The following is a 55,635-nucleotide window of genomic DNA, read 5'->3' on the forward strand; positions in this document are numbered from 1 at the left end:
CACCAGCTTCTGGCTGACGTGGATAGGCACCCTCGTTGCCGTGGCCGCCATCATCTGCTGGCGGGGTCCGCTGATGCGCATGACCACGGACACGGCTGCGGGCCAGCTGCTGGCCTTCGGCGTGGTGCTGGGGGCCGTGGTGCGCTGCAGCGTGCAGGCGACCTTCTTTCGCAGCATGCAGTACCGGCTGGGCATCGCCAATGACAAGCTGGCCGCTGCGCTGGCGCAGATCGAGGCCTTGCTGCGCCATGACGACCTGACCGGCGTCAGCAATCGGCGCGGCGTGATGGAGCGGCTGCACGAAGTGCGTACCGCCGCCCAGGAGCGTGGCGAGGTGCTGTGCGTGGCGTTGCTGGACATAGACCACTTCAAGCGCATCAACGACAGCTTTGGCCATGAAGGCGGCGACCGCGTGTTGCGCGCTTTCGGCGCGCTGCTGAAGTCGCAGCTGCGCAGTACAGATGGCGTGGGCCGCTATGGCGGCGAGGAATTCCTGCTGGTGCTGCCGGACACCGACCTTGCCCAGGCCGGCGAACTGCTGGAGCGCCTGCGCCTGCGCATTGCCGAAGCCCCGTGGACGCACACCCTGGGCGAGGGCGCCCGCGTCACCTGCACGCTGGGCGCGGCGCAGTACCGCACGGGCGAATCGGTAGAGGCCACCATCGCGCGCGCCGATGCGGCGCTGTACCGAGGCAAGGCCCAGGGCCGCAACTGCACGGTGCTGGAGCCGCAACAGGCCCCGCAGGTCTTGAGCGGCGCCCCGGCCCCCCGGACTGATGCCGGAATGCCTGACCGCTTGTGAGTGCAGCTCACGACGAGTGACAGAAAACATCGTTATTCATGCGCACCGATCGTCCATAGCATCGGCATCCATGCTCGGAATGGACAAGGGTGCAAATATGAACCAATGGTTCGCTGAAATCGCCGGCAACGGGCCCGAGGGCGCTGGCATCGTGGTGTCTGCGCAAGGCTGGGATAGGCATCTGCAGTCCGGCCCCCGCCAGTTGCAGGCCGGCCCGCTCCGCGCCGAACTGGCCGACGGCGGCCTGCGCAATGTCCGCTATGGCGGCGTCGACATCCTGCGCTCCATGGCCTTTGTGGCGCGCGACGGACAGGGTGACCGCTGTGTGCATGGCGCGGGCGAACTGAGCCTGCGCGAGCGGGCCGGCCGCTTCGAGGCCTTCTACGAAACGGTGGTGGACTGCGAGGAGCTGAGCCTGGCCTGGCGCGTGCGCATCGTGGGTTCGGCGCGCGGACTGAGCTTCACGTGCTGGGCGCGTGCCCAGGGGGATGTCGACGGCGGCCTGCAGCGGGGCCTGCGCGCCGGGCGGGCGGGCCTGGAACTGGTGTATCCGCTCAAGGTCCTGGCTGGCCGGCCCGTGCATGTCCAGCATGTCGATGGCAGCGCCGAAACCACCGTGCTGCCCGAGCCCGATGCGCTGCAGCGCCTGTCGCAGCTGTCTGGCATCGCCCATGAGCCCGCACCGGGCCTGCAGGTGGATTGCCGCCTGGAAGGCGCCGAGTTCGAGATGCTGGGCCAGCGCTGTGGCGGCAAGGCCTTTTTCCGGCTGCAGCCGCGCGCGTTGTCTCCTTCGCCCTCCTACCCGTTGACCCGGGGCCGGACCCTGGTGCAGATGGCCGGCCTCTCGTTTGTCTCGCCCGGCGCCCTGCAGTAGCACCGCAAGCAGCGCCTGGCCGGGCCTGGCCGGGTCAGCCTGTGCCTTGCAGGCGGGCGGCCTGCACGGTGGCCTCCAGCAGCTTTCTCTCCCTTTGCAGGTGGGCGGTGAACTGGGCTTGCTCCATGACCATGGGCTTGAAGCCGGCCTCGGCCAGCTTGCGCACCAGTTCCGGCTCGGCCAGCACGGCGGCGGTCTCCCGGGCCAGGCGCTCTGCAATGCGGGCATCGGTGCGGGCTGGCAGCAGCAGGCCTTGCCAGGCTTCGACATCGAACGCCTGCCAGACCGCCGTGTCCGACAGGCTGGGTGTCTGCGGCAAGGTGGCGGCCCGCTGGCGCGATGTCACCCCCAGGCCGCGCAGCTTGCCCTCGCGCACGAAGGACTGGACCAGGGCCACGGGCAGCACGGCCAGGTCGATCTGCCCGCCTGCCAGCTCGGTCAGCGCCTGCGGGCCGGATTTGTAGGGCACATGCGTCCATGACAGGCCGGCCTGCTGCTGGAGCATTTCGGCCGTCAGGTGCAGGCTGGTGCCCACGCCGTCGGTGCCCACGGTCAGCCGGCCCGGTTGCTGGCGTGACAGCTGCACCAGCTCGGCCGCCGTGGCGGCCGGCAGGTCGGGGCGGCCTGCCAGCACGAAGGCCGAAGAGGCCACGGGCGCCACGGGCAGCAGCTCCCTGAGGCCGTCATAGCGAAAGCGTTCTGGCGAGACCAGCGGCGCGATCAGCACGCAGCTGGCCACGCCAAACAGCACGGTGTGCCCGTCGGGCCGGGCCTTGATGACACGCTGGGTGGCGATGGTGCCCGAGGCGCCCACCGTGTTCTCTATGACCACGGGCTGGTGCAGCCGCTCGGCCAGCCTCGGCATGACCAGGCGTGCGGCCACGTCCACGCTGCCGCCTGGCGAAAAGGGCACCACCACGGTCAGCGGCTGGCTGGGCCAGGCGTCGGCCCCAGCCGTGGAGGCGCGGGCTGCCGGCGAAAGCCAGGGCGCGCCCAGCATCCAGGCCGCCAGTTGCCTGCGGTTGAGGCTCATGCCAGCCTCCCGGCAGCGCCCAGCCAGGGCAGCTGGTCCGCGTGGTAGCGCCAGGTCTGGAACACGCTGTTGAGCCGGCCGGGGCCGGTGCGGCGCGCTGCGGCATCGGGATACTCGGCGAACCAGGGCAGGATGTATTCCCAGACCACTTCCCCCGCAGGCGTGACCTCGAAGAGCCGGCCCGTGGCCGATTCGGTGATGTGGGTGTTGCCGTTCCACAGGCGCTGGGCATTGCCCATGAAGGCGGTGTAGAAGGCGTTGACCATCTCGTCCTGGTAGCTCCAGACCACGCGGTGGTCGGCCGGATCGATCTCCACCACGCGCGAGAAGGCCACGTGGGCGCCTTCGCGGAAGTTGCCGTTGTCGAAGGCCAGGATGTGGCCGTTGTCCAGCGCCACGGGCGCATGCTGGTGCGAGACCACGGAAGGCGGAATGTGCAGCGTCACCGCGCCGCTGGCCTTGTCCACGGCGATGATGCCGGAGGTGGTGCGCAGGCTCATGAGCACGCTGCCGTCGGCCCTCACTCCCAGCCCGTTGACCAGCGGCCAGTGGTAGCGGCCAAAGCCCGGGTGGATGGGGAAATCCTCGGGCTCCAGGTGCTCCCAGGCCTTCCACTCCCAGACCAGGCGGCCGCTGCGGTCCACCTCGCGGATCACGTCGCCGTACATCACCTCGCCGGTTCCGTGCGCGGTGCCGCCGGGCACGCGCTCGGCAAAGCCCTCGGGCACGGGCGCGCAGGCGGCATAGAGCAGGTGGCCGTTGGGCAGCCATTGCGCGTCATGGTGGTGGTCCGGGTCCTCGTGGCGCCAGACGATCTCGCCCTGCGGCGTGACCTCGTAGAAATCGCCACCGTGCCACATGGACCACGGCGCATAGCGGTCGGGCGAGCGGGGATGGTTGCCGTTGTAGCCCAGGTTGCCGTTGGGCAGGATCACGGCATGGCGGCCCGCGCGCACGGGCAGTTTCCATTCATGGGCCACGCGGCCCTCGACGTCCACCAGGTAGACATGGCCGTCGGCCGTCTGCGGCGCGATCAGGGTGTAGCCGCCGGCCGAAAGGGCGGGGTCGTGGGCGATGAGTCCGACGCCGCGGCGGCGCTGGGTGACTTGGTCTACGGTGCTTGCCATGGGCTGCTTTCAAAGGAGGGCGGGGAATGAGCGCCACTGTAGGCAGTCGCAAGCGTCAGGAATAGCTGTTTGTTTTGGATGAGGTGTCAGATAAAAATTTACACTCCGCGCCATGCCCGCAATCTCCCAGGCCTTTCGCTGTTTCGACGAGGTGGCGCGCCGTGGCTCGGTGCGCAAGGCCGCCGTCACGCTGCACCTGACGGCGGCCGCCGTGAACCAGCAGATCCTCAATCTGGAGGCCCAGGTCGGCGTGCCGCTGTTCGACCGCCTGCCGCGCGGCATGCAGCTGACAACCGCCGGGGAGCTGATGCTGGCGGCCGTGCGGCGCAGCCAGCGTGACTTCGACAACGCGCTGGCCCAGGTGGAGGACCTGCGCGCCCTGCGCCGGGGCCATGTGCGCGTGGGCGTGTCCCATGCCACGGCCGAGTACCTGCTGCCCCTGGTGATCGCCAGCCTGCACGGGCGCTATCCGGGCATCACCTTCAGCGTGCGCTCGGGCACGGGCGAGGAGCTGCTGCGCGGCGTTGCGCAGGGAGAGATCGATGTGGCCTATTGCCTGCGCCGCCCGCCGCCGCCCGGCGTGCAGGAGGTGCGGGCCTGGCCCCAGCCGCTGGGCGCGGTGATGGCTCCCGGCCATCCGCTGGCCACCGAGCCGCGCCTGCTGCGCCTGCGCGATTGCGTGGCCTATCCGCTGATCCTGATGGCGCCGGGCATGGAGCTGCGCAGCATGCTGGAGCAGATGGACAGCGCAGCCCTGCACCAGCAGCGGCCGCTGGTGGAGACCAGCTCCGTGCCCATGGTGCGGCGCCTGGTGGCCGGCAGCACGGCCCTGGGATTCCTGGTGCCCGACAACGTGGCCGAGGATGTGGCGGCCGGCCGCCTGCTCTGGCGGCCCCTGCACGATGCAGGAGCACAGCTGCCAAGCTGTCTGTACCAGCGCATCGGCTACACCAGGGCGGCCGCCATGCGCCTGTTTCTGGACGAGCTGGAGCGCGTGGCCGACGAGATGCGCGCCGGCTTCGAGACCGGCGTGTCCTGGTCGCTCAAGGATATGGCGACCTGAGCGACCCTGACCACCTGAGTGACCTGAACGATCGGCTGCGGGGCGTCAGACGCCCCGGGCGCGCTCGGCCTTGAAGCGTGCGCGCATTTCAGTGAAGTTGCCCGCCTCCAGCGCATTGCGCACTTCCTGCATCAGGTTCAGGTAGTAGTGCAGGTTGTGGATGGTGGTGAGCATGGGGCCCAGCATCTCGCCGCAGCGGTCCAGATGGTGCAGGTAGGCGCGCGAGAAGCCGTCGCGTCCGCCTTGCTCCCAGCTCACGCCGCTGGCACCGGCGCAGGCGTGGCAGGTGCAGCTGGGGTCCAGCGGCTGGTGGTCGGTCTTGTGGCGTGCATTGCGGATCTTCAGGTCGCCATAGCGCGTGAAGATGGTGCCGTTGCGCGCATTGCGCGTGGGCATGACGCAGTCGAACATGTCCACGCCGTCGGCCACGCCCTGCACCAGGTCCTCGGGCGTGCCCACGCCCATCAGGTAGCGCGGCTTGTGGGCCGGCAGGCGGTGCGGCGTGTGGGCCATGATGGCCAGCATCTCGTCCTTGGGCTCGCCCACCGAGACGCCGCCCACGGCGTAGCCGGGAAAGTCCATCTCGACCAGGGCCTGCAGCGATTCCTCGCGCAGGTTCTCGTACATGCCGCCCTGCACGATGCCGAACAGCGCGTTGGGGTTGCCCAGGCGCTGGAATTCGTCGCTGGAGCGCTTGGCCCAGCGGCGGCTCATCTCCATGCTCTTGCGTGCCTCGGCCTCGGTGGTCTTGTGGCCGTTGGTCTCGTAGGGCGTGCATTCGTCCAGCTGCATGACGATGTCCGAGTTCAGGATCGTCTGGATCTGCATGCTGACTTCGGGCGACATGAACAGCTTGTCGCCATTGACCGGGCTGGCGAAGTGCACGCCTTCCTCGGTGATCTTGCGCATGGCGCCCAGGCTCCAGACCTGGAATCCCCCCGAGTCGGTGAGGATGGGCTTGTCCCACTTCTCGAAGCCGTGCAGGCCGCCGAAGCTCTGCATGATGTCCAGCCCCGGGCGCATCCACAGGTGGAAGGTGTTGCCCAGGATGATCTGCGCGCCCATCTCCTGCAGGCTGCGCGGCATCACGCCCTTGACGGTGCCATAGGTGCCCACGGGCATGAAGATGGGTGTCTGCACCACGCCGTGGTTGAGCGTGAGCTGGCCGCGGCGCGCGTGGCTGGAGGGATCGGTCTTGAGCAGGTCGAATTGCAGCATAGCCCTCCATTGTCCCAGATGGCCGCATGCGCGTGTCGGACGCGCCGCGACTGTCCCCGGAGCCCGTCCGGCTTAGCCGGCCCGCGTCTACACTGGGGTGGTTGCGATTCGCCAGCTACAAAAAAGGAGGTCTGCATGCTGAAGATCATGATTGCCGTCGACGGGTCCGAGCCCTCGCTGGATGCCGTGCACCACGCCATCTCCCTGGTGCGCCAGGGCCTTCAGGCGCATTTCGTGCTGGCCCATGTGCAGCAGGAGGCCTCGCTGTTCGAGCTGGCCACGCAGGACTCGGACATGATCGCCGCCGCCAGCGTGGACGCCGGTATGCACCTGGTGGCGCCGGCCGTGGCCCTGGTGCGGGCTGCCGGCATTTCCTACGAGGTGGAGATCGGCCTGGGCGAGCCCGCCGCCGCGCTGGCCGACATTGCCGAGAGCACGGGCTGCGAGCAGATCATCATCGGCGCGCTGGGCCAGGGCGGCCTGCGGCGCGTGCTGATCGGCTCGGTCTCGCGCGAGGTGGCGCGCAACAGCCGGCTGCCGGTGACCATCGTCAAGCATGCCGAGCCGCGCGATGAAGATGAGGAGCAGGACCTGAGTCCCGAGTGAGGCCGCGCCGGGCAGGCGCGCGGGCCTTCAGGCAGCCCGCCGCTGCTGGCCCTGATGGCTCTGGTGCCGGCCTGCATGGGCGCCGTAAGCTCCGTAGGCGCCGTGGGCACCATGAGCGTGCGCATGCGCGTGGGGCTGCAGCTTGCCGTGCGGCAGGCTGGCCAGGCGCTGGAACATGCGGCGGCAATAGCCGCGTATGCCCAGGCATTTGTTGATCTCGTCCACCGGCAGGGGCCCGGAGACCACGACGATGCTGTCGGCCTGGTCCCAGTCGCCGGCCGCGCGCAGCCGCCTGCGCGTGCACAGCGCCCAGGCATGGATGCGCGTGGGCGAGCCATGCTCATGGACCTGGCCCGTGACCAGGTCGAAGGCAATGGCCACCAGCTCGGTCCTGAGCCGGCAGCGGCGCTCGCCCGTGATGGCACTGGGCGTCTCGCGCATGTCGTACAGGCAGTAACTGCCGGCCTTGAGCTGGTATTGCAAATCCATGGCGGACCTCCGCGGTTCGTTCTGGGGCGGGTTCCGGGCCTGCCTGCAAAGGCCCGGGGCATCGGCGCATTCTGACGCATGGCCCCGGCCGCTGGCAATGCAGCCAGCGGGGCGGGGCTTCCCCGCGAAGGGCAAGCGGCAAAGCGTGCCCGCGAGGGCCGGCCTTCTAGAAGTCCAGAAGGCTGAAGCCCACGCTGAGCACGGTGCGCTTGTAGTTGTAATCGATCAGGCTGTCACCGTATCCGCTGAAAAGCTGGACATGCAGGCGCAAATTGCTCTTGCCACCGTTCCATCCTTCGCCTAGGGTGCGCAGCCATTCGACGCGGCCGGAGCCGCGGCCCTGGCCCAGCGAGCCGCGCGCAGTGAAGCCTAGATAGTTCTGTGCATTGACGTTCCAGCCCAGTTTCACCTCGCCCCGGCCTATGTAGTCCTGGATGCGCGGGTTGTCGTCGTGCTCGGCGCTTTCGCGGATGCGCTGCCAGGCCTTGGCGTGCAGCTGCCAGCGGTTGTCCAGCTCGAAGCCGGTCATCAGATACCAGCGGTTCCAGCTGCGCGACAGCGGATCGCTCTGGCCGTTGGACTGGTGCACCAGTCCCACGCCGCTGTAGCGCCAGCGCCAGCCGAAGGGCAGCCGGGCATCGGTGGGGTAGACGTAGAAGATCTCGGGCTCGTGGTCCGTGTTGCGGAAGGGCCGCGAGATGGCGGGGCTGAACAGCTGCCAGTACGACTGCTGGGTGTAGCCGACCCACAGCGAGTCCTTGCCCGCCGAGGTGCTGCCGGTCAGCAGGCCCTGGGCGACCTTGGTGCGCACCGACAGCTGCACGCGCATTTCCTCGGTCTTGTAGGGCTGCGACTGCGCAGGGTCCTTGCCGGGCGTGGTGGGCTGCCGGTTGACATGGTCGGCCGTCACCACGGACACGGACATGGGCCGGTAGCCGCGGAAGCTGAAGGTACCGCAGTCGCTGCCCGGTTCCAGCTCGAAGTAGCGCGACAGCTCGCTGTAGCGCGGGTCGCGGCAGCCGCCGTTGGTGGGGGTGGTGGGCAGCGCCAGGCCCTGGCCGCTGTCGGCCGTCACCACGGGGGCGGGCGTGGGCAGGGCGCCAGGATCGGCTGCGGCGCTGGCGGCCGGAGCACTCCAGCCGGTGGCTGGCGGCGCGGTCAGCGGTTGCTGCTGCTGTGCCCAGGTGTCGAAGCAGGCCAGGCGAGACTGGTTGTCCGTGGTGGCGGCGCACTGGCGCCAGGCGTCCTCGGACAGGGGGCGGGGCGCTGTCTGCGCCTGGGCGCCGAGCCAGGGCGTGGCGCCCAGGCCCATGGCCAGGGCCCACTGCAGGGGTGTCGGCGTGCGGCTTGGGCGCTTGCGGCGATCCAGGTGTGGAGGATTCGTCATGGCAGGGGTCCGGTGATGGAAGGAGCGAAGAGTAAGGGGTAATGAGTGAAGAGGCAGCAGGGGGCTCGTGTGCAGGCTCGGGGGCCGGTCAGGGCGCGAGCTTGCGCAGCACGAAGGGCCGGGGCGCGGCATCCTCGCCTTCGAGGTAGTTGCCGCGGATCTCGCGGGCGCAGCTGCCTTCGACGACATCGCCCAGCCAGGTGGCGGTGATGCGCTTGCCGTCGGCGCTTTCTTCCAGCGTGATGTGGTCATCGGCCACGTCGCCGACCATGGGCCGGGTGTCTGCGCCGCGCGCGATCGTGCCCTTGACGTTGCCCTTCCACTGGGGGTGCGGTCCCAGCTGCAGGCGCACGGGCTGGGCCTGGCCTTCGACCGTGCCGGTCCATTCGCCCTGCAGCTGGCTGTCCTTCATTTCCTCGCCCTCGGGGCATGAGAGAGGGGGCTGTGCGGAGGCTGTGCGGGCGGCCTTGGGTGCGGCCTTGGCCTGGGCGGTGGGCTGTGCGGTGGGCTGCAAGGCGGTGCTGGAGCAGGCGGCGGTCACGGCCACCAGCGCCAGGCTGAGAACGGGGCGGTAAAAACGCATGCGGTGTCTTTCGGGGAATCAGGAGTCGGCGGGCGTGGACTGCTGCGCCTTGAGCGCGAACTCGGCTCGCAGCTGGCGCAGCTTCTCGCGCGGGTCTTCGCGCGAGGTGGCGGCGTCCAGGCCCATTTCCTTGATGAAGCGGCTGGGCAGGGTGGAGACCATCTCGCGGCCCTTCTTGCGGCGCTTGGTCCAGCTCACGGCCAGCGATCGCCGGGCGCGCGTGATGCCCACGTACATGAGGCGGCGCTCTTCCTGCAGGCGCTGGGCGGTCTCGTCGCTGACCTTTTGCTGGCGGCCATCGTCGTCGTCGAGCTTGAAGGGCAGCATGCCCTCGGTCACGCCGACCAGCATCACATGCGGCCATTCCAGGCCCTTGGAGGCGTGCAGCGTGGACAGGATGACCATGTCCTGCTCCTTCTCGCGCTCGCTGATGGTGGACAGCAGGGCGATGTTGCGCGCCACCTCCAGCAGGCTCTTGACCTCGGTGTGCGTGGTCGTTCCCGCCGCATCCTCGATCTGGCCGCCGGCGCGCTGGGCCATCCAGTCGCAGAACTCCAGCACGTTGCTCCATCGCGCGGCGGCCACCGATTCGCTGTCCTCGCTGTCGTAGAGGTACTGCTCGTAGCCGATCTCCTTGAGCCAGTCGAGCATGAAGCCGCGCGACTGCTCGGCGCCCAGCGTGTGGCGGGCGCGGTATTCGAGGTCGTTGATGTAGCGGCCGAACTCCAGCAGGCTGTCATGCGCCTTCTTGGGCAGGGCCGCTTCCAGCATGTGCGCGAACAGGGCGCCGAACATGCTGAGCTTGTGCTGCGAGGAAAACTCGCCCAGCTTGCCCAGCGTGGTGTGGCCTATGCCGCGCTTGGGCGTGCCGATGGCGCGCAGGAAGGCGGGGTCGTCGTCGTTGTTGATCCACAGCCGGAACCAGGCGCACAGGTCCTTGATCTCGGCGCGGTCGAAGAAGCTGGTGCCGCCCGAGACCTTGTAGGGAATGTTGGCCTTGCGCAAGGCCTTCTCGAAGGGCTTGGCCTGGTGGTTGGCGCGGTAGAGGATGGCGAAATCCTTCCAGTCCGGCGGCGGGTTGCTGGCCGCGCGCAGGCTCTGGATGCGGGCCACGGCGCGCTCGGCCTCGTGCTCCTCGGTGTCGCAGTCCACGATGCGCACGGGCTCGCCTTCGCCCAGCTCCGAGAACAGCGTCTTCGGATAGAGCTTGGGGTTGGGCTGGATCACGTTGTTGGCCGCACGCAGGATGGCCGAGGTGGAGCGGTAGTTCTGCTCCAGCTTGATCACCTTGAGCTGCGGGAACTCCACCGGCAGCTTCTTGAGGTTGTCCAGCGTGGCGCCGCGCCAGCCGTAGATGCTCTGGTCGTCGTCGCCCACGGCCGTGAAGTGGGCCCGGCTGCCCACCAGCAGCTTGAGCAGCTCGTACTGCGTGGCGTTGGTGTCCTGGTATTCGTCCACCAGCACATGGCCCAGCAGGCGCTGCCATTTCTCGCGCACCTCGGCGTGGTTCTTGAGCAGGCGCATGGGCATGCCGATCAGGTCGTCGAAGTCCACGCTCTGGTAGGCGGTCAGGCGCTCTTCGTAGCGCTGCATGATCAGCGCCGTGCTGCGTTCGTTGTCGTCCTGGGCCATGGCCAGGGCCTTGCGGCTGTCCCAGCCGGCGTTCTTCCAGTTGCTGATGGTCCATTGCCACTGGCGCGCCGTGGCCAGGTCGGTGGTGCCGCCCGAGCAGTCCTTGAGGATGCCCGTCACGTCGTCGGCATCCAGGATGCTGAACTGGGGCTTGAGGCCCAGCACATGGCCGTCCTCGCGCACCATGCGCACGCCCAGGGCGTGGAAGGTGCAGACCAGCACATCCTTGGCCTGTCGGCCGATGAGGCCGGCCGCGCGCTCGCGCATTTCGGCCGCTGCCTTGTTGGTGAAGGTGATGGCTGCGATGCGCCGTGGCGCCATGCCCGTCTCGATCAGGCGTCCGATCTTGTGCGTGATCACGCGTGTCTTGCCCGAGCCCGCGCCGGCCAGGACCAGGCAGGGGCCTTCGGTGTAGTGGACGGCCTGGAGCTGGGCCAGATTGAGTCCTGCGGACATGGGTGCGTTGCGCGGGGAAAGGCGTGAAAGTGAGGGAAGCGGGAGCATACCGCTTCGGGGGTCGGGGCCGTCCGGGCAGGTGTAAGCACCCTTGGAATTCGGCGACAAATCTCGCGACCCGCGGGGAGCTGTCTGTGGCTGTACAGCCACCGATAGAAAAGTTCACATTGATGGTTTTGATCGTTGAGCGAAAACTATCGAAAATATCAGTGCTCGCCTATATTTGCTCCAGGCGACCTCGATCTGTTCATTTCCCGCTGCTATCCGGGGAGGCGTTGAAGTTGGCTCGCACTACCGATGAGATTGGCCTGGCTGCCGAGCTGTGGTCGCCGCTGCTCAAGCAGCGTTTTGAGACATTGTTTGCCGTGGCGTCCCGCAAGTCGCTGCGCGGCTGGCGGCAGGTGCCCCTGGTCAGCGCCCAGGTGCTGGTGGTGGACGGCAGCCTGCCCGTGCCCGAGGCGGCCGGATGGCTGCCTTGCGTGGTCTATGTGGGCGGTGTGCCCCAGGGGCAGCACCTGGAACGCACGCCCCAGCGCCTGGCCACCTATCTGGATCTGGATTTCACGCTCTCCGACCTGATCGACATGCTGGACCGGGCCGCCGTCTTTCTCATGGACTGGACGGTGCGCCAGCAGGTGGCGTCCTCGCAGACCCTGGTGCGCGCCCTGGATGACCTTCGGCAGCAGGCTGAGGGCTGCCGCTATCAATTCCGGCTCAAGGCATGGGTGGCGCTGCCCGCGCCCTGGAACAGTGCCGAATCCCTGCGGGCCCTGGCCATGCTGTGCCGTGGCCCGATGGATGTGGCCACACTGTGCGAGCACAGCGGCATGGAGCCTGCCGCCGTGGCCGAACTGCTGCGCCACCCCCGGCTGCGCGGCACGCTCGATTGCAGCCTGAGGCCGGCCCGTGCGGACGATCCGACGCCGCTGGGCGGCCACCGCGCGCAGGCGCACGGGGCTGCCACTGCCGTGGCGCCAGGCCTGTCGCGCCAGTGGGTGCAGCGGCTGACCGGCTGGATACGCCGCGGAGGGCAGGCATGAGCATGTGGATGAGCGACCAGCCCGGTGCGGGATTGGTGCGGGTGAGCCTGATCGGCCCCATGGGCATCGGCAAGACCACGGCGCTGCGCAGCCTGTGCGGAGCGCTGATGGCCGCAACGGATGTGCCCAATCTCGACCGGGCCGCCCATTCCAAGGAGTTCACCACCGTGGGCGCGGAGTTCGGCGAGATCGATCTGGGCGAGGGAATGCGGCTGCAGCTGGTGGGCAGCCCGGGCCAGGACCGCTTCGACTTCGTGCGCCGCTGGGTGCTCAATGCTTCGGTGGGCGTGCTGCTGATGGTGGATGTGGGCGATGCCTCGGCGCCGGACTATGCCGCGCAGCTCCTGTCCGAGATCGCCACCCTGGAGGTCGAACCCCAGGTGCTGCTGCTCAGTTGCCGTGACGCCAGCGAACAACAGCAGGAGGCGTTCAGCACCGCCTTGGCCGATCGAGGTCGCGGTATAGTGCCTGTCATCCAGGCGGACCCCCGTGACCGGCAGCAGTTGCTGGATGCGCTGGGGGTGCTCGTTTCCTTGCTTTCCTTGCAAAGTCAGGCATGAAGACACCAACGCATCCCCAGATTTCCTCCACCGTGATCGAAGCTGGCCAAGTTGCACTCAATCGCGTGGTGGCGCCTCTCGAGGGCGTGCATATCGCCTTGCTGTGCACGCCCGATGGTTTCGAGATCACGGCCCTGCGGGTCAAGAGCGAGCTGCCGACGGAGCGCCTGTCTGCCATGGCGGGCTCGCTGATGGCCATGGCAAAGGCCGTGGCCGCCGAGATAGGCCACAAGTCCTGCCACCGCCTGACCTTCGAGACCGAACTGGGTACCGTCCTTTTCCAGGCCGTGGGCGGCAGCCACCCGGCCATCCTGTGCATGGTGGTCGATCAAAGCGCCTTGCTGGGACGTGCGCTGTGGGCCGCGGGCGAAGTGGCCGGCGATCTGTCCCGTCTCTGACCCCCGTATCCGATTCAAGAGTTTTCTCCCCCGAGGAGCGGGCGCGATGAGTCCATCGCATCGCCTGCCCTTGCTATTTGAAAGAGGTGGCATATGGCTTCGATACATGATTCTCTGAACGGCCTGCTGGGCATCGATGGCGCCCTGTGCGCAGCCCTGGTGGACAGCACCAGCGGCATGCTGATGGGCAGCGCGGGCTCCGGCCTCGACATGGAGCTGGCGGCCGCCGGCAACACGGAGGTGGTGCGCGCCAAGCTCAAGACCATGCGCATGCTCAAGCTGGACGATGCCATCGACGACATCCTGATCACCCTGACCCACCAGTACCACGTCATCCGGCCCGTGGCCGCCCATGAAGGCGTGTTCTTCTACCTGGTGCTGGACAAGAGCCGCTCCAACCTGGCGCTGGCCCGCCGCAAGGTGCAGGAGATCGAAAAGGACCTGGCACTCTGAGAGCGCCCGCGCTCTTGCCGCCAGACCTGCCGGAGACGGATTCCGGCAGGTTTTTTTTCGCCCGCCGTCACCGGTGCGCCACGGGCGCGCAGCGTACGCGCCGGCTTGCTGCCAGAATCGCCGCGTGCTGTCCGTCCTGCTGATCACCTTCCCCTTCTTCGCTCTCGTGGCCTGCGGCTTCGCAGCCACCTGGCGTGGCGTGCTGCCGCAGGCGGCGATACCGGGGCTCAACGCCTTCGTGCTGTATTTCGCGCTGCCCTGCATGCTGTTTCGCTTTGGCGCGCAGACGCCGATCGCGCAACTGCTGGATGTGGGCGTCTCCGTGGTCTACCTGCTGTGCGCGCTGCTGATGGTGGGCGCCACCGTGGCGCTCACGCTGCGGCGCGTGGGCTGGAACGATGCGGCCTTCGGCGCGCTGGTGGCCGCCTTCCCCAATACCGGCTTCATGGGCGTGCCCATGCTGGTGGCGCTGCTGGGTGAGCGTGCGGCGGGCCCGGTCATCGTCACCATGGCCATCGACATGGTGGTGACCACCTCGCTGTGCATTGCGCTGTCGCGCCTCGGAATGCCGGGCGGGCACGGTGTGACGGTGGCATTGCGCCGCGCGCTGGCGGGCATGGCCTCCAACCCCATGCCCTGGTCCATCGTGCTGGGCGCAGTGGCGTCGGCGGCGGGCTGGACGCTGCCCGGCCCCATCGACCGCACCGTGGCCATGCTGGCGGGCGCGGCCTCGCCCGTGGCGCTGTTCACCATAGGCGCCGTGCTGGCGCGCTCGCAGATGAACAGCCATGAGCGCGTGGCCGCGCGCGACTACGTGCCCATCGCGCTGGCCAAGCTGCTGGTCCATCCGTTGCTGGTCTGGGCCGTGGCCCGCGCGGCCATGGCGCTGGGCCTGCCGCTGGGTGAGGAGGCCTTCGTGGCCCTGGTGCTGCTGGCCGCACTGCCCAGCGCCAGCAATGTCTCGCTGCTGACCGAGCGCTTCGGTGCGCATGGCGGGCGGGTGGCCCGCATCATCCTGGTGTCCACGGTGCTGGCCTTCCTGAGCTTCTCGGGCGCCGTGGCGTTGATGACCTGAGCAGGTCCGAGCGGCAGGCCTGGCAGGCCCGGACAGTCCAGGCCTGTCGGCAGGCTGGCGCTCTCTACAATCGCGCCCATGTTTTTTCACCACCTCGACGGGATTGCATGAAACCCTCCCCCTCTGCCCCGGCCGGCGCCCCCACGGGCGCGGGCCTGCTCTGGATGGTGACGCTGGCCTGCCTGCTCTGGGCCCTGGTGTCCTGGCTGGCCAATGGCAACCTGGACGGCTACCACGACATGCTGGAGAACTATGCCTGGTCCCAGCCGCTGCAGCTGGGCACGCACAAGCACCCGCCGTTCTTCGCCTGGGTGGTCGGCCTGTGGTTCATGGTGTTTCCGCAGAACGACGCCTTCTACCGCCTGCTGTCCTATGCCAATGTGGGCGTGGGCCTGTGGGGTGTCTATGTGCTGGGCCGGCGCCTGGGGCTGGCGCGCCTGGCGCCGCTGGGGGCGCTGCTGCTGCTGTGGTGCTTCCCGTATACGACGCTGGCCGGCAAGTTCAACGCCAACAGCCAGCTGCTGTCCCTGTGGCCCTGGGCGGCGGCCCTGCTGCTGGCCAGCTGGCAGGAAAAGGGTGTGCGGGGCCTGGCCTTCAGCGTGGCGCTGGGCGTGGTCTCGGCCGCCTGCATGCTCAGCAAGTACTACAGCGGCGTGTTCCTGGCCGGTTTTCTGCTGCCCATCCTCCTGGTTCGCGAAGGTCGCCAGTGGCTGCTCACTCCCAGGCCTTATGTGGCGCTGGCAGCCTTTGGCCTGGCGCTGGCGCCGCATGTGGCCTGGATTGCCCACCACCAGTGGGTGACGCTGGGCTATGCCATGGACCAGGGCGGCGGGCAGGTGGTGTGGGGCTATGTGCTGCGCTTTGCGCTGGCGCCCATCTTCTACTGGCTGCCGGCCTGGCTGGCCGTGTGCCTGGTGTATGGCTTCATGCAGGCCCGCCAGCAAGGCGGTGGCTGGCTGCGCTGGAGTGCGCGCTTTCTGCGCCGCAGCTGGGCCTGGCAGGGGCGGGGCGACACCTTGTTCTGGCTGGCCCTCATGCCCTGGCTGACGACGCTGGGCTTTGGCGCCACCGGCGTGGTGGAGCTGTCCACGCCCTGGGCCATTCCCATCGGCTATGCCTTCGTGCTGCTGTGGCTGCGCAACCTGGACGCCGAGGCGCCTGCCGCGACGCAGGCCGCCCTGGCCGCGCTGCGCCGCGCCTGGTGGCCGAGCCTGGCCGTGGTGCTGGTGATTGGCGTGGCCGCGGGTTGGGGCAATGCGCGCAAGAGCAGTTCCGACTACTACCGGCCCGCGGCCGATGCGGCCCAGGCCATCGTGCTGTCCTGGAACCAGCGCCACCCGGAGCAGCCGCTGCAGTGGGTGGGCGGCGACTGGGCGGAAAACGCCATGCTCTCCTTCTATGCACAGCCGCATCTGCGCACCATCCCCGGCCTGCCCGACAGCGAATATGCGCGTGTGCTGGCGCTGGCGGACTGGCGCCGCCAGCCCGGCCTGCTGCTGTGTCCGCGCGGCCCCGTGGCCGGCGAGCCCGGGCCGACCGCGAAATCGCGCGATTGCGAGCGGCAGGCGCAGGCCTGGCTGGCGAAGCTGGGCCTGCCGCAGGAGCCGCGTGTGCTCACGCTGCAACGCTCGGGCTGGCGTTTTCCTGTGCCCACACCTTATGCGTATGCGGTTTTTGATGTGTTGCCGCGCGCGGGCAGCCAGCCCGCTGACAATGCTGGCCTATGACCGAATTGCATGCTGACATTGCTCCGGCCGCTCCCAAGGGAATGCTGCCGCGCGCGCCGCTGCGGCTGAGCTGCGTGGTGCCGGCCCACAATGAAGAGGGCAACCTGGAGGCGTTCCTGCGCGCCCTGGACGCGACCGTGCGCACGCTGACGCCCGACTACGAGCTGATCGTCGTCAACGATGGCAGCCGCGACGCCACGCACGAGATCGCGCTGCGCATGGCGCAGGAGCTGCCCGTGCGCTACCTGGCGCTGTCTCGCAACTTCGGCAAGGAGGCGGCCCTGTCGGCCGGCATAGACCATGCGCGCGGCAATGCCGTGGTGCTGATCGACGCCGACTTCCAGCATCCGCTGCAGATGCTGCCCCAGATGTGCGAGCTGTGGCAGTCCGGCTACGACATGGTCTATGGCGTGATCGCCGACCGGGGCGCCGAAAGCGGCGCCAAGCGCGTGGGCACCAATCTGTTCTACCGGCTCATGAATGCCGGCAACCTGGTGAAGATCCCGCCCAATGCCGGCGACTTCCGCTGGCTGGACCGCTGCGTGGCCGACGCGCTCAAGGCACTGCCCGAGAGCCACCGGTTCATGAAGGGCCTGTACGCCTGGGTGGGCTTCAAGGCGGCGGCACTGCCGTTCGTGCCGGCCGACCGCACGGCCGGGGCGTCCAGCTTCAATTTCCGGCGCCTGGGCTCGCTGGCCCTGCTGGGGCTGACCTCGTTCACCACCTTGCCGCTGCGCGTGTGGAGCATCGTGGGCGGGATGATCTCGCTGGCGGCCCTGCTCTACGGGCTGTGGATCACCATGGAGACGCTGATCTTCGGCAACCCGCTGGACGGCTGGCCTACGCTGGCGGCCAGCATCATGCTGTTCTCGGGCGTGCAGCTGATGTCCATCGGCATCCTGGGCGAGTACATCGGCCGGATCTATGACGAGGTCAAGCGCCGTCCCACCTATCTGCTGGCGCGCGACGAGGACCGCAGCCCGCTGGCGCCGCGGGAGTAGCCATGCACGATGTGATCGCGCAGCTGCGCCGCCTGCCGCAGGCGCTGCAGTTCGTGCTGGTGGGCGGCTGCGCGGCCGCCACGCACCTGGCCGTGGTCGCCCTGCTGGTGCAGCTGGCGGGCATGGCGCCGCTGCATGCGAATGTGCTGGCCTTTCTCGTGGCCTTCGTGGTCAGCTACAACGGCCATGCGCTGTTCACCTTCGTGCAGACCCAGGCGCGTGGCCGGGCCGTGGTGGCCAAATACTTCGCCGTGGCCTGCGTCTCCTTCGTGGCCAATGAGCTGCTGTACTGGGCGGCCCTGCACTGGCTGCACTGGCACTATTTCTGGAGCCTGGCCCTGGTGCTGGTGCTGGTGGCGGTGGGCACCTTCGTCCTGGCCAAGTTCTGGGCCTTTGCGGCCCCCGGACGCAAGGAATCCCCATGAACACCATGCCTGCCATAAACGGGGAGAAGTCCCCGGCCAGAACCGTCGTCCTGTGCGCCGACGACTATGCGCTGCACCCCCTGGTCGATGAAGCCGTGGAGCAGCTCACGCTGCAGGGCCGGCTGTCGGCCACCAGCTGCATGACCACCTCGCCGCACTGGAGGCAGGCGGCCAGGCGCCTGCCCGCGCTGCGCCCGCGCCTGTCGCTGGGCCTGCACTTCAACCTGACCGAAGGCCATGGCCTGCAGCCCTCCTCCGGCATAGGGGCGGTGATTGCGCGCGCCTACGCAGGACGGCTGGGCAGCGCCGCCATGCGCGACGCCTGGCGCCGCCAGCTCGACGCCTTCGAGGACGCGCTGGGCATGGCCCCCGACTTCATCGACGGCCACCAGCACGTGCACCAGCTTCCCGGCGTGCGCGCCGCGCTGGTGCAGGAATTGCGCCAGCGCTATGGCGACAACGCCGACGACCTGCCCTGGGTCCGCTCCACCACCCCGGCCGGCCAGCTCTGGCGCGACCCCAAGGCCGCCATCATCGCCCTGCTGGGCGGCTGGACCACCACCCGCCGCCTGCGCCGCCAGGGCGTGCCGCTCAACCACGGCTTCGGCGGCGTCTACGCCTTCGACCAGCCCACGCCCGAAGGCTATGGCCGCCACATGGCCCAATGGCTGGCCCAGCTGCAGCCCGGCAGCCTCATGATGTGCCACCCCGCCACCGCCCCCGTCCAGGGCGACGCCATAGGCGCCCAGCGCGCCGTCGAATACGCCTACCTGCGCTCCGACGCCTTCGCCCAGGCCCTCGAACAAGCGCACTGCCACATCGCCCAAGGCCCCCTCACCCCGCTGTTCACAACGAACTAAGAAGCAGCAATAGAAAAGGCCCGGCCAAAAATGGACCGGGCCATGTGGGCGCAGCGCAAAAAACCGACGAGGCCCAAAGCAAGGGACAGCAAGCAAGGGCCGCCCCGCAGCGAGGCTGTCGTCCCCCTCCCCCGCGAAGCGGGTAGAGAGGCGCCGTGCCACGGGGGGAAGGCGCGCCAGCGCCTCAGGGGGTGCTATCAGTACTCCCAGAAGATGCGCTGCAGCTGCTTCGTGTCCTGCGTCTTGGTCAGGGCCACGGCGGCCAGCAGGCGGGCCTTCTGCGGGTTCAGGTCATGGGCGACGACCCAGTCGTACTTGTCGTCGGGCTGCTCGGCGTTGCGCAGCACGAAGCCGGCCGGCACGCGCGAGCTGCGCACCACGATCACGCCCTTTTGGCGCAGTTCATTGAGCTTGGGCACGATGCGGTCGGCCACCGAGCCGTTGCCCGTGCCGGCGTGCACGATGGCCTTGACGCCGGCCTTGCCCAGCGCGTCGATGGCCGTGGCCGGCACGTTGCCGTAGCCATAGACGATGTCCACGGCGGGCAGGTCGGTGATCTGCTCGATGTTGAACTCGCTGCCCCTGGTGTGGCGCTTGACGGGGGCGCGGAACCAGTAGGTCTTGCCCTCGACCACCATGCCCAGCGGGCCCCACTGGCTGGAGAAGGCATTGGTCTTGATGTTGGTGAGCTTGGCCACATCGCGCGCGGAGTCGATGTTGTCGTTCATGCTGACCAGCACGCCCTTGCCCGCCGAGTCCTTGGAGGCGGCCGTGGCCACGGCGCCCAGCAGGTTCAGCGCGCCGTCGGCCGAGATGGCCGTGCCGGGGCGCATGGAGCCGACCATGACGATGGGCTTGTCGGTGGGCACCACCAGGTTCAGGAAGTAGCCGGTCTCCTCCAGCGTGTCCGTGCCGTGGGTGACGACGATGCCGTCCACGCCGGGCTGCTTGGCCAGCTCGTTGACGCGGCGTGCCAGCGTCAGCAGTTCCTTGTTGGTGAAGCTTTCGGAGGCGATCTGGAAGACCTGCTCGCCAGAGACGTTGGCGATGTTGCTCAGCTCGGGCAGGCCGGCCAGCAGCTTGTCCACGGGGACCTTGGCGGCCGTGTAGGTGGCGCTGTTGACGGCGCTGGCGCCCGCGCCGGCAATGGTGCCGCCCGTGGCCAGGACGACCACGTTGGGCTTGCCGGCCTGTGCGGCGGGAGCGGGTGCAGGGGCGGTCGCCGTGGCGGGCGCTGCGGCTGCGGGGGCCTGGCTGGCGCCGGGCTGGGACGCGCAGCCTGCCAGCGCAAGCGCGACGGCCATCAAGGTCATACGGAAGGGGGTGAACGGCATGTATCGCTCCTGGAAAGGCATTGAATGATCCAGCCTTGTGGGCTGAATGCGGCACGATGCAATAAACATGCCCCGCCTGCATCAGCGCAAATCCCGATGGGAGTCGTGCGGCGGATGCGCTAAAAGCGCTTCCGAAAAAGGAGCGGTGAACGCTTTGTGGGATTGCACCAAAGGCCTGAAAGGCTTGAGGTTTTTTGGGGCCGTTCCAGAGGCTGTGCCACGTTCAGATGGCCAGCGGGTCCACGTCTACCAGCCAGCGCACCAGGGCGCGGTGCTCGGGCTGTGCCCTGATCCAGTGCAGATGCGCCTGCCAGGCCCAGAGAAAGCGCAGCAGGGCGGGCCGCTGGGCCGACTCGATCAGCATCTGCGCCCGCTCCACATTGGCCACGCGCTGGACGGACATGGGAATGGGCGGGTAGAGAAACACATCGTCCACATGGGGCAGGCCGGCCTGGCGCGCGGCTTGGGCGGCGGCGGCCAGAAAGGCCTGGGCGGCCTCCTGGCTGCGCGCATCGGCCCGCACGATGGCCTGGAAGGCAAACGGCGGCATGCCCGCATCGCGCCGCTCGCGCAGCTGGCGCGCCGCAAAGGCAGGGTAGTCGTGCGAGCGCAGCGCGGTGTAGACGGGATGGGACGGGTCGTGCGTCTGTATCCACATCTCCGGATGGCTGCCCTGGGCGGCCACGTAGTGCGCGTCGCGCCCTGCGCGGCCGGCCGCCTGCATCAGCAGGCTGAACAGGCGTTCGGGCGCGCGGTAGTCGCTGGAAAACAGCGCGCTGTCGGGCTGGACGGCGGCCACCAGGGTGATACGCCGGAAGTCATGGCCCTTGGCCACCATCTGGGTGCCGACCAGCACATCGATGTCGCCGGCATGCACCTGGGCCAGCTGCTCCTCCAGCGCGCCCTTGGCGCGCGTGGTGTCGGCGTCGATGCGCGCCACGCGGGCGGGCTCGCGGTCGGGGCGCTGCACGTTGCGCAGCAGGCGGGCCAGTTCTTCCTCCAGCTGCTCCGTGCCCTTGCCCAGCGGCAGGATGTCGGGATTGCCGCAGCCGGGGCAGGCCATGGGCACGCGCTGGGTGTAGCCGCAGTGGTGGCAGCGCAGCGTGCGGTCGGCCTTGTGGAAGACCTGGTGGGCACTGCAGTGCGGGCAGTCGCTTTTCCAGCCGCAGTCGGCGCAGAACAGCACGGGCGCGAAGCCGCGGCGGTTGAGCAGCACCAGGCTTTGCTCGCCGCGCTGCACACGCTCGGTGATGGCATCGATCAGCGGCGGCGAGAACACGGCCTTGCGCGGCTGCTGGCCCATGTCCACCAGGCGCACGCGCGGCAGGGCGGCCGCGCCGATGCGGCTGGGCATGTGCAGGCGCAGGTAGCGGCCGCCCTGCGGCTCTTCGGCATTGGGCGGGCGGCTGGCGTGCCAGCTCTCCAGCGAGGGGGTGGCGCTGCCCAGGATGACCTTGGCGCCGGTATCGCGCCCGCGCCAGATGGCCAGGTCGCGCGCCGAGTAGCGTGCGCCTTCCTGCTGCTTGTAGCTGGCGTCGTGCTCCTCGTCCACCACGATCAGCGACAGCCCCGGCAGGCTGGCGAACACCGACATGCGCGTGCCCAGCACGATGCGCGCCGTGCCCGTGTGTGCCGCCAGCCAGCTCTTGAGCCGCTGCGGGTTGGTCATGCCGCTGTGCATGCTGACCACGCAGGCCGCGCCGTACTGCGGCGCAAAGCGCGCCAGGAAGCGCTGCTCCAGCTGGGGCGTGAGGTTGATCTCGGGCACCATCACCAGCACCTGGGCGCCGGGGTCGGCATCCAGCGCGGCCTGGGTGGTCCTCAGGTAGACCTCGGTCTTGCCGCTGCCCGTGCTGCCGTAGAGCAGGAAGGGGCCGGGGTGGGCGGCGATCTGCGTGAAGACGTCGGCCTGCTCGGCGCTGAGGACGATGGGGGGAATGTCTGCGGCGGCCGGGGCCGGTGCGAGCGCTGATGCAGGCGCAGCGCCAGGCGCCGGTTGCGCCTGTTCCGCCTTTGCAGCCTTGGCCGCTCTCTTCGCCGCGGCCTTGGTCGGCCTGAGCCGGCGCGCCAGTTGCTCGGCCGTCATGTCGCGCAGCTGCGGCGGCAGGGCCGTCACGGCGATCTCGCCCACGCTGCGCTGGTAGTAGTAGGCGGCGAAGGCCACCAGCCGCCGCCAGGCCGCCGGCAGCGGCGCGATGCCCTCCAGCACGGCGCAGATGGCGCGCAGCTCCACGCCTTCGGGCACGGCGGGCGGCTGGGCCGGCGCGTCCCAGACCACGCCCAGCAGTTCCCGGCGTCCCAGCGGCACGCGCACCAGGGTGCCCGGCTCCAGCGGCTGCTCGCAGGTATAGCTCAGCAGATCACCCACGGCGCTGTGCGCCGGCGTCTGGACGGCGACATGGACGGTATGGGCGGGAAGGGGCATGGGAAGAAAGCGGGGCCTGAAAACGCTGGCGCCGTAGGGCACGAACAGCGGCAACAAAGCCGCCAAGCATAAGCCTTGGGCAGCGTCCGAGGCGTGGGAAGCGGCGTTCTACACCAGACATCCCGGGCGGTGGCTACGGGTTTCTGGGTATATCGTCAATTTCTGTGGATAACTTTGTGGGGATTATTCGGATCTATGGCCATCCCCCCATTTGTCTGACCTTTCCGAGTGGTGCATTCTGAAAACGGTGCTATCAAAAAAAATCTTCAAAAACAACGGCTTATATCGATATGTCGCCCGCGTGCAGGCGCGGGTGACAACTGTGAGTCCTAAGACCTCGCTCAGATTTTTCTGTGCATAAGATGGTCTGTGGCCATCTTGTGCAGCAAGCGCCGGCCGGGCGCGCGGACTGTGGACAGCGCGGCCCAGCCGGGCCGGTGGCTGTCACGGCAGGGGGCCGGCGCTGCGCTGGCATCCGGTCCTGCGTGTGATGAGGAGCAGGGCGGGCGCTCAGCGCTGGCGCATGGCGCGCGAATGGCCGTGGACGGCCTCGACCAGGGCGGCCACATGCTCGGGCGGCGTGAACTGGCTGATGCCGTGGCCCAGGTTGAAGATGTGCGTGGGGCCCGTGGTGGTCCTGTCGGTGTGCGGGGCGCCGAAGCTGTCGAGCACGGCGCGCGCCTGCTCGGCCACGCGCTCGGGCGGCGCGAACAGCACATTGGGGTCGATGTTGCCCTGCAGCGCCTTGCCGGGTCCGCCCACCTCGCCGCCGACGATGGCGCGGGCGCGGGCCAGGTTGGCCGTCCAGTCCAGGCCCAGCACCTCGCAGTCCAGGTCCTTCATGTCGGGCAGCCAGATGCCGCCGCCCTTGGTGAAGACGATGCGCGGCACGTCCTGCCCATCGACGCCCGTGCGCTTGAGTCCGGCCAGCACGCGCTTCGTGTAGGCCAGGCTGAATTCCTGGAAGGCGCCATCGGCCAGCACGCCGCCCCAGCTGTCGAACACCATCACGGCCTGGGCGCCCGCATCGATCTGGGCGTTGAGGTAGGCGGCCACGCTGTCGGCGTTGATGGCCAGGATGCGGTGCATCAGGTCGGGGCGCGCATACATCAGGCTCTTGACCAGGCGGTAGTCGTCGCTGCCCTTGCCCTCGACCATGTAGCAGGCCAGGGTCCAGGGACTGCCCGAGAAACCGATCAGCGGCACGCGGCCATCGAGCGCGCGGCGGATGCTGGTCACGGCGTCGAACACATAGCGCAGCTTGTCCATGTCGGGCACGGCCAGCTCGGCCACGGCGGCCTCGTCACGCACCACCTTGGCAAAGCGCGGGCCTTCGCCTTCGGCAAAGGACAGGCCCAGGCCCATGGCGTCGGGCACGGTCAGGATGTCGGAGAACAGGATGGCCGCGTCCAGCGGGAAGCGCTCCAGTGGCTGCAGCGTGACCTCGGTGGCGTAGTCCACGTTGGTGGCCAGGCCCATGAAGCTGCCGGCCCGGGCGCGCGTGGCCTTGTATTCGGGGAGATAGCGGCCCGCCTGGCGCATCAGCCACAGCGGCGTGTAGTCGGTGGCCTGGCGCCGGCAGGCGCGCAGGAAGGTGTCGTTGGTCAGGGGGGCGAAGCTCATGGTGGGCGATTGTCGCCGAGTCGGCTTCGCCAGGTTGCCGCGATGCCCGAGCAGCGCAGGGCGTCTTGCCCCGGGTTAACCCTGGTCAATATCGGCGGCAACGGGCTTTTTGAGGCCGCTACATTGTGCGGCGTGCGTTCCGCACGGGAATCCGTCCATGCAAGGAGAGAGTTTGCGATGCAGCGAAGAACCCTGACCCAGATCCTGGCCCTGGCACCGGCCTCGGCCGTTTGGGCTGCCAGCGGGCTGGCTGGAAGTGCCACGGCGGCCGAGTCACTGTTTCCGGGCAAGGCGCCGCTGCGCATCGTCGTGGGCTACCCGCCCGGTGGCGCCACCGACCGCGTGGCGCGCATCGTGGCCGACAAGCTGCAGGCGCGCGTGGGCTCGCCCGTGGTGGTGGAGAACAAGCCCGGCGCGGGCGGCCGCCTGTCGGCCCAGTATGTGAAGAACGCGCCGGCCTCCCAGCCCGCGCTGCTGCTGGCCAACCCGGCCGTGATGCTGGTGGCGCCCCTGGTGTTCCCTGACTCGGGCTACGACCCCGACAAGGACTTCCGCCCGGTCAGCGAGGTCAATCGCTACGAATTCGGCGTGGCCGTGGCCAGTGCCGTGCCCGTCAGGCAGCTGTCGCACCTGCTGGCCTGGCTGCGTGCCAATCCGCAGCAGGCCAACGTGGGCGTGCCGGCCACGGGCAGCCTGCCGCACTTCTTCTCGCTGATGCTGGGCGAGGCCGCCAAGGTCCGCACCGAAACCGTGGGCTACAAGGGCTCGGCCCCGCTGCTGACCGACCTGGTGGGCGGCCAGGTGCCGCTGGCCATCGACACCTTCGACGTGCTGCTGCCCCAGCACGAGGCCGGCAAGATCCGCGTGCTGGCCGTGTCGGGCGAGCGCCGCAGCACCATGGCGCCGGACATCCCCACGCTCAAGGAATCGGGCCTGAACCTGTCGGGCATGGGCTGGAACACCTTGTTCGCGCCCCAGAGCATGGCGCCCGACATTGCCGAGCGCCTGTCGCGCATGGTGCAGGAGATCATGAAGGAGCCCGACACGCGCCAGAAATTCGAGGCCAGCCGGCTGACCCCGGTCTCCAGCAGCAGCGCGCAGACGGCCGAGATGCTCAAGGCCTACCGCGCCCAGTGGACGCCGGTGGTGCAGCGCTCGGGCTTCAAGCCCTGAACCTTCGACAAATCGGCCCGTGAGGGCCTTTTTTCATGGGGCCTAGGGTTTCCTCGGTGCCTGGGCGCTTGTGGTGGAAAGGGTCTGGCGACTAACATTTACCGACCATTCGGTAAATTATGTTTGATCTGCCGCATAAAGACGGCAGACAGGCCACGGAGACTTCCATGCCCCCATCGCTGGTTCTGGTTGAGCAGCACGACGCCGTCCGCACCCTGGTGCTCAATCGCCCCGACGCGCTCAACAGCTTCAACGCGCAGCTGCACGAGCAGCTGCTTTCGGCCCTGGAGCAGGCCGCCGGCGATGCCTCGGTGCGCTGCGTGGTGCTCACGGGCGCGGGGCGCGGCTTTTGCGCGGGCCAGGATCTCTCCGACCCCGAGGCCGCGCCCGACCAGAACCTGGGCGACCTGATCGAGCGCCGCTACCAGCCGCTGTGCCTGCGTCTCAAGTCCATGCCCGTGCCCGTGGTGGCCGCCGTCAATGGCGTGGCTGCCGGTGCGGGCGCCAATATCGCGCTGGCCTGCGACCTGGTGCTGGCCGCACGCTCGGCCAGCTTCATCCAGGCCTTTGCCAAGATCGGCCTGGTGCCCGACTGCGGCGGCACCTGGCTGCTGCCGCGCCTGGTGGGCCGTGCGCGCGCCCTGGGCCTTGCGCTGCTGGGCGACAAGCTGCCTGCGGCCGAGGCCGAACGCATCGGCCTGATCTGGCGCTGCGTGGAAGATGCCGATTTGCGCAGCGAGGCCCAGGCCCTGGCGCAGCGCCTGGCCGCCATGCCGGTGCGGGCCCTGGCGCGCACGCGGGAGGCCATGGACTCGGCCCAGCTGCTGGACTACGAACATGCGCTCACGCGCGAGGCGCGCCAGCAGGGCCAGCTGGGCGCAGCCCACGACTACCAGGAGGGCGTGGCCGCCTTCCTGGGCAAGCGGGCTGCCGTGTTCTCGGACCGCTGAGGAGCCCGCCATGCAAGACAACCACACCCCGGGCGAGGCCGCCCAGCGACTGGCCGAGCAGGTGCGCGACGGCATGCTGGCGCGCGACCGCGCCGCGCAAGGCCTGGGCCTGCGCATCACGGACATTGCCCCCGGCGCAGCGCGCATGGAGATGGCCGTGCGCGACGACATGCTCAATGGCTTCGACATCTGCCACGGCGGCTTCATCACGGCGCTGGCCGACACGGCCTTTGCCTATGCCTGCAATGCGCGCAACGAGATGACGGTGGCCTCGGGCCTGAGCGTGGACTTCGTCGCGCCCGGGCGGCCCGGCGACGTGCTCACAGCGCAGGCCCGCGAAGTCTCGCGTGCAGGCCGCACCGGCGTCTATGACGTGCAGGTCACCAACCAGCGCCAGGAAGTGATCGCGCTGTTCCGTGGCCGCTCGCACAGCTTCAAGGGCCGGCCCACCGTGCCCGGCCTGAACCAGCCCGTCTGAAAAGACCCAGCCATGCCTGTCCAGCGCCCCGCCCCCGGCGTACTCGATCCCATCGAAACCGCCAGCCGCGACGAGATCGCCTCGCTGCAGCTGCAGCGCCTGCGCTGGTCGCTGCAGCATGCCTACGACAACGTGCCGCACTACCGCCGCGCCTTCGACGAAAAGGGCGTGCATCCGTCCGACCTGCGCACGCTGTCCGACCTGGCCCGCTTTCCCTTCACTACCAAGAAGGACCTGCGCGAGAACTACCCGTTCGGCATGTTCGCCGTGCCGCGCCAGAAGGTGGCGCGCGTGCATGCCTCCTCGGGCACCACGGGCAAGCCCACGGTGGTGGGCTACACGTTGAATGACATCGACAACTGGGCGAACCTGGTGGCGCGCTCCATCCGCGCGGCGGGCGGGCGGCCCGGCGACATGGTGCATGTGGCCTATGGCTATGGCCTGTTCACGGGCGGGCTGGGCGCGCACTACGGTGCCGAGCGCGCCGGCTGCACCGTGGTGCCCATGTCGGGCGGGCAGACCGAAAAGCAGGTGCAGCTGATCCAGGATTTCCGGCCCGACATCATCATGGTCACGCCCAGCTACATGCAGGTGATCGTGGAGGAGATGCAGCGCCAGGGGATGGACCCGCGCGAGAGTTCGCTCAAGATCGGCATCTTCGGCGCCGAGCCCTGGACCGAGGCCATGCGCCGCGAGATCGAGGGCAAGGCGGGGCTGGATGCCATGGACATCTACGGCCTGTCCGAAGTCATGGGCCCGGGCGTGGCCAGCGAATGCGTGGAAAGCAAGGACGGGCCGGTGATCTGGGAAGACCATTTCTATCCCGAGATCATCGACCCGGACACGGGCGAGGTGCTGCCCGACGGCAGCGAGGGCGAGCTGGTCTTCACGTCGCTGTCCAAGGAAGCCATGCCCATCATTCGTTACCGCACGCGGGACCTGACGCGGCTGCTGGCGCCGACTTCGCGCAGCTTCCGGCGCATGGGCAAGATCGTGGGGCGCAGCGACGACATGATGATCATCCGCGGCGTGAACCTGTTTCCGACGCAGATCGAGGAGATCGTGCTGCAGAACGCCCAGCTGTCGGGCCAGTACCAGCTGGTGGTCACGCGCGACGGCAACCTGGACCGGCTGGCCGTGCGCTGCGAGATGCAGCCGGGCACGCAGGGCGACACCGAGGCGCTGGCCCTGTGGGTGCAGCAGCGCATCAAGACCCTGGTCGGCGTGAGCGCCGAGGTCGAGGTGCTGCGGCCCGATTCCATAGAGCGCACCCTGGTGGGCAAGGCCCGCCGCGTGATCGACCACCGCAGCCGCTGAGCGCGCACAGGAGTCCCATGGCCCGAGGCCGATCTTCCGGATACGACGACCAGCGCGAACTGATCCTGGGCCATGCCGCCGCGCTGTTCGCGCGCAGCGGCTACCCCGGCACTTCGATGAACGAGGTGGCCCAGGCCTGCGGCCTGTCCAAGCCCACCATCTACCACTACTTCCGCGACAAGTACGCGCTGCTGGTGGACATCACCGACGGCCACATGACGCGGCTGCAGGCCCTGGTGGACGAGGTGCAGGCCATGGGCCTGCCGCCCGAGCCGCGGCTGCGCATGCTGATCGAGCGCTTCGTGCAGGAGTACGCCCATGCCCGGCATGCCCACCGCGTGCTGACCGAGGACGTGCGCTTCCTGCAGGACGAGGACCGCCAGCGCGTGGTGGGCAAGGAGCGCGCCGTGGTCGAGGCCTTTGCCCAGGCGGTGGCCCAGCTGCGGCCGGACGCCGACGGCGCGGGCCTGTCCAAGGCGCTGGCCATGCTGCTGTTCGGGATGATGAACTGGATGTTCACCTGGCTGCGGCCCGACGGAACGCTGGACCACGAGGCCATGGCCCCCGTGGTGGCCGACCTGTTCCTCGGAGGCTTGCCTGCCGTGCAGACCCCAGGCAAACCCGTGCATCAAACCGCTGGCAAAAAAATAGTTACCACGGTAAATTGTGGCGCCTGACGGCACCGCGCCCCATCCAACACAAAGGAGACAGACATGAAGCGCATGACAAAACTGGGCCTGCTGGCCGCAACCCTGGCCACGGTGTGGGGCTCGGCCCTGGCCGACATCAACGTGGGCGTGGTGGTCTCGGCCACCGGGCCGGCCGCGTCGCTGGGCATTCCCGAAAAGAACACGGTGGCGCTGATGCCGCGCACGGTGGCGGGCCAGAAGGTCAACTACATCATCCTGGACGACGCCTCCGACACCACGGCGGCCGTGGCCAACACGCGCAAGCTGATCAGCGAGAGCAAGGTCGACGTGATCCTGGGCTCCAGCATCACGCCCAACTCCCTGGCCATGGTGGACGTGGTCTCCGAGGCCAAGACGCCCATGATCACGCTGGCCGCCTCGGCCAAGATCGTCGAGCCCGTGGATGCCAAGAAGTTCTGGGTCTTCAAGACGCCCCAGCACGACGCCATGATGGCCGCCGCCATCGGCGAGCACATGGCCAAGGCCGGCATCAAGACCGTGGGCTACATCGGCTTCAACGACGCCTATGGAGAAAGCTGGCTGCAGGAATTCCGCAAGGTGGCCGAGGCCAAGGGCCTCAAGCTCACCGCCACCGAGGCCTATTCGCGCAGCGACACCTCGGTCACGGGCCAGACGCTCAAGCTCATGGCGGCCAAGCCCGATGCGGTGCTGATCGCCGGCTCGGGCACGCCGGCCGCACTGCCGCAGAAGTCGCTCAAGGAGCGCGGCTACCAGGGCAAGATCTACCAGACCCACGGCGTGGCCAATGCCGACTTCCTGCGCGTGGGCGGCAAGGATGTGGAAGGCACGCTGCTGCCCGCCGGCCCCGTGCTGGTGGCCCACCAGCTGCCCGACAGCAATCCGGTCAAGAAGTCCGCCGTCTCCTATGTGGAGGCCTACGAGGCCGCCAACGGCAAGGGCACGGCTTCGACCTTTGGCGCGCATTCCTGGGATGCGGGCCGCGTGCTCGAAGCGGCGATTCCCGCCGCGCTCAAGAAGGCCCAGCCCGGCACGGCCGAGTTCCGCGCCGCGCTGCGCGATGCGCTGGAGCAGACCAAGGACGTGGCCGGCGCCCACGGCATCTTCAACATGACGCCCACCGACCACCTGGGCCTGGACCAGCGCGCGGCCGTCATGGTCAAGATCGAGAACGGTACCTGGAAGTACCAGCCCTGAACCTGCAGGCCTGAGGCCGCAGCGGCTGCCGCGCCTGGCGGCGGCCGCTGTGGCGCTTGGCCGCGTCTGCTCGAAAGTCGATCATGGATCTGCAAATCGCCCTGCTGCTGGGGCAGGACGGCATCGTCAACGGCGCCGTCTACGGCCTGATGGCGCTGGCCCTGGTGCTGGTGTTCTCGGTCACCCGCATCATCTTCATCCCGCAGGGGGAGTTCGTCGCCTTCGGCGCGCTCACCCTGGCCATGATGCAGGCCGGACGCGTGCCCACCACGCTGTGGCTGCTGCTGGCCCTGGCCGCCGCCGTGCTGGTGGTGGACCTGCTGCGCTGGCGCGCGGGCAGCCAGGTGAGCTGGCCCGCCACCTTCCTGTGGTGCCTGGCGCTGCCGGCCATTGCCGTGGCCCTGGCCTGGGGGCTGCGTCCGTCCTCGCTGATGCTGCAGGCGCTGGCCACCCTGGTGCTGATCACGCCCATGGGGCCGCTGCTGTACCGCCTGGCCTACCGGCCGCTGGCCCATGCCTCGGTGCTGATGCTGCTCATCGTCTCGGTGGCCATGCACGGCGTGCTGGTCGGCCTGGGGCTGCTGTTCTTCGGTGCCGAAGGCTCGCGCACCCCCGCGTTTTCCGAGGCGCAGCTGCGCCTGGGCGACATCACGATCTCGGGCCAGTCCCTGGTGGTGGTGGGCGTGACCCTGGTGCTGGTGGCCCTGCTGTTCGTGTTCTTCGAGCGCTCCATGATCGGCAAGGCGCTGCGCGCCACGGCCATCAACCGCGTGGGCGCACGCCTCATGGGCATTCCCACGGCCATGGCCGGCGACGTGAGCTTTGCGCTGGCCGCGCTGATCGGCGCCATCTCCGGCCTGCTGATCGCGCCGCTGACCACGGTGTACTACGACACCGGCTTTCTGATCGGCCTCAAGGGCTTCGTGGCCGCCATCGTGGGAGGGCTGGCCAGCTACCCGCTGGCCCTGGCCGGCGCGCTGCTGGTCGGGCTGCTGGAGGCCTTCTCGTCGTTCTGGGCCAGTGCCTACAAGGAGGTGCTGGTGTTCACGCTGATCATCCCGGTGCTGTGGTGGCGATCGCGCAATAGCCACCATGTGGAGGAAGAAGAATGAGCGCCCCCGTTTCCTCGCAGGCCGCGGCGCCTGCCAAGGCCGCCTCGGGCGGCATCAGCACGCGCGTGCTCACGGTGGCCGCCATTGCGCTGCTGGCCGCGTCCTGGGGCTTCCTGCCCGATTTCACCGTCGTCATCCTCAGCTACATCGGCCTGTTCGCCATGGTGGCGGCAGGCCTGGTGATGCTGACCGGCGTGGGCGGCATGACCTCGTTCGGCCAGGCGGCCTTCGTGGGCATCGGCGCCTATGCCACGGCCTGGGTCTGCACGGCGCCGGCCTCGGTGGCGGCGCTGGGCGGGCTGGTGGGCGCGGCGGGCCTGCCCTGGGTGGGCCTGGCGCTGGGCCTGCTCATCACCTTCGTCGTGGCCTGGCTGCTGGGCGCGGTCACGGTCAAGCTGCAGGGCCACTACCTGCCGCTGTGCACCATCGCCTGGGGGCTGAGCCTGTACTACCTGTTCGGCAACATGGAATTCCTGGGCGGGCAGACCGGCATCACGGGCATTGCGCCGCTGGTGATCGGCGGCGTCTCGCTGGCCTCGCCGCGCGCCATGGGCGTGGTGATCTGGGCCGTGCTGCTGGTGGCGCTGTGGCTGCTGCACAACCTGCTGGACTCGCGCGAGGGTCGGGCCATCCGCGCGCTGCGCGGCGGCCGCGTCATGGCCGAGTCCATGGGCATCGACACGGCGCACTACCGCGTCAAGCTCTTCGTGTTGGCGGCCCTGCTGGCCACGCTCTCGGGCTGGCTCTACGCCCACATGCAGCGCTTCGTGAGCCCGGCGCCCTTCAACCTGAACGTGGGCATCGAGTACCTGTTCATGGCCGTGGTCGGCGGCGCCGGCCACCTGTGGGGCGCGGTGCTGGGCGCCACGCTGATCACGCTGATCAAGCAAAAGCTGCAGGACATATTGCCGGCCCTGCTGGGCACCAGCGGCAACTTCGAGGTCATCGTCTTCGGCCTGCTGATGGTGCTGGTGCTGCAGCGCTTTGCAGAAGGCCTGTGGCCCACGCTGCAGGCGCTCACGGCGCGCTGGGTGCGCCGGCCCGTGTCTGATCTCAAGCTGGCGGACGCTGCGCCGCTGGCGCAGCGCGCGCTGCCCGCGGCGGGCCAGGTGCTGCTGGCGGCCGAGCATGTGACCAAGCGCTTTGGCGGCCTGGTGGCCAACAACGATGTGGCCATGACGCTCAGGGCCGGCGAGGTGCATGCGCTGATCGGCCCCAACGGCGCGGGCAAGAGCACTTTCTTCAACATGATCTCGGGCGTGGACTCGCCCACCGAGGGCCAGGTGCGCTTCATGGACCAGGCCATGAACGATGCGCCCTCGCGCCGCTTTGCCGCCCTGGGCCTGGGCCGCACCTTCCAGCATGTGCGCCTGCTGGGCCAGCGCAGCGTGCTGGAGAACGTGGCCGTGGGCGCGCACCGGCGTGCGCACCGGGGCTGGCTGGCCTCCATGCTGCGCCTGGACCGGGCCGAGGAGGCCTCGGTGCTGGCCGAGGCGCGCCGCCAGATCGAGCGCTGCGGCCTGGGCGCCTTCGCCGATGTGCCGGCCGCCTCGCTGGCCCTGGGCCAGCAGCGCATCGTGGAGATCGCACGCGCCCTGGCCGGACAGCCTGCGGCCCTGCTGCTGGACGAGCCGGCCGCCGGCCTGCGCCACCTGGAAAAACAGGCCCTGGCCGACCTGCTGCGCCAGCTGCGCGCCGAGGGGCTGGGCATTCTCGTCGTGGAGCACGACATGGAGTTCGTCATGAATCTTGCGGACCGCATCACGGTGCTGGAGTTCGGCACCGTGATCGCCGAAGGCACGCCGGCCCAGATCCAGGTCAACCAGCGCGTGCTGGACGCCTACCTGGGCGGCGGCGACGACGACGAGGCAACCGGAGAGACGGCATGAGCGACACCCTTTTGCAGCTCAAGGGCCTGAGCGTGTCCTACGGTCCCGTGGAGGCCGTGCACCAGGTGGATCTGGATGTGCGCAGCGGCGAGATCGTCACCGTCATCGGCCCCAACGGCGCGGGCAAGACCACGCTGCTGTCGGCCGCCATGGGCCTGCTGCCCTCGCGCGGCGAGATCCATCTGGACGGCAAGCGCATCGCACGCCCCGGCGTCGAGGTCATGGTGGCCAACGGCGTGGCCCTGGTGCCCGAAAAGCGCGAGCTGTTCGGCGAGATGTCGGTGGAGGACAACCTGCTGCTGGGCGGCTTCTCGCGCTGGCGCCGGGGCCTGCGCGACCAGACGCAGCGCATGGACGAGGTCTTTGCCATCTTCCCGCGCCTGAGGGAGCGGCGCCCGCAGATGGCCTCCACCCTGTCGGGCGGCGAGCGCCAGATGCTGGCCATCGGCCGCGCGCTGATGGCGCGCCCGCGCCTGCTGCTGCTGGACGAGCCCTCGCTGGGCCTGGCGCCGCTGATCGTGCGCGAGGTGCTGCAGGTCGTGGCCGGCCTGCGCGACCACGGCGTCTCGGTGCTGCTGGTCGAGCAGAACGCGCGCGCCGCCCTCAAGGTGGCCGACCGTGCCTACGTGCTGGAGATGGGCGCCGTGGCCCTCAGCGGCGCGGCCAGGGAGCTGCTGCATGACCGGCGCATCATCGATACCTATCTGGGGATGGGGCGCAGTGCGGAGGCGGCGGCGGTGGCCTGAGACGCAACCCCCAGCCACAACGAAAAAGGCTGCCGGACCGGCAGCCTTTTTGCGTCTGCAGCGTGGCGCTCAGTCCAGCTTGATGTTGTTGGCCGAGATCACCCGTCCCCACTTGCCGCGCTCGGCGCGCACGAACTGGCCCATCTGGTCGGCGCTGCCGGGCATGGGCTCCACGCCCATGGCGGCCAGGCGTGCCTTGGTGCGGGTGTCGGCCAGGGCATGCTGCAGCGACTGGCTGAACTTCTTGACCACCTCGGCCGAGCTGCCCGTGGGCACGACGATGCCCTGCCAGGCATAGCCCTCGAAACCTTTCAGACCCTGCTCCTGCAGCGTGGCGACCTGGGGCAGCACGTCCACGCGCGCAGGGCTGGCCACGCCAATGGCCTTGAGCTTTTTCTCGCTCAGGAAGGGAATGATGGTGGCGCTGTCGGCCCACATGGCGGGAATCTGGCCGCCGACCACGTCCTGCACGGCAGGGGCCGCTCCGCGGTAGGGCACATGGGTCATGTTGGTGAGGCCCGCCTGCTCCCGGAACAGCTCGCCCACCAGGTGGTGGGGGCTGCCCAGGCCGGCCGAGCCCCAGCTCACGCCGGTCTTTTGCTGTTTGGCCCAGGCCAGGAATTCGGCGAGGTTGGTGGCGGGCACCTCGTTGTTGACCACCAGCAGCATGGGAAAGCGCACCAGCATGCCCACGGGCTTGAAGTCGCGCTCGGCGTTGTAGTTGAGCTTGCTGAACAGGAAGGGGTTGGCCGCCAGCGTGGCGAAGTCGGCCGTGAACATGAGGTTGCCGTGGTCGCGCGAGCGGGCGCTGTACTCGGCCGCGATGTTGGTGCCTGCGCCGGGCTTGTTGTTGATGACGATGACCCGCTCCAGGTTGCGGCCCATGGCCTCGGCGATGACGCGGGCGACCACGTCCGAGCCGCCGCCGGCCGCATAGCCGACGACCCATTCCAGGGGCTTGTCCTGTGCCAGGGCGGCAGGCCCTGCGGCCAGGGCCAGGCCCGAGCAGGCCAGTGCGGCCAGAAACTGCTTGCGTTGCATCCTTGTCTCCATGTTGTATGCGGCGCCCTTGTGAGATGTCCAAGGTGTGAGGCGGGCGCCTTTGTGGGGATGGCAGGCCGCCGCACGGGCGGCGGCGCGCGGCTTCAGGCGGCCGCGTGCACCGGGGCGACCGGTGTCACGGCGCCGCGCTCGGCCGGGTCCGCGCCGGCAGGCGCAAGTCCTGCGCTGGCGCGGGCCAGTTCGAGCGCATGCAGCAAGGTGCCCTGGTGGCCAATGTGGTTGGCCAGCAGCAGCACGAGGCGGGCATTGAGGGCATGGCTTTGCGCGGTGTCGAGCCCCTGGTGGGTGGCGATCAGGGCTTCGTAGAAATCGTCGCAGGCCTGCAGGTTGGGGTGGGTGGACAGCAGCATGGCGGTCTCCTGTGGATGGGGCGTAAGAGGGTCAGGCCGTGGCGGCGGCGCCGCAGGCTCTTTGGAGAGCGGCGCGCACGCCGGCCTCGTCGGGGCGGCGCCAGCGCGCGCAGACATGCTGGTCAGGCCGCAGCAGGTAGCTGGTGCCCGGGCGCGCATCGAGGCGTTTGGCCGCCAGGCCGCGCGCATCGATGAGGTCGGCGTCTGGTGCATGGGCCTCGCCCTCGGCCGCGATGGACAGGTTGAGCACGCCGGGCAGCGCCTGCGCCCAGGCCGGCGTGGGGCCGAAGTGCAGCAGCGTGAAGTCCGGGCCCAGGGCGCGCAGCAGCCAGGCCGTGCCGTCCACGCCGGGCCGGCGCATGGGCGCATCGGCCAGCACGGCGCCGGGCAATTGGGTGCCGTCGAAGGTGTCGGTGTCGGGCGTGTTGAGCGCCGAGCCATGCAGCGTGGCCGGCACGGACAGCCGACCGCTGTTGACGATGCGGCGCGCGAATTCATGGTCGCGCGCCAGGTCCAGCACGGCGTCGCGGAACAGGCGGCTGATCTCGCTCTTGGGCGTGATGAAGTCGGTGGCGCGCGTGGAGTTGCGGATGTTCTCGTCGGCCGCGTATTCGCGCTCGGCGCCATAGGTGGCGATCAGCGAGGCATCGGCCTGGCCGCGCAGCACGCGGTCCAGCTTCCAGGCCAGGTTCTCGGCATCCTGCACGCCGCTGTTGGCGCCGCGTGCGCCAAACGGCGAGACGCCGTGGGCGCTGTCGCCCGCGAAGACCACGCGGCCATGGACGAAACGGTCCATGCGCAGGCAGGCGAAGGTGTAGACGCTGGCCCATTCCAGCTCGAAGGGCGCGTCCTTGCCCAGCAGGGCGCGGATGCGCGGCACGATGTTCTCGGGCTTTTTCTCTTCCTCGGGATCGGCGTCCCAGCCCAGCTGGAAGTCGATGCGCCAGACATCGTCGGGCTGGCGGTGCAGCAGCACGCTCTGGCCCGGGTGGAAGGGCGGGTCGAACCAGAACCAGCGCTCGGTGGGGAATTCGGCATGCATCTTCACGTCGGCGATCAGGAAGCGGTCGCGGAAGATGCGGCCATGGCTTTCCTGGCCCAGCAGGCCGCGCAGCGGCGAGCGCGAGCCGTCGCAGGCCAGGACCCATTGCGCATCGATGCGGTAGCTGCCGTCGGGCGTCTCCACGGTCAGCAGCCCGCCCTCGGCCCGCGACTCCAGTGCCGTGACCTTGCTATGCCAGCGCAGGTCGATCAACGGCAGCTGCAGGGCTCGCTCGACCAAGTAGGCCTCGGCGTAGTACTGCTGCAGGTTGATGAAGGCCGGGCGCTCGTGGCCGTCCTCGGGCAGCAGGTCGAAGCGGTACAGCGGCTGGTCCTTGAAGAAGACCTTGCCCAGGTTCCAGGACACGCCCTTGTCCACCATCGCCTGGCCCACGCCCAGGCGGTCCCAGATCTCCAGCGTGCGCTTGGAAAAGCAGATGGCGCGCGAGCCCGTGGACAGCCGGCAGTCGTTGTCCAGCAGCACCACGCGCTGCCCGCGCTGGGCCAGGTCGATGGCCAGCGACAGGCCCACGGGGCCGGCGCCGACGATGACCACGGGATGCCGGGCGGGCGTGTCCGCACCGGCGTCCTGGTCGGCATGGCGCTCGTAGGGGATGTGGATGGCCTGTATGTCTGCGCCGCTGCCGCGCAGCGCTTGCAAGGAGATGGCGGGGTGGGACATGGGGTTCGTCCTCTGTCGTGGGCGTATGAGAGAGAAAAGGCGCAGCCATCCCCGCCGGCATCAGGGAATGCCGGTGCGCGGGCGGGTGCGATGGGCAGGCGTGCCGGTGCTCAGGACCGGCACGCCGCCTTGGTTCAGCCTTCGAGCGCTTCCCACATCTGGCGGTCGCGCTCGGCGGTCCAGATGCGCGGGTCGGCATGGCCCGAGGCCTCGTCGTAGGCGCGGGTCACATCGAAGGGCATGCAGTGGTTGAAGATCACCCACTGGCCGTACTTGGGCTGCAGCTTGGCGAAGGCGGCCTCGTAGACCTTGCGCAGGTCCTGCTGGGCGTCGGCGCCGGCCTTGACCTCGGTCCACAGGTCGCTGATGAAGTCGCGCGTACCGGCCAGGCCGGCCTGCACCTCGGCCGGCGTCTGCAGCGCGGCGCCCCGGCCTGGCACCAGCTTTTCGGGCTGCAGGGCGGCGATGGCGTCCAGCGTGTGCGGCCAGTCCTGGAAGTAGGCATCGCCCGCATAGGGCGTGGCGCCGAACTCCACCAGGTCGCCGCTGAACAGCACCTTGTCCTGGGGCAGCCAGACCACGGTGTCGCCCTTGGTGTGGCCGCGGCCCAGCTGCAGGATCTGCACTTCCAGCTTGCCCAGCCACAGCGTCATCTTGCCGGTGAAGGTGAGGGTGGGCCAGGTCATGCCGTCGGGCACGCTTTCCACGTTCTGGAACAGGCGCGGAAAGCGGCCGATCTCGCTGGCCTTGTCCTGCTCGCCGCGCTCCACGATCAGGTCATAGGTGTCCTGGCTGGCAATGATGTGTTCGGCGCCTTCCGCGAAGAAGGCCGAGGCGCCCAGCACGCGCACCGCGTGGTAGTGCGACAGCGTGACGTACTTGATGGGCTTGTCGGTGATCTCGCGGATGCGGCGGATCACGTCCTGCGCCATGACGGGCGTGGCCTGGGTGTCAATCACCATCACGGCGTCGTCGCCAATGATGATGCCGGTGTTGGGGTCGCCCTCGGCCGTGTAGGCGTAGGCGTGCTCGGAGAGCTTGTCGAAGCTGACCTGCTTGATTTCGAGGTCGGCGGCGGAGGCAAAGGTCTTGGTGGTCATGGGTATCCTACTTTTGAAATGGACAAACGCATTTGTTTTTATCGAATGCCTGAATGCTAGGGAATAATTCAACATTGAACAATTCGTTTGGCATAGTGAAAAACCCTCGGAGCCGCAAACTCCGGGTTCCAGCCTTCACAATGCCTGCCATGTCCGATGCCGCCTCTTCCCCGAACAGCCCCGTCTTCCTTCCTGACAGCAGCGATGACGAGCCCGCGCGCGGCCCGCGCGGCATCCAGAGCGTGGAAGTCGGCGGCCAGTTGCTCAAGGCACTGGCACGCACGGGCCGGCGCATGGCGCTCAAGGATCTGGCGCGCGAGGCCGAGATGACGGCGGCCAAGGCCCACCCCTACCTGGTGAGCTTTTGCAAACTGGGCCTGATGGAGCAGGACCGCGCCAGCGGCCACTACGGCCTGGGGCCGCTGGCCATACAGATGGGGCTGATCAGCCTGCAGCAGGCCGATCCCGTGCGCCTGGCGATCGCCGAGCTGCCCGCGCTGGCGCAGGAGGTGGGCAGCACGGTGTCGATTGCCATGTGGAGCGGCCAGGGGCCGACCATCATCCGCGTGGAAGAGGGGCCCACCCATGTCTATGTGGCCATGCGCCACGGCACGCCCGCATCGCTGCGCCACACGGCCACGGGCAAGATCTTTGCGGCCTTTGGCGAGCCCGGGCGCATTGCGCCCCTGCTGGACGCGGAAGGCCACAGCCTGGAGGAGCCCGCCTTTGCAAAGGAGCTGGCCGCCATCCGCGCCAGCCGCCTGAGCCGGGTCGAGAACCAGCTGCTGTCAGGCGTGAGCGCGCTGGCTGTGCCGGTGTTCGACGGCTTTGGCCAGCTGGTGCTGGCCATTGCCGCCATCGGCCCCTCGGCCACGCTGGACCTGGACCTGCAAGGCCGGCCGGCCCTGCTGCTGCAGGCCCAGGCGCGCAGCCTGTCCCAGCGCCTGGGAGCGCCGGCTCAGGCCTGAGCCCGTCGCTTGCTGCGGCTCAGTTGGTGAGCAGCAGCTGGTCCCGTGCAGGCGCACGCCCTTCCAGCGTGAAGCCGGCCACCGTGCGCGACAGGTGGTGGGCCTGCTCGTTGAGCACGGACGATGCGGCGGTGGACTCCTCCACCAGCGCGGCGTTCTGCTGCGTGGCGCGGTCCATGTCGGCCACGGCCTGGTTGATCTGGCCGATGCCCACGCTCTGCTCGGTCATGGCGCCGTTGATCTCGACAATGATCTGGGAGACGCGCTGGATGCCGTCCACGATCTCGCCCATGGTCTGGCCGGCCGCGCGCACGCGCTCCGTGCCCATGGCCACGCTGGCGCCGGAGGCGTCGATCAGGGTCTTGATCTCCTTGGCGGCCGCCGCGCTGCGATGGGCCAGGCTGCGCACCTCCGAGGCCACCACGGCAAAGCCCCGGCCCTGCTCACCGGCGCGGGCGGCCTCGACGGCGGCATTGAGCGCCAGGATGTTGGTCTGGAAGGCGATGGCGTCGATGACGCCGATGATCTCGCCGATCTTGGACGAGGCCTTGGAGATGTCGTCCATGGTGCTCACGGCGCTGCCCACCACGTCGCCACCCTTGGTGGCCGAGCTGCTGGCCGACTGGGCCAGGCGCGTGGCCATGGCGGCCGCCTCGGCCGACTGGCGCACATTGGCCGTCAGCTGCGACAGCGAGGCCGAGGTCTCCTGCAGGCTGCTGGCCGAGGATTCGGTGCGGTTGGACAGGTCCAGGTTGCCCAGCTTGATCTCGTCGGTGGCGGTCTTCATGGACTCCACGCCGTTGCGCACATCCTTGAGCACTGTGCCGATCTGCTCGACAAAGCCGTTGAAGGACAAGGCGATCTGCGCCACTTCGTCATTGCCCGACACCGGCAGGCGCTGCGTCAGGTCGCCGCCGCCCGAGCCGATCTTGTCCATGGCGTCGCGCACCTGGGACAGGCGCCGGAAGGACTGGGCCGTCAGCGCCGCCGCCACGGCCGTGGCCAGGCAGGCCAGCAGCACGATGGCGATGGCCAGCGTCTTGAGCACGCTTTGCAGGCCGGTCGTGGCCTCGGCCTTGTCCAGCGCCACCACCAGCAGCCAGTCCGTGCCTTGCACCGGGCGGGCCTTGAGCAGCTTGGCGCTGCCGCCCAGGTTCACTTCCAGCGGTGCCGTGGCGCTGGCAAGCGCAGTCAGCGCGGCCGGCGTCAGCAGCTCGGAGATGTCGGACGTGGGCTTGAGCAGCAGCTTGGCATCGGCATGCGCCAGCACCTGGCCGTCACGGCTGACCACGAAGCCCAGGCTGCCGGGCGTGGGGCGGATGGCGGAGACCACCTCGCGCACGCCCTCCAGCGGCACGGCGCCGCTGATCACGCCCTGCAGCGCGCCGCCGCGCAGCATGGGCGCCACGAAGGCCACATAGGGCACGCCCGTGGTGGAGTCGCCATAGGGCTTGGTCAGGGCCAGCTTGCCGGCCTGCACGGCGCTCTTGTACCAGGGGCGGGCCGTGGGGTCGTAGTCGGGCGGAGTGCTGGTGGTGGACTTGTAGGTCTTGTCTTCCCAGCCCACCGTGGTGATGGGAAAGCCGCTGGCCTGGCCCATGTGGGCGGCAAAGCCCTGCGGGTCGCCGTGCTCGATCACGGCGGCGGCGGCGCTGACGGCGCGTGCCTTGGAGGCCACCCACTGGTCGATGGCCATGGTGTTGCCGGCGGTGATGGCGTCCAGGTCCTGTTCAATGGTCTGGAAAGTGCTGCCGCGAACGATGTGGTACGTGGCAGCCCCCGTGATGGCAAGGGCGCCGACCACGGTGGCTGTGCTGATGGCAAGGATCTTGGAGCGAAGGGTCTGGAGCATGGCGCGGCAAGGGAAGACTGAGGACTCCGCAAGCCGCAATGGCCGGGCATGCGGCCCTGTCATTAACGCACAATTTGTTTCATTTTTGACGACATGCCAACCCTGTGGTGGCGTGCACCAACTTGCGCGCAGCACCTGTCATAGAGGCATTTGCTGCAGTGCACCATTGCAGTGCGGTGTGACATGTTGCTGTAACGCAACCGTCGCGGGACTTTCATGGCCGCTTTCCACAATGGCGGCACGCAGGCAAACCGAGTGGCACAGGCAGGTCACCGACTGCGTCCAACATGACGAGGAAGGCGGGCATATGGACGTTCTGGACACCCTTCGCAACGCGGCGATCGAGATCGCCAAGCCCCCGCTTTCCGCGCTTCTCCAGCCACCCCAGGCCGCGGACAAACCGCTGCGGCTGGATGTGCGCTGGGCCCGCCATCTCGACGAGGTGCGCCAGGTGCAGCGCCTGCGCCACGCGGTGTTCGCCGCCGAGATGGGCGCCGTGCTGCAGACGCCGCTGGCCGGGCACGACATTGATGCCTTCGACGACTTCTGCGAGCACCTCATGGTCTGCGATGCCGACAAGGGCGTGGTCATCGGCACCTACCGCCTGCTCACTCCCACCCAGGCGCTGCGCGCCGGGGGCCTGTACTCCGACCAGGAATTCGACCTGGGCCCGCTCGCCGCCTGGCGCCCGCGCATGGTGGAGCTGGGCCGCAGCTGCGTGCACGCATCGCACCGCCAGGGCGGCGTGATCCTGGCGCTGTGGGGCGCGCTGGCCGAATTCATGCAGCGCAACCGGCTCGACGCCATGGTCGGCTGCGCCAGCATCCCCATGCAGTACCCGGGGCTGGCCCATGGCGAGGGCCCGGCGCGCGTCTGGCAGCAACTGCGCCAGACCCATCTGGCCGAGCCCGAGCTGCAGGTGCGTCCCCGCGTGGCCCTGCCCGAGGAGCTGGCATCCGTCAGCACCAGCGGCATGAGCGTGGAGCCGCCTGCGCTGATCCAGGGCTACCTGCGCACGGGGGCCAAGGTGCTGGGCGCGCCGGCCTGGGACAGCGACTTCAACACGGCCGACCTGCCCATCATGATGCGCATGCAGGACCTGCCTTCGCGCTACCTGCGCCTGTTCACGCGGCGCGGCTGAGGCCGTCGCAGCGTTTTGGGGAAATTGGGAATTTTCGGAAAGAGAGGGCGGAGCCGGCTTCTTGTGCAATGGGCCGGACCGTGATGTGCATCACAGGGCTGTCACAAAGACCGTGCATGATGCTGGATGTGGGCTGAAGCAGACACCCGGACGGAGGCAGGTAACCTGCACCGGACTGACCGGGCCTTGGTCCACGCCAATTGCAGGCCGCAGCCTCTTCGGGGCTGCGGCCTTTTTCATGGGCAATTCCTGAGTTACCGGGCAGTGGGCGGGGCATCGGCCAGAAGGCGCTGGTGTTCGATCTTCACGCAGCGGTCCTGCACGGTCCACAGGCCCGCAGCGCGGGCCAGTTCCAGGGCCTTGTCGTTGACCACGCCCAATTGCAGCCACAGGCAGCGCGCGCCGACGGCAATCGCCTCGGCGGCCAGCGGCGGGATGTCCTCGCTCTTTCGGAAGCAATCGACCATGTCGATGCGCAGGCCCTGTGTGGCCAGTGCGGCCGCAGCGTCGGCCAGGCTGGCATGCGCGGGCTCGCCCAGGATGAGGCCGCCTTCGCGTGCCACCACGGGGTTGACGGGAACGATGCGGTAGCCATGGCGCTGCATGTACTGCGATGCCTGGTGGCTGGGCCGCTCGGGCTGCGGCGACAGGCCGACAACGGCCAGGGTGCGGCACTGCACGAGGATGTCGCGCAGGCGGGAGTCTGTTGCTGTATCGCTCATGCGCCGCAGTGTACGCAGCGCCTGCCGCTCAGGCGGGCAGGGCTGTCGCGTCCGCAGCATGGCGCCGGCGCAGCACCATCCCCCAGCCCAGCCCCAGCACGGCGGCCGTGGCCGAGGCCAACAGCACGCCCAGCTTGGCGGCATTGAGCAGGGCCTCGCTGTCAAAGGCCAGCGTGGCGATGAAGATGGCCATGGTGAAGCCAATGCCTGCCAGCAGGCCTGCCAGCAGCGTGTCGCCCCAGCCCATGCCCGGCGGCAGCGCGCACAGCCGCAGGCGCACGGCCAGCCAGCAGCTGAGCAGCACGCCCAGCGGCTTGCCCAGCACCAGGGCCAGGGCCACGCCCCACATCACGGCCGAGGTGCCCGCCGCATCGATGCCAGCGGTGCCCGCCCCCTGCAGCGGCACGCCGGCATTGGCCAGCGCAAACAGCGGCATCACGCCAAAGGCCACCCAGGGATGCAGGTCCGCCTGCACGCGCTCCACGGGCGCGGCGCTTTCGCGGCCGGCCAGCGCATGCACGGGCGTCACCAGGCCCAGCACCACGCCGGCCAGCGTCGGATGGGCGCCGGTCTGCCAGATGCCCCACCAGAGCACGGCTCCCGGCAGCACATAGGCCCAGGCGCGGCGCACGCCCAGCGACTGCAGCAGGAACACGCCGGCCAGGCCAGCGGCGGCCACCAGCAGCTGGCTCCACTGCAGCCCGCCCGAATAGAACAGCGCAATGATGAGCACGGCCACCAGGTCGTCGATGATGGCCAGCGCCAACAGGAACACGCGCAGCGCGGGCGGCAGGCCCCGGCCCAGCAGGGCCAGCACGCCCATGGCAAAGGCGATGTCGGTGGCCGTGGGCACGGCCCAGCCATTGCGCAGCGGCGGTGCGGCATTGAAGGCCAGGAAGATCAGGGCCGGCGCCACCACGCCGCCCAGCGCGGCCATCACGGGCAGCAACGCCTGGCGCGGCTGGGCCAGTGCGCCGGAATGCATCTCGCGGCGTATCTCCATGCCGACCACGAGAAAGAACACGCTCATCAGCGCATCGTTGACCCAGAAATGCAGGGATTGCGACAGCTGCCACGGGCCCAGGCCCACGCTCAGCGGCGTGTGCCACAGCGCCTCGTAGGAGCCGGCCCAGCCGGAGTTCGCCCAGACCAGGGCGGCGGCAGCTGCCAGCAGCAGAACGATGCCGCCCGCGGCCTCGGCATGGGACCAGCGGGACAGGAAGGCGCCGACGCGATCGGCGAAAGACAGGAAAAGGGGCGTGCGCGGGCCGGACGGCCGCGGGGTCGTGTAGGTGTTCATGTGCAAAGCAGCAAAGGGGCCTTGCGGCCCCGGTGCGCAGGCGGCCCGACCTGCGCTATCAACACCTGTCCTGCCGCCCCATGCGGTCTGGACACCCAGCCGCCATTATAAAAGAAGCCCCCACGCCCCCTTTGCTGCGCAAGGTCCGCTGCCCCCCGAGGGGGCCGCTTTTTGCCTTGGGGCGGCCCGGCGGCAAAAAATCGGCGGCCGGGACTCTTGCGCAAGACCCTGCGGATTCAGGGCCTGGGCGGCTCATTGCGCGAGACGCATTCGGCCAGCAGCCCCAGCGAGGACAGCGCAATCATGAAGACCAGGAACACATAGGCCGCCGTAGCCACGCCCAGGCTCATGCTGAAGCCCCATTGCAGCACCGAGCAGGCCATGCCGGTCTGCGGATACATGGCCGTGCATTGCGATGCGGCGGGCATGTGCACGTACCAGGTGACGGCGATGAACATGGCGCCCGCCACCATGGCGGCATTGCCCCAGGGATGGGTCTGCGGGTGGTAGAGCGCATAGATCAGCGCCACGGGAACGGCCAGGCCCCAGGCGAACATCATCAGCCAGCTGAACACCGGCGAGACTGCCAGGATGGACTGCAGCCACTCCATCTTGGGCAATCCGTTGACGAAGCCCAGCAGGTCCCAGACAAAGGGCAGGACGATCCCCGCCACAGCCAGGCTGGCCAGTCCCAGCGCCAGCAGCAATCCCTTGCCGCGTGAACGATGGTGCACCCCCGAAGGGTGCGAATGGGTGATCAGTGCATGCATGGCCCACCTCCTGTGTCGTGCAGGGCGGGCAGTTGCCGCGCGGGCGGGTCCGGAGTCGGGCGGCAGCCGCGGCGCCTAGCGTTCGGATTGCGGTATTCCCCGGATGGATCCAGTCTAGGACGGCGTGCACTGCAACAGATGTAGGTCTTGCACCTACCCAAAATCGGGGTTTGTCCCAGGAGGGGGTGCCGTCAAAGCGCGGCCAGCGCCCCCAGCACCTCGCCCTTGGACAGCAGTTCGCTGAGCACCACCGGCGGCTTGCCCGGCGCATGCAGCACATAGACGGGCACGCCGCTGCGGCCCAGCTGCTGCAGCGCGGCGGTGATGGCCGGGTCGCGCCGCGTCCAGTCGGCGCGCAGCAGGGTCACGCCGTGCCTGTCGAAGGCGGCCAGCACCTCCTCATGGTTGAGCGTGGTGCGCTTGTTGACCTGGCAGGTCACGCACCAGGCGGCCGTGTAGTCCACGAACACGGGCTTGCCCGCCGCCTGCAGCTCGGCCACGCGGGCGGCCGACCAGGGCTGCCAGCGCTGGCCTGCAGCGGACGCCATGCCCGTGCCCTCCGCCTGGGCAGGTGTGGCGATCAGCGGTGCGGTGGTGGCCAGCAGCGCGCCCCCCAGCACCACGGCCAGCGTGGCCAGCACGGCGCGCGTGCGGCCCTTGAGCGTCAGCGTCCAGACCAGGGCGCTGAAGGCCAGCAGCAGGGCCAGCAGCGCAGTGGCGGCGTCGATGCCGCTCTGGTGCCCCAGCACCCAGACCAGCCAGACCACGGTGGCGAACATGGGAAAGGCCATGGCACGGCGGAAAGTGTCCATCCAGGCGCCAGGGCGTGGCAGCCAGCGCACTACGGCGGGAACGAAGCTGGCCAGCAGATAGGGCAGGGCCATGCCCAGGCCCAGGGCGGCGAACACCGTCAGCGCCTGCAGGGCCGGCATGTCGATGGCAAAGCCCAGCGAGGCGCCCATGAACGGCGCCGTGCAGGGCGAGGCAATGGCCACGGCCAGCACGCCGGACAGAAAGGCATCGGCCACCGGGTGGCGCGCATGCGCCGCAGCCCAACGCCCGGGCAGCATGGAGCCGAACTCGAACAGGCCGGCCAGGTTCAGGCCCAGCAGCGTGAACAGGGCTGCCAGCAGGGCCACGATGGCCGGCGACTGCAGCTGAAACCCCCAGCCCAGCTGCTCGCCTGCCGCGCGCAGCGCCAGCAGCAGCCCGCCCAGGGCCAGGAAGGACAGCACCACGCCGGCCGTATAGGCCAGCCCGCCCAGGCGCTGGGCGCGGCGGTCCTGTCCATGGCGTGCAAAGCCCAGGATCTTGATGGCCAGCACCGGGAAGACGCAGGGCATGAGGTTGAGGATCAGTCCACCCACCAGGCCACCGAGCAGGGCCATCCACAGGCTGGTGGCGCTGACGGCGCTGGCAGCAGGCGCAGCGGCCTGGTTGGCCGCCAGGGCAGCGGCCAGTGCGGGCGAGACGCTGGCCATGGCGGCAGCCGTCCAGCGGCCCTCGACCGGGGCCTCGGCGCGCCAGGCCACGGGCTGGCCCTGCTCCAGCGCTGCGGCGCGCTCGGCGGGCGGCAGGGCCAGAACCACGGGCAGCTTGGCCGGAGTCTCGCCGCGCATGTCGGACAGGGGCAGCTCTGCCACCCAGGCCGCACCATCCCAGCGCTGCTGCCAGTCCTTGCCCAGTTCGGCCGCGTGGTGGAAGGTGTCGGAAGATTCGGGATAGAAGTCCAGCGTGCGGCCCTGCAGGGATTCAGGCAGCCCCTCGATGCGCAGCTGCACGCGCTCGTCGGGCGTTCTGCCTTCTGCTGCTGGCTGGCTGGCCGGCACCACCTTGGCCTGGGCCGGCGCGGACAGTGCCTGGGGCTTGAGCGCCCAGGCCTGGGTGAAGGCCTGACCCTGGCCTGCCGTGCTGCCCTGCACGGGCAGCTGCAGCTGGAAATCGCCTTCCTCGGGAATGCACTCCACGCGGCAGACCAGCCAGTTCGCATGCAGGCGCAGGTCCAGCATGCCGGACGCGGGCGGCTTGAAGTCGGCGGCCACCTGCACGGGCACGGGCAGCAGCACCTGGCCCTCATAGCCGTAGTTGAGCAGCGGGCCCACGCGCAGCGCCTCGGGCACGGGCCACTGGATCTCGCCAGCCGTCAGGCCTGCAGGCAGCTGCCAGTTCAGCTCGGTGGCCAGGCCGGAGTCACCGGCGTTCTTCCAGTAGGTATGCCATTCGGGCTGGTGGGTGATCAGCAGGCCCAGCCACAGTGTCTGGCCAGGCTGTACGCCTTCGGGCGCCTGGGCCACGAGTTCGGCGCGCACGCGCGGCGTGTCCACGGTCGCTGCCGCCCCGCTGCCGGTTTTCAGGCGGATCTGCGCGCCGGCCTGGAAGGCCAGCAGGCTGGAGGCGGCCAGAAGGAAGGCAAGAAGCCAGAAGGCGAGGCTCTGGGGTGCGGTGTGGCGAGGAGGCGTTTGGAGTGGCATGGCGGACTATGGGAGCCCGGGGCGGGATCTTTGGTTCCCCTGGCTACAGGCGGCGATGGTAGCGGCCATGCGCCATGGAATCCTCTGTGCGTTGTTGCAAGACGATTGGCAAAAGATATCGTTGCATAGGCGCTTGGTATTGGACAGGCGATAGGTCCGTTGCCCATCATGGACCGGCCACCCATCCGGGATAGAGCAACACAAGGAGACAAGCCATGCAGGAGACATCTCGCCGCCAATTCCTGGCCGCCGGCGCGGCAGCGGCCGCCGCCTGGGGGCTGCCGCAGCACGCGCGCGCGGCCGCTGCCTATCCCGACAAGTCCGTGCGCGTGATCGTGCCCTTTCCCGCCGGTGGCACCACCGACGTGGTGGCGCGGCTGGCCATGCAAAAGCTCGGGGAGCTGACCGGCCAGTCCTTCGTGGTGGACAACAAGGGCGGTGCCAACGGCGTCATCGGCACGGAACTGGCCGCGCGCGCCACGCCCGACGGCTACACCCTGCTGATGAACACGGCGGGCGCGCAGACCCTGAGCCCGGTGCTCTACAAGACCAGCTACGAGGCGCTGGCCAGCTTCGAGCCCATCAGCCATCTGTGCGACGTGGGCTTCGTCCTCATTGCGCGCAAGGACCTGCCCGTGAACAGCCTGCAGGAGCTGGTTGACATGGCCAAACAGGGCAAGCCGCTGAGCGTGTCCTCGGGCAGCAGCATGATTTCGCTGATCACCGAGCAGTTCAAGAAGGTGATTGGCGCGCCGGGCATCGTCAACGCCCAGTACAAGGGCACGGCGCCGCAGATGCAGGCCGTGGTGGCGGGCGAGGTGGATTTCTCGTTCGACTCCTTCACCTCGGTGGAGATGATCCGCACGGGCAAGGTCAAGGCCCTTGCCGTGCTGCTGCCCCAGCGCGCCGAAGTCTTTCCCCAGGTGCCCACCATCAAGGAGGCCGGCGTGGACGGCATGGGCTTCAGCTCCTGGTCGGGCCTGCTGGCGCCAAAGGGCACGCCCCGCGACATCGTGGCCCAGCTCGCGCAGCAGATGGACAAGGTCATGCAGATGCCCGACGTGCTGGCCAAGCTGCGCAGCTACAGCTATGTGCCGCGCCGGGGCACGCCCGAGGAGTTCGCGCGGCTGATCGAATCCGACAACGAGCGCTGGAAGCGCATCGTCAGGGAATCCAACTTCAAGGTCGAATGAGACGCAGGGCGGGGGCTAAGATCATGGCCATGCCAAGCTCCCCGCCTCCACACACGTCCCTCGGTACCTGGCCATCGCGCTGGTGGGCCGAAGTATCGGCGCGCGATTTCGCGCTGGCCCAGGCGGGGCTTGCCGCGGAAACCGTGGCGGTGCTGCCCGTGGCCGCCGTGGAGCAGCATGGGCCGCACCTGCCGCTGTCCGTCGATGCCCGCCTGCTGCAGGGCGTGATCGATGCGGCCCTGCCGCTGCTGCCGGCCGACCTGCCCGTGCTCTTTCTTCCTCCGCAGAACATCGGCTTCAGCGTGGAGCACCAATCGTTTGCCGGCACGCTGACGCTGTCGCCCACCACGGTGATCGCGCTGTGGACCGAACTGGGCGCCTGCGTGGCGCGGTCCGGCGTGCGCCGGCTGCTGCTGCTCAACGGCCATGGCGGCCAGGTCAGCGTGATGGACATCGTGGCGCGCGAGCTGCGCATGCGCCACGGCCTGCTGGTCTACAGCAGCAGCTGGTTCGGCCTGGTGGACGATGCGGCCAATGCGCAGTTCAGCGTGCATGAGCACCGCTTCGGCATCCATGGCGGCGAGGTGGAGACATCGATGATGCTGCACCTGGCGCCGGAGACCGTGCGCATGGAGCATGCGCGGGACTTTCATTCCACTTCGCAGGATAGGGCGCAGCGGCATGCCTTGCTGGGCAACGGGCGAAGTGCCAAGATGGGCTGGGCCATCGAGGATTACAACGTTTGCGGGGCGGTGGGGAATGCTGCGGGGGGCACGGCCGAGCGGGGGGCCTTGATGGTGGAGGCTTCGGCTCGGGGGCTGGTGCGGTTGTTGTCCGAGATGGTTGCGCTGCCTGCGGATACTGTGGGAAGGGCGCCGGAGCCTCTTTAGTTTTGGGCCTTTTTTGGACCCTGCCGGGTGGTGGTTTTTCGAGGCCGGGTCTCGGCCCGGCGGCCGACCTACTTTCCTTTGTTTCGCCACCGGTACGCCGGCCGAAGGAAAGTAGGCAAAGCAAAGGCGCCCCGGATGTCCGCGACCCCTTCGCTTCGCTGCGGGGCAACCTGCGTCGTGGCGGTTGCGGGGTTCGCCGTGAAACTCACTTCGCGCTGCGCGCTACGTTCAAACATCACGGCGAGTCAGTTGATGAAGCAGTCCTGTCCTTCGGCAGGACTGCAACCCCGCAACCGCCACGACGCAGGCGCTGACATACGGGGAGTTTGCTCGGGCCTTTGCTTCGCTCGGCCTATTCCTTTATTGCTTTATTGCTTGGGGATCTTGGCCTGGACGATCACGTCGCCCCAGCGCTTGATTTCCGATTGCAGCAATTGCGCGGTGTGCTCGGGCGTGCTGGACTGGGCTTGGACGTTCATTTCGCGCAGCTTCTGCGTGACTTCGGGGGAGTTCACGGCGGCGGCGATTTCCTTGTTCAGGCGGGCGATGATTTCCGGAGGGGTCTTGGCGGGGGCGGCCAGGGCGTTCCAGGAGGATGCGACGAAGCCCTTGATGCCTGACTCCTGGGCCGTGGGCACGCCGGGCAGCAGGGCCGAGCGCTTGTCGCCGGTGATGGCCAGCAGGTTGACGGCCTTGGAGTTGATCTGGCCCATGATGGGCGTGAGGATTTCCACGGCCGCGTCGATCTGCCTGCCCCGCAGGGCCGTGACCACGGCGGGCGTGCCGTTGAAGGGCACGATCTGGGCGTCGATGCCGGCCGTGGTCTTGAACAGTTCGGCCGCCAGGTGCTGGGTGCTGCCGATGGCGATGCTGCCGATGTTGAGCTTGCCGGGGTGGGCCTTGGCCCAGGCCACCAGCTCGCCCAGGTTCCTGAAGCGCGAGTCGCTGGCGGTGAGCACGCCGATGTCGAAGTAGCCCAGGGTGGAAATCGGCGTGAAGTCCTTGACCATGTCGAAAGGCAGTTGATTGAACAGCCCCACGGTGACGGCGCTGCCGTTGGACATGAGGAACAGCGTGTGTCCGTCAGGTGCGGATTTGGCCACGGTGTCGGCTGCGACGATGCCGCCCGCGCTGGGCTTGTTGTCGATGATGACGGGCTGGCCCAGCTGCGAGGCCAGCTTTTGCGCAACGACGCGCGAGGTGACGTCGGCCACGCCGCCTGCGCCAAAGGGCACGACGATGCGGATGGGCTTGTTCGACAGGGGCTGTGCCTGGCTGGTGATGGCGGCCAGCAGCAGGGCCGCGCAGGCCAGGGCGCTGCGCGTGAAGCGGCGTTTGTTCATGTGTCTTTTGTCTCCTGGCCGGCCAGTGTGGCGCAAAAGCGCAGGCCGGCCCAGATCGCCCGTGTTCTGGCTGCTATGCCCTGGCGCAATAGCCGTGTGGCAGCCTGGCCGGGGCTGGATCAGGCGTGCGTGATCCAGCTGCGGTGCTCGTCCGTGTCCAGGTGGTTGAGCGTGTTGAAGGTCTGCAGCATCAGGCGCTTGGGGCTGGTGGTGAACTCGGTCACGGCGCTGTTGCGGATGCGCATGTTCAGCGCAATGGTGACCTCCGGCGAGGTGCCCAGCACATGGCCCACGGCGGTGGAGATGGGGCCGCCGCTGCTGACCAGCAGCACGTTTTCGTCGGCATGTTCATGCCGCACGCGCTCCAGCACCTGGCGCACGCCGCCGGAGAAGTCGTCCCAGCTGGGCATGCCCTTGGGGCTGATGGTGCCGGCCATCCACTGGGCCAGGGCATCGCACAGCAGGCGGAAGTGGTGGCGGTACAGCTCGGGCGTGTCGGGCTTGGGCAGTGGCGCTGGGTGGATGGCCTGCAGCAGCGCGCCGCTGTCGTATTCATCGAGGCCCGCAAGCGCCTGGGTGCGGTGCTGCTCGGCAGGCAGGCTGCCCAGGCCTTCGGCGATGCCGGCCAGCGTCTGCGCATGGCGGCGCAGCGTGCCCGTGTAGACCGCGTCGAAGCGCAGGCCGCGCTCTCGCCAGTAGGCTCCCAGCCTTTGCGATTGCGCCAGGCCGCGTTCGCTGAGCTGGTCGTAGTCTTCGGCACCAAACGAGGCCTGGCCATGGCGCACAAGATAGAGGGTTCCCATGGCGCGGATTGTGGCCAGCGCTGGCGCCGGCGTTTGTCCTGCGGGCGACTGGCTGCCGCCTTGGCGACAGATTCCAGCAGCCCGGCAGGCCCTACAACAGCACCTGGCCGCTTACGCACTCCACCACATGGCCGCCTATCCACAGCGCGCCCTGGGCATCCTCGCTGACATGCACGCGGCCGTCGCGGCCCACGCAGCAGCCCTGGCTGGCGATGTAGGGCGCGCGCAGCAGGCCTTCGCCGCGCAGCCACAGGGCCAGGCTGGCGTTGAGGCTGCCGGTGACTGGGTCTTCGGTGACGCCGACGGGGCTGGCGAAGCCGCGCACTTCCAGGCTGGGGGCGGCATCCGCATCGGCCCCGGCCGGGCGCTGGCCCGTGGCAAAGGCGCGTGCCTCGCGGCTGCTGCGGCCGATCAGTGCCGGTGCATCTTGCGCGCTTTCGTACAGCGCGCAGGCACCCACCTTGGTGTTCAGCGCCTTGAGCCTTGCATGGTCGGGCTCCAGCGCCAGCACCAGGTCGGGATGCTCGAAGAGCACGCCCATCCAGCGCGGGCCGTTGTCCAGCCAGGCGGCGCGCAGGATCTGGCCGGGCTCCGCGCCCAGCGCGGCAGCCACCTCGGCCAGCAGGCCCGGCTCCACGGCGCCGATGTCGGTGGCCGGTGCCTGGAAGGCCAGGCGTCCGTCCTGGCGCGCAATCGAGATCAGCCCCTTGGCGCATTCCTGCACGATGCGCCCCGCCTGCTGCGGCACGCCGCCCTGCGCCAGCCAGGCGTGGCAGCTGCCCAGCGTGGGATGGCCGGCAAAGGGCAGCTCGCCGCCCGGCGTGAAGATGCGCACGCGGTAGTCGGCGCCTGCGGCGCGGCCGGCCTCGGTGGGCGGCAGCACGAAGGTGGTCTCCGACAGATTGGTCCAGGCCGCGAAGGATTGCATCTGCGTATCGGTCAACCCGGTGGCGTCGAGCACGACGGCCAGCGGATTGCCCAGGTAGGGCCGTGCCGTGAACACGTCCACGGTCATGAAGGGGCGCTGGCGGGGAGCGGCGGTGGAGGTCATGGCAAGGGGCAGGGTTGCGATGGGCAATGCAGGATGAAGAAAGCCGGCGCAAAGCCGGCTTTCAGGGAACAGCCGGGGCTGTGCGTATCAGGCCGACAGCTGCGAGCGGATGGCGTCGGCCAGGGCGGCGATGCCCTTGTCGATCTGCTCGGCCGACACGGTCACGTAGGACAGGCGCAGCGTGTTGGCCTGGGGCTCGTCCGCGTAGAACGGCGCGCCGGGCACGAAGGCCGTGCCGCGTTCCACGGCGGCGGGCAGCAGCTTTTGCGCATCCATGCCCTTGGGCAGGCGAACCCACAGGAACATGCCGCCCACGGGACGGGTCCACTGCACGTCCAGGCCGGCCATTTCGCGTTCCAGCGCGGCCAGCATGGCGTCGCGCTGGCGCTTGTACATGGCGCGGATGGTGGGCACGTGGCGGTCCAGGAAGCCGTCCTTGATGACCTCGGAGACCACGCGCTGGTTGAAGCCGGGCGTGTGCAGGTCGGCCGCCTGCTTGGCCTGCAGCAGCTTGTTGTAGACGGACTTGGGCGCCACCAGGAAGCCGATGCGCAGGCCCGGGGCCAGCACCTTGGAAAACGAGCCCAGGTAGATCACGCCTTCGGGGTTGCGCGCGGCCAGCGGCAGGGCAGGGGGCTGCTCGAACCACAGGTCGCCATAAGGGTTGTCCTCGATCAGCGGGATGCCGAGTTCACGCGCCTTGTCCACCAGGGCCTGGCGGCGTGCCTCGGCCATGGTGCGGCCGGTGGGGTTCTGGAAGTTGGGCAGCACGTAGGCCAGGCGGGCCTTGTCGGCGCCGGTGCCGGCCTTGGTGGCGAAGTCCTCGACGAGGATGCCGTCGTCATCGCTGTCCACGCCCACGGGAATCGGTTCCTGCGGCGCAAAGGCCTGCAGCGCGCCCAGGTAGGTGGGCTTTTCGACCAGCATGCGGCTGCCGCGGTCCAGGAAGACCTTGCCGATCAGGTCCAGCGCCTGCTGCGAGCCCGTGGTGATCAGCACCTGGTCGGGGTCCACTTCCCAGGGCAGGAAGTCGGCCACGGCCTGGCGTAGGGGCGCGAAGCCTTCGCTGGTGGCGTATTGCAGGGCCGCTGCGCCATCGCGCTGCATCACGGTCTGGCAGGCCTGGGTGAACGCGTCCAGCGGGAAGGCCAGCGGCGAGGGCAGGCCGCCCGCCATGCTGATGATGCCGGGACGGTCGGTGAGCTTGAGGATTTCGCGGATGGCGGAGGGGTTCATCTTGGCAGCACGGTCTGCCAGCGTCCAGGTCGTCATAAAAAAAGCAGTTCCAGGTCTTTGCGGTGCCCGCCATGCGGGCGGGCTGGTATGGGTTGCCATGCCGTCGTGGGGCACGGGCCGGCCGCATGTGAAGAGCGCAGTGCGGATGGTGCTTTCGCTCTTGCGCCGGCAATGAGGGTATTTTGTCGCGGCCGTGAAGGGTCTGCGCATCCTCCCTTCAATAGCTGGGCAGGCCAGTACGGCCTTTGCCTGGGTGTGGATGGCAGACCCTCATGCGGCCACCATCCACATCGCCGTCAGCGCCAGCATGGCCGCCATGGCACGGTTGAACCACAGCAGCCTGCGTCCCTGGGCCAGCCAGTGGCGCAGCAGTGCGCCCACGCAGGCATACAGCAGATTGCTGGAGAAGGCATAGGCGGCCATGACGGGCAGCACCACGGACAGGCGCTCGCTCAGGTCGTCGTGCCCCGCCAGCCAGCCGGCCACGATGGCCAGGGCCAGCAGCCAGGCCTTGATGTTCACGAATTGCAATCCCACGCCCTGCCAGAAACCCACCTGCAGCTGCTGCTGAGATTGCAGTGATGCCATCTGTGCGCTGCGGCTCAGGCGCCAGGCCATCCACAGCAGGTAGCCGATGCCGGCGGCCTTGACCAGCCACAGCAGCAGCGGTGCCGCCACGATCGCCGCGCCCACGCCGGCCGTGCTCAGCACCAGCAGCAAGCACCAGCCCACGGGCACGGCCAGGACGAAGCGCAGCGCCGGGCGCAGGCCGTGGTTGGCGGCCAGGGCCGTGGACAGCGTGGTGTTGGGGCCGGGGCTGAAGCTCATGGAAGCGGCGAGCAGCAGCAAGGCGGTGAGTTCGGACGGTGGCATGAGGCGGTGGCCCCGGAGGTCTCCATACAGGCGGCAAGGGGCTGTTGGGGAGGAGGGCACGGCAGGCCTGCTCCGCAGCACGAATGCCTGCAATATAGGTGCAAGACCTGTACAGTACCAATACAGTTGAACCCTCAATTGCATGTTCTGTATCGGCGCCCATCCCGATACAGTGACGTTTTGGTGACCCTCTCATGCCCGTTCCCCTTTCGCGGCTGGCGCCGCAGACCCTGAGTACCCAGCTGGCCGAACGCCTGGGAGAGCGCATCCGCATGCGCCTGCTGCCGGCGGGCGCACGCCTGCCCTCGGTGCGCGAATGCGCGCGCCAGCAGGGCGTGAGCACGCACACGGTGGTGGCCGCCTATGACCTGCTGCAGGCCCAGGGCCTGGTCGAGGCGCGGCCGCAAAGCGGCTTTTTCGTGCGCGATTTCGTGCAGGACGCACCGCTGCTGCAGTCCGAACAGGCCCGCGCCGCGCCTGCGGACGAGGCCACCGGCGCGCCCAAGGGAACGCGCATCAATGCCTCCATGCTGGTGCGCGGCATGTTCCACCAGAGCGTGGGCGGCAGGCCCCAGCCCGGCGCGGGCGTGCTGCCGGCCCAATGGCTGGAGGCAGGCTTTCTGGCCGCTGCCATGCGCAAGGCCTGCTCGGGAAAATCCCTGCACGACTCCTGCGTGGGCTATGGCGACCCGCTGGGCGACATCAGCCTGCGCGAGGCGCTGTCGCGGCGCCTGGCGCGCCTGGGCATTGCGGCGGCGCCGCAGCACATCATCACCACCATGGGCGCAACGCATGGGCTGGACGTGGTCAGCCGGGCCCTGCTGCAGCCGGGCGATCCGGTGATGGTGGAGGAGCCCGGCTGGGCCGTGGAGTTCGCGCGCCTGGCATCGCTGGGCATGCGCGTGCTGCCCGTGCCGCGCGGCCCCGACGGGCCGGACCTGGCCGTGATGCAGCGGTACTGCGAAAGCTGTGCGCCCAAGCTCTACGTCAGCGTGAGCGTGCTGCACAACCCCACCGGCTACAGCCTGTCGCCGGCCAGCGCCCACGAGGTGCTGCAGCTGGCGCG

General features: G+C 68.9%; 51 protein-coding genes (2 of these 51 only partly in view). 27 read left to right on the top strand and 24 right to left on the bottom strand.

From position 1 onward, the window contains the following. Positions 1-802, top strand: partial view of a GGDEF domain-containing protein gene (locus AAN986_RS02535; protein WP_241150427.1) — the 3' portion only. Its footprint begins 359 nt before the window's first position; only the last 802 of its 1,161 coding nucleotides appear in the window; its start codon lies beyond the left edge, outside the window; the stop codon is at positions 800-802. A gap of 97 nt (positions 803-899) precedes the next feature. After that, positions 900-1,676, top strand: a complete 777-nt coding sequence (locus tag AAN986_RS02540; protein ID WP_017406527.1) for a hypothetical protein — start codon at positions 900-902, stop codon at positions 1,674-1,676. 34 nt (positions 1,677-1,710) lie between these two features. On the opposite strand, the gene AAN986_RS02545 is transcribed toward AAN986_RS02540, so the two are convergent. Continuing rightward, positions 1,711-2,709 carry a tripartite tricarboxylate transporter substrate binding protein gene (locus AAN986_RS02545; RefSeq protein ID WP_016454503.1) on the bottom strand — a complete coding sequence of 333 codons (999 nt, stop codon included), beginning with the start codon at positions 2,707-2,709 and terminating at the stop codon, positions 1,711-1,713. Next, positions 2,706-3,836: an aryl-sulfate sulfotransferase gene (locus AAN986_RS02550; RefSeq protein ID WP_047219271.1), complete on the bottom strand. Its 1,131-nt coding sequence runs from the start codon at positions 3,834-3,836 to the stop codon at positions 2,706-2,708. The genes AAN986_RS02545 and AAN986_RS02550 overlap by 4 nt, the downstream gene beginning before the upstream one ends. Positions 3,837-3,948: 112 nt before the next feature. Here AAN986_RS02550 and AAN986_RS02555 point away from each other — a divergent pair, with 112 nt between their 5' ends. Next, the gene (locus tag AAN986_RS02555; protein WP_017406524.1) at positions 3,949-4,899 is read left to right on the top strand and encodes a LysR family transcriptional regulator; all 951 of its coding nucleotides are present in this window, start codon (positions 3,949-3,951) and stop codon (positions 4,897-4,899) included. Between the two features lie 45 nt (positions 4,900-4,944). Here AAN986_RS02555 and tgt read toward each other — a convergent pair whose 3' ends face one another. Next, positions 4,945-6,117, bottom strand: a complete 1,173-nt coding sequence (gene tgt / locus AAN986_RS02560; RefSeq protein WP_016450366.1) for a tRNA guanosine(34) transglycosylase Tgt — start codon at positions 6,115-6,117, stop codon at positions 4,945-4,947. A 135-nt stretch (positions 6,118-6,252) separates the two neighbouring features. On the opposite strand from tgt, the gene AAN986_RS02565 reads away from it, so the two are divergent. Then, positions 6,253-6,723 (top strand): universal stress protein, encoded by a 471-nt coding sequence (locus AAN986_RS02565; RefSeq protein WP_016450367.1) that lies wholly within the window; start codon positions 6,253-6,255, stop codon positions 6,721-6,723. A 27-nt stretch (positions 6,724-6,750) separates the two neighbouring features. Here AAN986_RS02565 and AAN986_RS02570 read toward each other — a convergent pair whose 3' ends face one another. From AAN986_RS02570 to AAN986_RS02585, 4 genes are all read right to left on the bottom strand, one after another. Continuing rightward, entirely contained in the window at positions 6,751-7,212 is a 462-nt protein-coding gene (locus tag AAN986_RS02570; protein ID WP_016454505.1) for a hypothetical protein, read from the bottom strand. A gap of 166 nt (positions 7,213-7,378) precedes the next feature. Then, positions 7,379-8,599 (bottom strand): phospholipase A, encoded by a 1,221-nt coding sequence (locus tag AAN986_RS02575; protein WP_047219272.1) that lies wholly within the window; start codon positions 8,597-8,599, stop codon positions 7,379-7,381. Positions 8,600-8,687: 88 nt separating this feature from the next. Further along, positions 8,688-9,182 (bottom strand): hypothetical protein, encoded by a 495-nt coding sequence (locus AAN986_RS02580; RefSeq protein WP_047219273.1) that lies wholly within the window; start codon positions 9,180-9,182, stop codon positions 8,688-8,690. 18 nt (positions 9,183-9,200) lie between these two features. After that, positions 9,201-11,270, bottom strand: coding sequence for a UvrD-helicase domain-containing protein (locus AAN986_RS02585; protein ID WP_016450371.1), 2,070 nt, complete (start codon positions 11,268-11,270; stop codon positions 9,201-9,203). A 281-nt stretch (positions 11,271-11,551) separates the two neighbouring features. On the opposite strand from AAN986_RS02585, the gene AAN986_RS02590 reads away from it, so the two are divergent. The 9 genes from AAN986_RS02590 (at position 11,552) to AAN986_RS02630 (ending at position 18,809) form a co-directional block, all read left to right on the top strand. Then, on the top strand, positions 11,552-12,310 hold the full coding sequence (locus tag AAN986_RS02590) for a hypothetical protein (RefSeq protein WP_046988366.1): 759 nt from the start codon (positions 11,552-11,554) through the stop codon (positions 12,308-12,310). Then, a complete protein-coding gene (locus AAN986_RS02595) occupies positions 12,307-12,870 on the top strand; it encodes a GTPase (RefSeq protein WP_016450373.1) in 564 nt (187 codons plus the stop codon). The genes AAN986_RS02590 and AAN986_RS02595 overlap by 4 nt, the downstream gene beginning before the upstream one ends. Beyond that, positions 12,867-13,268, top strand: coding sequence for a hypothetical protein (locus tag AAN986_RS02600; RefSeq protein WP_016450374.1), 402 nt, complete (start codon positions 12,867-12,869; stop codon positions 13,266-13,268). Before AAN986_RS02595 ends, AAN986_RS02600 begins: the two co-directional genes overlap by 4 nt. 93 nt (positions 13,269-13,361) lie before the next feature. After that, complete coding sequence (locus AAN986_RS02605) at positions 13,362-13,721, top strand: hypothetical protein (RefSeq protein WP_016450375.1); 360 nt, start codon at positions 13,362-13,364, stop codon at positions 13,719-13,721. Positions 13,722-13,845: 124 nt separating this feature from the next. Then, positions 13,846-14,796: an AEC family transporter gene (locus tag AAN986_RS02610; protein ID WP_016450376.1), complete on the top strand. Its 951-nt coding sequence runs from the start codon at positions 13,846-13,848 to the stop codon at positions 14,794-14,796. Between the two features lie 107 nt (positions 14,797-14,903). Continuing rightward, complete coding sequence (locus AAN986_RS02615; RefSeq protein ID WP_047219274.1) at positions 14,904-16,523, top strand: glycosyltransferase family 39 protein; 1,620 nt, start codon at positions 14,904-14,906, stop codon at positions 16,521-16,523. Next, entirely contained in the window at positions 16,520-17,524 is a 1,005-nt protein-coding gene (locus tag AAN986_RS02620) for a glycosyltransferase (RefSeq protein WP_016454509.1), read from the top strand. The genes AAN986_RS02615 and AAN986_RS02620 overlap by 4 nt, the downstream gene beginning before the upstream one ends. Positions 17,525-17,526: 2 nt before the next feature. Beyond that, positions 17,527-17,949: a GtrA family protein gene (locus tag AAN986_RS02625; protein ID WP_017406517.1), complete on the top strand. Its 423-nt coding sequence runs from the start codon at positions 17,527-17,529 to the stop codon at positions 17,947-17,949. Continuing rightward, positions 17,946-18,809, top strand: coding sequence for a ChbG/HpnK family deacetylase (locus AAN986_RS02630; protein WP_047219275.1), 864 nt, complete (start codon positions 17,946-17,948; stop codon positions 18,807-18,809). The genes AAN986_RS02625 and AAN986_RS02630 overlap by 4 nt, the downstream gene beginning before the upstream one ends. A 197-nt stretch (positions 18,810-19,006) precedes the next feature. On the opposite strand, the gene AAN986_RS02635 is transcribed toward AAN986_RS02630, so the two are convergent. The 3 genes from AAN986_RS02635 to hemE form a co-directional block, all read right to left on the bottom strand. Then, entirely contained in the window at positions 19,007-20,143 is a 1,137-nt protein-coding gene (locus AAN986_RS02635; protein WP_016450381.1) for an asparaginase, read from the bottom strand. A gap of 223 nt (positions 20,144-20,366) precedes the next feature. After that, entirely contained in the window at positions 20,367-22,568 is a 2,202-nt protein-coding gene (gene priA / locus AAN986_RS02640; protein WP_047219278.1) for a primosomal protein N', read from the bottom strand. A gap of 510 nt (positions 22,569-23,078) precedes the next feature. Further along, a complete protein-coding gene (hemE, locus tag AAN986_RS02645) occupies positions 23,079-24,191 on the bottom strand; it encodes a uroporphyrinogen decarboxylase (RefSeq protein ID WP_016450383.1) in 1,113 nt (370 codons plus the stop codon). Between the two features lie 177 nt (positions 24,192-24,368). On the opposite strand from hemE, the gene AAN986_RS02650 reads away from it, so the two are divergent. The 9 genes from AAN986_RS02650 (at position 24,369) to AAN986_RS02690 (ending at position 33,721) form a co-directional block, all read left to right on the top strand. After that, positions 24,369-25,364: a tripartite tricarboxylate transporter substrate-binding protein gene (locus AAN986_RS02650; protein WP_047219276.1), complete on the top strand. Its 996-nt coding sequence runs from the start codon at positions 24,369-24,371 to the stop codon at positions 25,362-25,364. Between the two features lie 167 nt (positions 25,365-25,531). After that, a complete protein-coding gene (locus AAN986_RS02655) occupies positions 25,532-26,314 on the top strand; it encodes an enoyl-CoA hydratase-related protein (protein WP_013800319.1) in 783 nt (260 codons plus the stop codon). Between the two features lie 10 nt (positions 26,315-26,324). Continuing rightward, positions 26,325-26,792 (top strand): hydroxyphenylacetyl-CoA thioesterase PaaI, encoded by a 468-nt coding sequence (gene paaI / locus AAN986_RS02660; RefSeq protein WP_043792457.1) that lies wholly within the window; start codon positions 26,325-26,327, stop codon positions 26,790-26,792. A 12-nt stretch (positions 26,793-26,804) separates the two neighbouring features. Beyond that, positions 26,805-28,109 carry a phenylacetate--CoA ligase PaaK gene (gene paaK / locus AAN986_RS02665; RefSeq protein WP_349335564.1) on the top strand — a complete coding sequence of 435 codons (1,305 nt, stop codon included), beginning with the start codon at positions 26,805-26,807 and terminating at the stop codon, positions 28,107-28,109. Between the two features lie 17 nt (positions 28,110-28,126). Beyond that, positions 28,127-28,786 carry a TetR/AcrR family transcriptional regulator gene (locus AAN986_RS02670; RefSeq protein ID WP_016449263.1) on the top strand — a complete coding sequence of 220 codons (660 nt, stop codon included), beginning with the start codon at positions 28,127-28,129 and terminating at the stop codon, positions 28,784-28,786. A gap of 36 nt (positions 28,787-28,822) precedes the next feature. After that, positions 28,823-29,974: an ABC transporter substrate-binding protein gene (locus AAN986_RS02675; RefSeq protein WP_016454722.1), complete on the top strand. Its 1,152-nt coding sequence runs from the start codon at positions 28,823-28,825 to the stop codon at positions 29,972-29,974. Positions 29,975-30,057: 83 nt separating this feature from the next. Then, the gene (locus AAN986_RS02680) at positions 30,058-31,086 is read left to right on the top strand and encodes a branched-chain amino acid ABC transporter permease (protein WP_012202505.1); all 1,029 of its coding nucleotides are present in this window, start codon (positions 30,058-30,060) and stop codon (positions 31,084-31,086) included. After that, a complete protein-coding gene (locus AAN986_RS02685) occupies positions 31,083-32,975 on the top strand; it encodes a branched-chain amino acid ABC transporter ATP-binding protein/permease (protein ID WP_017406074.1) in 1,893 nt (630 codons plus the stop codon). The genes AAN986_RS02680 and AAN986_RS02685 overlap by 4 nt, the downstream gene beginning before the upstream one ends. Beyond that, positions 32,972-33,721 carry an ABC transporter ATP-binding protein gene (locus AAN986_RS02690; protein ID WP_047219451.1) on the top strand — a complete coding sequence of 250 codons (750 nt, stop codon included), beginning with the start codon at positions 32,972-32,974 and terminating at the stop codon, positions 33,719-33,721. The genes AAN986_RS02685 and AAN986_RS02690 overlap by 4 nt, the downstream gene beginning before the upstream one ends. A 69-nt stretch (positions 33,722-33,790) precedes the next feature. Here AAN986_RS02690 and AAN986_RS02695 read toward each other — a convergent pair whose 3' ends face one another. From AAN986_RS02695 to AAN986_RS02710, 4 genes are all read right to left on the bottom strand, one after another. Beyond that, entirely contained in the window at positions 33,791-34,762 is a 972-nt protein-coding gene (locus AAN986_RS02695) for a tripartite tricarboxylate transporter substrate binding protein (protein WP_047219450.1), read from the bottom strand. Between the two features lie 104 nt (positions 34,763-34,866). Beyond that, entirely contained in the window at positions 34,867-35,133 is a 267-nt protein-coding gene (locus tag AAN986_RS02700) for a DUF2783 domain-containing protein (RefSeq protein WP_013800326.1), read from the bottom strand. Positions 35,134-35,164: 31 nt separating this feature from the next. Then, positions 35,165-36,856 carry an FAD-dependent oxidoreductase gene (locus tag AAN986_RS02705; protein ID WP_047219449.1) on the bottom strand — a complete coding sequence of 564 codons (1,692 nt, stop codon included), beginning with the start codon at positions 36,854-36,856 and terminating at the stop codon, positions 35,165-35,167. 134 nt (positions 36,857-36,990) lie between these two features. Beyond that, complete coding sequence (locus tag AAN986_RS02710; protein WP_043790848.1) at positions 36,991-37,956, bottom strand: MBL fold metallo-hydrolase; 966 nt, start codon at positions 37,954-37,956, stop codon at positions 36,991-36,993. Between the two features lie 140 nt (positions 37,957-38,096). Here AAN986_RS02710 and AAN986_RS02715 point away from each other — a divergent pair, with 140 nt between their 5' ends. Next, entirely contained in the window at positions 38,097-38,924 is an 828-nt protein-coding gene (locus AAN986_RS02715; protein ID WP_046984877.1) for an IclR family transcriptional regulator, read from the top strand. A 19-nt stretch (positions 38,925-38,943) separates the two neighbouring features. Here the strand turns inward: AAN986_RS02715 and AAN986_RS02720 are convergent, their stop codons facing one another. Further along, positions 38,944-40,776, bottom strand: coding sequence for a methyl-accepting chemotaxis protein (locus AAN986_RS02720; RefSeq protein ID WP_047219448.1), 1,833 nt, complete (start codon positions 40,774-40,776; stop codon positions 38,944-38,946). Between the two features lie 307 nt (positions 40,777-41,083). Between AAN986_RS02720 and AAN986_RS02725 the strand changes: the two genes are divergently transcribed. Beyond that, positions 41,084-41,917 (top strand): GNAT family N-acyltransferase, encoded by an 834-nt coding sequence (locus AAN986_RS02725; protein WP_026062563.1) that lies wholly within the window; start codon positions 41,084-41,086, stop codon positions 41,915-41,917. Between the two features lie 254 nt (positions 41,918-42,171). Here the strand turns inward: AAN986_RS02725 and AAN986_RS02730 are convergent, their stop codons facing one another. The 4 genes from AAN986_RS02730 to AAN986_RS02745 form a co-directional block, all read right to left on the bottom strand. Beyond that, positions 42,172-42,639, bottom strand: coding sequence for a CoA-binding protein (locus AAN986_RS02730; protein WP_047219447.1), 468 nt, complete (start codon positions 42,637-42,639; stop codon positions 42,172-42,174). A 28-nt stretch (positions 42,640-42,667) separates the two neighbouring features. Then, complete coding sequence (gene nhaA, locus AAN986_RS02735) at positions 42,668-43,939, bottom strand: Na+/H+ antiporter NhaA (protein WP_047219446.1); 1,272 nt, start codon at positions 43,937-43,939, stop codon at positions 42,668-42,670. A 236-nt stretch (positions 43,940-44,175) separates the two neighbouring features. Beyond that, the gene (locus AAN986_RS02740) at positions 44,176-44,709 is read right to left on the bottom strand and encodes a hypothetical protein (RefSeq protein WP_016454714.1); all 534 of its coding nucleotides are present in this window, start codon (positions 44,707-44,709) and stop codon (positions 44,176-44,178) included. A gap of 191 nt (positions 44,710-44,900) precedes the next feature. After that, complete coding sequence (locus AAN986_RS02745) at positions 44,901-47,180, bottom strand: thioredoxin family protein (RefSeq protein WP_047219445.1); 2,280 nt, start codon at positions 47,178-47,180, stop codon at positions 44,901-44,903. 215 nt (positions 47,181-47,395) lie between these two features. On the opposite strand from AAN986_RS02745, the gene AAN986_RS02750 reads away from it, so the two are divergent. After that, positions 47,396-48,373 carry a tripartite tricarboxylate transporter substrate binding protein gene (locus AAN986_RS02750; RefSeq protein ID WP_016449278.1) on the top strand — a complete coding sequence of 326 codons (978 nt, stop codon included), beginning with the start codon at positions 47,396-47,398 and terminating at the stop codon, positions 48,371-48,373. Positions 48,374-48,402: 29 nt separating this feature from the next. After that, positions 48,403-49,263, top strand: coding sequence for a creatininase family protein (locus AAN986_RS02755; RefSeq protein WP_047219454.1), 861 nt, complete (start codon positions 48,403-48,405; stop codon positions 49,261-49,263). Between the two features lie 368 nt (positions 49,264-49,631). Here AAN986_RS02755 and AAN986_RS02760 read toward each other — a convergent pair whose 3' ends face one another. The 5 genes from AAN986_RS02760 to AAN986_RS02780 all read right to left on the bottom strand — a co-directional run bounded on the left by AAN986_RS02760 (position 49,632) and on the right by AAN986_RS02780 (position 54,569). Beyond that, a complete protein-coding gene (locus AAN986_RS02760; protein ID WP_047219444.1) occupies positions 49,632-50,606 on the bottom strand; it encodes a tripartite tricarboxylate transporter substrate binding protein in 975 nt (324 codons plus the stop codon). Between the two features lie 119 nt (positions 50,607-50,725). Beyond that, on the bottom strand, positions 50,726-51,409 hold the full coding sequence (locus tag AAN986_RS02765) for a histidine phosphatase family protein (protein WP_043790856.1): 684 nt from the start codon (positions 51,407-51,409) through the stop codon (positions 50,726-50,728). Between the two features lie 91 nt (positions 51,410-51,500). Further along, positions 51,501-52,460 (bottom strand): PhzF family phenazine biosynthesis protein, encoded by a 960-nt coding sequence (locus AAN986_RS02770; protein WP_047219453.1) that lies wholly within the window; start codon positions 52,458-52,460, stop codon positions 51,501-51,503. A gap of 87 nt (positions 52,461-52,547) precedes the next feature. Then, positions 52,548-53,732, bottom strand: coding sequence for a PLP-dependent aminotransferase family protein (locus AAN986_RS02775; RefSeq protein ID WP_047219443.1), 1,185 nt, complete (start codon positions 53,730-53,732; stop codon positions 52,548-52,550). Between the two features lie 234 nt (positions 53,733-53,966). Continuing rightward, positions 53,967-54,569 carry a LysE family transporter gene (locus AAN986_RS02780; protein WP_016449284.1) on the bottom strand — a complete coding sequence of 201 codons (603 nt, stop codon included), beginning with the start codon at positions 54,567-54,569 and terminating at the stop codon, positions 53,967-53,969. A 194-nt stretch (positions 54,570-54,763) separates the two neighbouring features. Here AAN986_RS02780 and AAN986_RS02785 point away from each other — a divergent pair, with 194 nt between their 5' ends. Then, positions 54,764-55,635, top strand: the 5' portion of a protein-coding gene (locus tag AAN986_RS02785) for a PLP-dependent aminotransferase family protein (protein ID WP_016449285.1). The gene runs 580 nt beyond the window's last position; the window shows 872 of its 1,452 coding nt (coding positions 1-872); its start codon is at positions 54,764-54,766; its stop codon lies off the right edge, out of view.

Source organism: Delftia sp. DS1230 (assembly GCF_040112715.1).
Taxonomy (GTDB): Bacteria; Pseudomonadota; Gammaproteobacteria; order Burkholderiales; family Burkholderiaceae_C; genus Comamonas; species Comamonas tsuruhatensis.

Bases quoted from the DNA above. Each gene is read 5' to 3' on its own strand.
- AAN986_RS02760 (WP_047219444.1), bottom strand. From the start codon at position 50,606: ATGAACAAACGCCGCTTCACGCGCAGCGCCCTGGCCTGCGCGGCCCTG.
- AAN986_RS02775 (WP_047219443.1), bottom strand. From the start codon at position 53,732: ATGACGACCTGGACGCTGGCAGACCGTGCTGCCAAGATGAACCCCTCC.
- AAN986_RS02705 (WP_047219449.1), bottom strand. From the start codon at position 36,856: ATGTCCCACCCCGCCATCTCCTTGCAAGCGCTGCGCGGCAGCGGCGCA.
- AAN986_RS02740 (WP_016454714.1), bottom strand. From the start codon at position 44,709: ATGCATGCACTGATCACCCATTCGCACCCTTCGGGGGTGCACCATCGT.
- AAN986_RS02615 (WP_047219274.1), top strand. From the start codon at position 14,904: ATGAAACCCTCCCCCTCTGCCCCGGCCGGCGCCCCCACGGGCGCGGGC.
- AAN986_RS02555 (WP_017406524.1), top strand. From the start codon at position 3,949: ATGCCCGCAATCTCCCAGGCCTTTCGCTGTTTCGACGAGGTGGCGCGC.
- AAN986_RS02690 (WP_047219451.1), top strand. From the start codon at position 32,972: ATGAGCGACACCCTTTTGCAGCTCAAGGGCCTGAGCGTGTCCTACGGT.
- AAN986_RS02625 (WP_017406517.1), top strand. From the start codon at position 17,527: ATGCACGATGTGATCGCGCAGCTGCGCCGCCTGCCGCAGGCGCTGCAG.
- AAN986_RS02635 (WP_016450381.1), bottom strand. From the start codon at position 20,143: ATGCCGTTCACCCCCTTCCGTATGACCTTGATGGCCGTCGCGCTTGCG.
- AAN986_RS02565 (WP_016450367.1), top strand. From the start codon at position 6,253: ATGCTGAAGATCATGATTGCCGTCGACGGGTCCGAGCCCTCGCTGGAT.
- AAN986_RS02630 (WP_047219275.1), top strand. From the start codon at position 17,946: ATGAACACCATGCCTGCCATAAACGGGGAGAAGTCCCCGGCCAGAACC.
- nhaA (WP_047219446.1), bottom strand. From the start codon at position 43,939: ATGAACACCTACACGACCCCGCGGCCGTCCGGCCCGCGCACGCCCCTT.
- AAN986_RS02605 (WP_016450375.1), top strand. From the start codon at position 13,362: ATGGCTTCGATACATGATTCTCTGAACGGCCTGCTGGGCATCGATGGC.
- AAN986_RS02765 (WP_043790856.1), bottom strand. From the start codon at position 51,409: ATGGGAACCCTCTATCTTGTGCGCCATGGCCAGGCCTCGTTTGGTGCC.
- AAN986_RS02570 (WP_016454505.1), bottom strand. From the start codon at position 7,212: ATGGATTTGCAATACCAGCTCAAGGCCGGCAGTTACTGCCTGTACGAC.
- tgt (WP_016450366.1), bottom strand. From the start codon at position 6,117: ATGCTGCAATTCGACCTGCTCAAGACCGATCCCTCCAGCCACGCGCGC.
- AAN986_RS02750 (WP_016449278.1), top strand. From the start codon at position 47,396: ATGCAGGAGACATCTCGCCGCCAATTCCTGGCCGCCGGCGCGGCAGCG.
- AAN986_RS02685 (WP_017406074.1), top strand. From the start codon at position 31,083: ATGAGCGCCCCCGTTTCCTCGCAGGCCGCGGCGCCTGCCAAGGCCGCC.
- AAN986_RS02550 (WP_047219271.1), bottom strand. From the start codon at position 3,836: ATGGCAAGCACCGTAGACCAAGTCACCCAGCGCCGCCGCGGCGTCGGA.
- AAN986_RS02725 (WP_026062563.1), top strand. From the start codon at position 41,084: ATGGACGTTCTGGACACCCTTCGCAACGCGGCGATCGAGATCGCCAAG.
- AAN986_RS02600 (WP_016450374.1), top strand. From the start codon at position 12,867: ATGAAGACACCAACGCATCCCCAGATTTCCTCCACCGTGATCGAAGCT.
- paaK (WP_349335564.1), top strand. From the start codon at position 26,805: ATGCCTGTCCAGCGCCCCGCCCCCGGCGTACTCGATCCCATCGAAACC.
- AAN986_RS02580 (WP_047219273.1), bottom strand. From the start codon at position 9,182: ATGCGTTTTTACCGCCCCGTTCTCAGCCTGGCGCTGGTGGCCGTGACC.
- AAN986_RS02575 (WP_047219272.1), bottom strand. From the start codon at position 8,599: ATGACGAATCCTCCACACCTGGATCGCCGCAAGCGCCCAAGCCGCACG.
- AAN986_RS02545 (WP_016454503.1), bottom strand. From the start codon at position 2,709: ATGAGCCTCAACCGCAGGCAACTGGCGGCCTGGATGCTGGGCGCGCCC.
- AAN986_RS02650 (WP_047219276.1), top strand. From the start codon at position 24,369: ATGCAGCGAAGAACCCTGACCCAGATCCTGGCCCTGGCACCGGCCTCG.
- AAN986_RS02730 (WP_047219447.1), bottom strand. From the start codon at position 42,639: ATGAGCGATACAGCAACAGACTCCCGCCTGCGCGACATCCTCGTGCAG.
- hemE (WP_016450383.1), bottom strand. From the start codon at position 24,191: ATGAGCTTCGCCCCCCTGACCAACGACACCTTCCTGCGCGCCTGCCGG.
- AAN986_RS02715 (WP_046984877.1), top strand. From the start codon at position 38,097: ATGCCTGCCATGTCCGATGCCGCCTCTTCCCCGAACAGCCCCGTCTTC.
- priA (WP_047219278.1), bottom strand. From the start codon at position 22,568: ATGCCCCTTCCCGCCCATACCGTCCATGTCGCCGTCCAGACGCCGGCG.
- AAN986_RS02620 (WP_016454509.1), top strand. From the start codon at position 16,520: ATGACCGAATTGCATGCTGACATTGCTCCGGCCGCTCCCAAGGGAATG.
- paaI (WP_043792457.1), top strand. From the start codon at position 26,325: ATGCAAGACAACCACACCCCGGGCGAGGCCGCCCAGCGACTGGCCGAG.
- AAN986_RS02595 (WP_016450373.1), top strand. From the start codon at position 12,307: ATGAGCATGTGGATGAGCGACCAGCCCGGTGCGGGATTGGTGCGGGTG.
- AAN986_RS02710 (WP_043790848.1), bottom strand. From the start codon at position 37,956: ATGACCACCAAGACCTTTGCCTCCGCCGCCGACCTCGAAATCAAGCAG.
- AAN986_RS02780 (WP_016449284.1), bottom strand. From the start codon at position 54,569: ATGCCACCGTCCGAACTCACCGCCTTGCTGCTGCTCGCCGCTTCCATG.
- AAN986_RS02585 (WP_016450371.1), bottom strand. From the start codon at position 11,270: ATGTCCGCAGGACTCAATCTGGCCCAGCTCCAGGCCGTCCACTACACC.
- AAN986_RS02720 (WP_047219448.1), bottom strand. From the start codon at position 40,776: ATGCTCCAGACCCTTCGCTCCAAGATCCTTGCCATCAGCACAGCCACC.
- AAN986_RS02680 (WP_012202505.1), top strand. From the start codon at position 30,058: ATGGATCTGCAAATCGCCCTGCTGCTGGGGCAGGACGGCATCGTCAAC.
- AAN986_RS02700 (WP_013800326.1), bottom strand. From the start codon at position 35,133: ATGCTGCTGTCCACCCACCCCAACCTGCAGGCCTGCGACGATTTCTAC.
- AAN986_RS02745 (WP_047219445.1), bottom strand. From the start codon at position 47,180: ATGCCACTCCAAACGCCTCCTCGCCACACCGCACCCCAGAGCCTCGCC.
- AAN986_RS02755 (WP_047219454.1), top strand. From the start codon at position 48,403: ATGCCAAGCTCCCCGCCTCCACACACGTCCCTCGGTACCTGGCCATCG.
- AAN986_RS02655 (WP_013800319.1), top strand. From the start codon at position 25,532: ATGCCCCCATCGCTGGTTCTGGTTGAGCAGCACGACGCCGTCCGCACC.
- AAN986_RS02670 (WP_016449263.1), top strand. From the start codon at position 28,127: ATGGCCCGAGGCCGATCTTCCGGATACGACGACCAGCGCGAACTGATC.
- AAN986_RS02770 (WP_047219453.1), bottom strand. From the start codon at position 52,460: ATGACCTCCACCGCCGCTCCCCGCCAGCGCCCCTTCATGACCGTGGAC.
- AAN986_RS02540 (WP_017406527.1), top strand. From the start codon at position 900: ATGAACCAATGGTTCGCTGAAATCGCCGGCAACGGGCCCGAGGGCGCT.
- AAN986_RS02695 (WP_047219450.1), bottom strand. From the start codon at position 34,762: ATGCAACGCAAGCAGTTTCTGGCCGCACTGGCCTGCTCGGGCCTGGCC.
- AAN986_RS02675 (WP_016454722.1), top strand. From the start codon at position 28,823: ATGAAGCGCATGACAAAACTGGGCCTGCTGGCCGCAACCCTGGCCACG.